Source organism: Cupriavidus sp. 2TAF22 (genome assembly GCF_052115045.1).
Classification (GTDB): Bacteria; Pseudomonadota; Gammaproteobacteria; order Burkholderiales; family Burkholderiaceae; genus Cupriavidus.
Window position 1 is genome coordinate 56,168 of the sequence record NZ_JBFRFX010000018.1, and the last position, 56,316, is coordinate 112,483.

The 56,316-nt window shown below is 67.8% G+C and carries 51 protein-coding genes and 1 tRNA gene (2 of these 52 only partly in view); 24 read left to right on the top strand and 28 right to left on the bottom strand.

Annotation, left to right across the window (positions count from 1 at the left end):
* Both AB4Z48_RS21810 and AB4Z48_RS21815 read left to right on the top strand, forming a co-directional pair.
* Positions 1-1,634 carry the 3' portion of a TonB-dependent receptor gene (locus tag AB4Z48_RS21810; RefSeq protein ID WP_441617758.1) on the top strand. The gene continues 610 nt to the left of window position 1, outside the view, so only the last 1,634 of its 2,244 coding nucleotides appear in the window; its start codon lies beyond the left edge, outside the window; the stop codon is at positions 1,632-1,634.
* A gap of 127 nt (positions 1,635-1,761) precedes the next feature.
* Positions 1,762-2,448, top strand: a complete 687-nt coding sequence (locus tag AB4Z48_RS21815; RefSeq protein WP_441617760.1) for a Fe2+-dependent dioxygenase — start codon at positions 1,762-1,764, stop codon at positions 2,446-2,448.
* Between the two features lie 127 nt (positions 2,449-2,575).
* Here the strand turns inward: AB4Z48_RS21815 and AB4Z48_RS21820 are convergent, their stop codons facing one another.
* On the bottom strand, positions 2,576-4,693 hold the full coding sequence (locus AB4Z48_RS21820; RefSeq protein ID WP_441617762.1) for a TonB-dependent receptor: 2,118 nt from the start codon (positions 4,691-4,693) through the stop codon (positions 2,576-2,578).
* A 166-nt stretch (positions 4,694-4,859) separates the two neighbouring features.
* Positions 4,860-5,765 (bottom strand): LysR family transcriptional regulator, encoded by a 906-nt coding sequence (locus tag AB4Z48_RS21825; RefSeq protein ID WP_441617764.1) that lies wholly within the window; start codon positions 5,763-5,765, stop codon positions 4,860-4,862.
* A 139-nt stretch (positions 5,766-5,904) separates the two neighbouring features.
* On the opposite strand from AB4Z48_RS21825, the gene AB4Z48_RS21830 reads away from it, so the two are divergent.
* From AB4Z48_RS21830 to AB4Z48_RS21845, 4 genes are all read left to right on the top strand, one after another.
* Positions 5,905-6,297: a tautomerase family protein gene (locus AB4Z48_RS21830; RefSeq protein ID WP_441617766.1), complete on the top strand. Its 393-nt coding sequence runs from the start codon at positions 5,905-5,907 to the stop codon at positions 6,295-6,297.
* A gap of 197 nt (positions 6,298-6,494) precedes the next feature.
* Positions 6,495-7,328 (top strand): aldo/keto reductase, encoded by an 834-nt coding sequence (locus tag AB4Z48_RS21835; RefSeq protein WP_441617768.1) that lies wholly within the window; start codon positions 6,495-6,497, stop codon positions 7,326-7,328.
* A gap of 49 nt (positions 7,329-7,377) precedes the next feature.
* Entirely contained in the window at positions 7,378-8,778 is a 1,401-nt protein-coding gene (locus AB4Z48_RS21840; RefSeq protein WP_441617770.1) for an FAD-containing oxidoreductase, read from the top strand.
* Positions 8,779-8,797: 19 nt separating this feature from the next.
* Positions 8,798-10,429 (top strand): DHA2 family efflux MFS transporter permease subunit, encoded by a 1,632-nt coding sequence (locus AB4Z48_RS21845; protein WP_441617772.1) that lies wholly within the window; start codon positions 8,798-8,800, stop codon positions 10,427-10,429.
* Positions 10,430-10,451: 22 nt separating this feature from the next.
* Here the strand turns inward: AB4Z48_RS21845 and AB4Z48_RS21850 are convergent, their stop codons facing one another.
* Together AB4Z48_RS21850 and AB4Z48_RS21855 are read right to left on the bottom strand one after the other, a co-directional pair.
* A complete protein-coding gene (locus tag AB4Z48_RS21850; RefSeq protein ID WP_441617774.1) occupies positions 10,452-10,700 on the bottom strand; it encodes a DUF6388 family protein in 249 nt (82 codons plus the stop codon).
* Positions 10,701-10,792: 92 nt separating this feature from the next.
* Entirely contained in the window at positions 10,793-11,230 is a 438-nt protein-coding gene (locus tag AB4Z48_RS21855) for a hypothetical protein (RefSeq protein ID WP_441617776.1), read from the bottom strand.
* Between the two features lie 354 nt (positions 11,231-11,584).
* On the opposite strand from AB4Z48_RS21855, the gene AB4Z48_RS21860 reads away from it, so the two are divergent.
* Together AB4Z48_RS21860 and AB4Z48_RS21865 are read left to right on the top strand one after the other, a co-directional pair.
* Positions 11,585-12,163 carry a BPSL1445 family SYLF domain-containing lipoprotein gene (locus AB4Z48_RS21860; protein ID WP_441617778.1) on the top strand — a complete coding sequence of 193 codons (579 nt, stop codon included), beginning with the start codon at positions 11,585-11,587 and terminating at the stop codon, positions 12,161-12,163.
* 177 nt (positions 12,164-12,340) lie between these two features.
* The gene (locus tag AB4Z48_RS21865; RefSeq protein ID WP_441617780.1) at positions 12,341-13,282 is read left to right on the top strand and encodes a recombination-associated protein RdgC; all 942 of its coding nucleotides are present in this window, start codon (positions 12,341-12,343) and stop codon (positions 13,280-13,282) included.
* 30 nt (positions 13,283-13,312) lie between these two features.
* Here AB4Z48_RS21865 and AB4Z48_RS21870 read toward each other — a convergent pair whose 3' ends face one another.
* Positions 13,313-14,155 (bottom strand): IclR family transcriptional regulator, encoded by an 843-nt coding sequence (locus AB4Z48_RS21870; RefSeq protein WP_441617782.1) that lies wholly within the window; start codon positions 14,153-14,155, stop codon positions 13,313-13,315.
* A 220-nt stretch (positions 14,156-14,375) separates the two neighbouring features.
* On the opposite strand from AB4Z48_RS21870, the gene AB4Z48_RS21875 reads away from it, so the two are divergent.
* Together AB4Z48_RS21875 and AB4Z48_RS21880 are read left to right on the top strand one after the other, a co-directional pair.
* Positions 14,376-15,362, top strand: a complete 987-nt coding sequence (locus tag AB4Z48_RS21875) for a Bug family tripartite tricarboxylate transporter substrate binding protein (protein WP_441617784.1) — start codon at positions 14,376-14,378, stop codon at positions 15,360-15,362.
* A gap of 52 nt (positions 15,363-15,414) precedes the next feature.
* A complete protein-coding gene (locus AB4Z48_RS21880; protein ID WP_441617786.1) occupies positions 15,415-17,763 on the top strand; it encodes a cytochrome P450/oxidoreductase in 2,349 nt (782 codons plus the stop codon).
* A gap of 40 nt (positions 17,764-17,803) precedes the next feature.
* Here the strand turns inward: AB4Z48_RS21880 and AB4Z48_RS21885 are convergent, their stop codons facing one another.
* The gene (locus AB4Z48_RS21885) at positions 17,804-18,430 is read right to left on the bottom strand and encodes a glutathione S-transferase family protein (RefSeq protein ID WP_441617788.1); all 627 of its coding nucleotides are present in this window, start codon (positions 18,428-18,430) and stop codon (positions 17,804-17,806) included.
* Between the two features lie 186 nt (positions 18,431-18,616).
* Complete coding sequence (locus AB4Z48_RS21890; RefSeq protein ID WP_441617790.1) at positions 18,617-19,537, bottom strand: LysR family transcriptional regulator; 921 nt, start codon at positions 19,535-19,537, stop codon at positions 18,617-18,619.
* A 156-nt stretch (positions 19,538-19,693) separates the two neighbouring features.
* On the opposite strand from AB4Z48_RS21890, the gene AB4Z48_RS21895 reads away from it, so the two are divergent.
* Positions 19,694-20,641, top strand: coding sequence for a DMT family transporter (locus AB4Z48_RS21895; protein WP_441617792.1), 948 nt, complete (start codon positions 19,694-19,696; stop codon positions 20,639-20,641).
* A 114-nt stretch (positions 20,642-20,755) separates the two neighbouring features.
* Positions 20,756-21,082, top strand: coding sequence for a thioredoxin family protein (locus tag AB4Z48_RS21900; protein ID WP_441617794.1), 327 nt, complete (start codon positions 20,756-20,758; stop codon positions 21,080-21,082).
* A gap of 231 nt (positions 21,083-21,313) precedes the next feature.
* Here the strand turns inward: AB4Z48_RS21900 and AB4Z48_RS21905 are convergent, their stop codons facing one another.
* The 7 genes from AB4Z48_RS21905 to AB4Z48_RS21935 form a co-directional block, all read right to left on the bottom strand.
* The gene (locus AB4Z48_RS21905) at positions 21,314-22,513 is read right to left on the bottom strand and encodes a ribonucleotide-diphosphate reductase subunit beta (RefSeq protein WP_441617796.1); all 1,200 of its coding nucleotides are present in this window, start codon (positions 22,511-22,513) and stop codon (positions 21,314-21,316) included.
* 75 nt (positions 22,514-22,588) lie between these two features.
* On the bottom strand, positions 22,589-25,531 hold the full coding sequence (locus AB4Z48_RS21910) for a ribonucleoside-diphosphate reductase subunit alpha (protein ID WP_441617798.1): 2,943 nt from the start codon (positions 25,529-25,531) through the stop codon (positions 22,589-22,591).
* Between the two features lie 513 nt (positions 25,532-26,044).
* Positions 26,045-26,704 (bottom strand): 1,6-anhydro-N-acetylmuramyl-L-alanine amidase AmpD, encoded by a 660-nt coding sequence (gene ampD, locus AB4Z48_RS21915; protein ID WP_441617800.1) that lies wholly within the window; start codon positions 26,702-26,704, stop codon positions 26,045-26,047.
* Complete coding sequence (locus AB4Z48_RS21920; protein ID WP_441617802.1) at positions 26,697-28,325, bottom strand: sigma-54-dependent transcriptional regulator; 1,629 nt, start codon at positions 28,323-28,325, stop codon at positions 26,697-26,699. Before AB4Z48_RS21920 ends, ampD begins: the two co-directional genes overlap by 8 nt.
* A gap of 56 nt (positions 28,326-28,381) precedes the next feature.
* Positions 28,382-30,451 carry a sensor histidine kinase gene (locus AB4Z48_RS21925; RefSeq protein ID WP_441617804.1) on the bottom strand — a complete coding sequence of 690 codons (2,070 nt, stop codon included), beginning with the start codon at positions 30,449-30,451 and terminating at the stop codon, positions 28,382-28,384.
* A complete protein-coding gene (locus AB4Z48_RS21930) occupies positions 30,448-30,702 on the bottom strand; it encodes a PP0621 family protein (RefSeq protein ID WP_441617806.1) in 255 nt (84 codons plus the stop codon). Before AB4Z48_RS21930 ends, AB4Z48_RS21925 begins: the two co-directional genes overlap by 4 nt.
* A 7-nt stretch (positions 30,703-30,709) precedes the next feature.
* Positions 30,710-31,657, bottom strand: a complete 948-nt coding sequence (locus AB4Z48_RS21935; RefSeq protein ID WP_441617808.1) for a cytochrome C assembly family protein — start codon at positions 31,655-31,657, stop codon at positions 30,710-30,712.
* 102 nt (positions 31,658-31,759) lie between these two features.
* Here AB4Z48_RS21935 and ffh point away from each other — a divergent pair, with 102 nt between their 5' ends.
* Complete coding sequence (gene ffh, locus AB4Z48_RS21940; RefSeq protein ID WP_441617810.1) at positions 31,760-33,154, top strand: signal recognition particle protein; 1,395 nt, start codon at positions 31,760-31,762, stop codon at positions 33,152-33,154.
* 49 nt (positions 33,155-33,203) lie between these two features.
* The gene (locus AB4Z48_RS21945; RefSeq protein ID WP_441617812.1) at positions 33,204-33,746 is read left to right on the top strand and encodes a hypoxanthine-guanine phosphoribosyltransferase; all 543 of its coding nucleotides are present in this window, start codon (positions 33,204-33,206) and stop codon (positions 33,744-33,746) included.
* Here the strand turns inward: AB4Z48_RS21945 and AB4Z48_RS21950 are convergent.
* The 6 genes from AB4Z48_RS21950 to AB4Z48_RS21975 all read right to left on the bottom strand — a co-directional run bounded on the left by AB4Z48_RS21950 (position 33,730) and on the right by AB4Z48_RS21975 (position 39,505).
* Entirely contained in the window at positions 33,730-34,350 is a 621-nt protein-coding gene (locus AB4Z48_RS21950; protein WP_441617814.1) for a LysE family translocator, read from the bottom strand. The genes AB4Z48_RS21945 and AB4Z48_RS21950 overlap by 17 nt on opposite strands.
* 125 nt (positions 34,351-34,475) lie before the next feature.
* Positions 34,476-35,126 carry a LysE family translocator gene (locus AB4Z48_RS21955; RefSeq protein WP_441617816.1) on the bottom strand — a complete coding sequence of 217 codons (651 nt, stop codon included), beginning with the start codon at positions 35,124-35,126 and terminating at the stop codon, positions 34,476-34,478.
* A gap of 87 nt (positions 35,127-35,213) precedes the next feature.
* Entirely contained in the window at positions 35,214-36,077 is an 864-nt protein-coding gene (locus tag AB4Z48_RS21960; RefSeq protein WP_441617818.1) for an AraC family transcriptional regulator, read from the bottom strand.
* Entirely contained in the window at positions 36,077-37,024 is a 948-nt protein-coding gene (locus AB4Z48_RS21965; protein ID WP_441617820.1) for a 2OG-Fe(II) oxygenase, read from the bottom strand. Before AB4Z48_RS21965 ends, AB4Z48_RS21960 begins: the two co-directional genes overlap by 1 nt.
* Positions 37,021-37,779, bottom strand: coding sequence for a lytic transglycosylase domain-containing protein (locus AB4Z48_RS21970; RefSeq protein WP_441617822.1), 759 nt, complete (start codon positions 37,777-37,779; stop codon positions 37,021-37,023). Before AB4Z48_RS21970 ends, AB4Z48_RS21965 begins: the two co-directional genes overlap by 4 nt.
* 4 nt (positions 37,780-37,783) lie before the next feature.
* Complete coding sequence (locus AB4Z48_RS21975; RefSeq protein WP_441617824.1) at positions 37,784-39,505, bottom strand: proline--tRNA ligase; 1,722 nt, start codon at positions 39,503-39,505, stop codon at positions 37,784-37,786.
* Positions 39,506-39,691: 186 nt separating this feature from the next.
* Between AB4Z48_RS21975 and AB4Z48_RS21980 the strand changes: the two genes are divergently transcribed.
* Positions 39,692-40,372 carry an RNA pyrophosphohydrolase gene (locus tag AB4Z48_RS21980; protein ID WP_441617826.1) on the top strand — a complete coding sequence of 227 codons (681 nt, stop codon included), beginning with the start codon at positions 39,692-39,694 and terminating at the stop codon, positions 40,370-40,372.
* On the top strand, positions 40,365-40,994 hold the full coding sequence (locus tag AB4Z48_RS21985) for a CNP1-like family protein (protein ID WP_441617828.1): 630 nt from the start codon (positions 40,365-40,367) through the stop codon (positions 40,992-40,994). Before AB4Z48_RS21980 ends, AB4Z48_RS21985 begins: the two co-directional genes overlap by 8 nt.
* A gap of 79 nt (positions 40,995-41,073) precedes the next feature.
* Here AB4Z48_RS21985 and proB read toward each other — a convergent pair whose 3' ends face one another.
* The 4 genes from proB to rplU form a co-directional block, all read right to left on the bottom strand.
* Positions 41,074-42,192: a glutamate 5-kinase gene (proB, locus tag AB4Z48_RS21990; protein ID WP_441617830.1), complete on the bottom strand. Its 1,119-nt coding sequence runs from the start codon at positions 42,190-42,192 to the stop codon at positions 41,074-41,076.
* A 68-nt stretch (positions 42,193-42,260) separates the two neighbouring features.
* Positions 42,261-43,361: a GTPase ObgE gene (gene obgE / locus AB4Z48_RS21995; protein ID WP_441617832.1), complete on the bottom strand. Its 1,101-nt coding sequence runs from the start codon at positions 43,359-43,361 to the stop codon at positions 42,261-42,263.
* A gap of 150 nt (positions 43,362-43,511) precedes the next feature.
* Positions 43,512-43,772 carry a 50S ribosomal protein L27 gene (rpmA, locus tag AB4Z48_RS22000; RefSeq protein WP_441617834.1) on the bottom strand — a complete coding sequence of 87 codons (261 nt, stop codon included), beginning with the start codon at positions 43,770-43,772 and terminating at the stop codon, positions 43,512-43,514.
* A gap of 64 nt (positions 43,773-43,836) precedes the next feature.
* Positions 43,837-44,148 (bottom strand): 50S ribosomal protein L21, encoded by a 312-nt coding sequence (gene rplU, locus AB4Z48_RS22005; protein ID WP_006576525.1) that lies wholly within the window; start codon positions 44,146-44,148, stop codon positions 43,837-43,839.
* Positions 44,149-44,718: 570 nt separating this feature from the next.
* On the opposite strand from rplU, the gene ispB reads away from it, so the two are divergent.
* The 8 genes from ispB (at position 44,719) to AB4Z48_RS22045 (ending at position 51,849) form a co-directional block, all read left to right on the top strand.
* A complete protein-coding gene (ispB, locus tag AB4Z48_RS22010) occupies positions 44,719-45,648 on the top strand; it encodes an octaprenyl diphosphate synthase (protein ID WP_441617925.1) in 930 nt (309 codons plus the stop codon).
* 111 nt (positions 45,649-45,759) lie between these two features.
* Positions 45,760-45,836 (top strand) — tRNA-Pro (locus AB4Z48_RS22015).
* A gap of 261 nt (positions 45,837-46,097) precedes the next feature.
* On the top strand, positions 46,098-47,843 hold the full coding sequence (pilB, locus tag AB4Z48_RS22020; protein WP_441617837.1) for a type IV-A pilus assembly ATPase PilB: 1,746 nt from the start codon (positions 46,098-46,100) through the stop codon (positions 47,841-47,843).
* A gap of 30 nt (positions 47,844-47,873) precedes the next feature.
* A complete protein-coding gene (locus AB4Z48_RS22025) occupies positions 47,874-49,139 on the top strand; it encodes a type II secretion system F family protein (protein ID WP_441617839.1) in 1,266 nt (421 codons plus the stop codon).
* A gap of 3 nt (positions 49,140-49,142) precedes the next feature.
* Positions 49,143-50,063: a prepilin peptidase gene (locus AB4Z48_RS22030; protein WP_441617841.1), complete on the top strand. Its 921-nt coding sequence runs from the start codon at positions 49,143-49,145 to the stop codon at positions 50,061-50,063.
* 38 nt (positions 50,064-50,101) lie between these two features.
* Positions 50,102-50,713, top strand: coding sequence for a dephospho-CoA kinase (gene coaE, locus AB4Z48_RS22035; protein ID WP_441617843.1), 612 nt, complete (start codon positions 50,102-50,104; stop codon positions 50,711-50,713).
* A gap of 187 nt (positions 50,714-50,900) precedes the next feature.
* Complete coding sequence (zapD, locus tag AB4Z48_RS22040; protein ID WP_441617845.1) at positions 50,901-51,659, top strand: cell division protein ZapD; 759 nt, start codon at positions 50,901-50,903, stop codon at positions 51,657-51,659.
* A 4-nt stretch (positions 51,660-51,663) separates the two neighbouring features.
* Positions 51,664-51,849, top strand: coding sequence for a DNA gyrase inhibitor YacG (locus tag AB4Z48_RS22045; RefSeq protein ID WP_441617847.1), 186 nt, complete (start codon positions 51,664-51,666; stop codon positions 51,847-51,849).
* A gap of 38 nt (positions 51,850-51,887) precedes the next feature.
* On the opposite strand, the gene AB4Z48_RS22050 is transcribed toward AB4Z48_RS22045, so the two are convergent.
* From AB4Z48_RS22050 to secA, 4 genes are all read right to left on the bottom strand, one after another.
* Complete coding sequence (locus tag AB4Z48_RS22050) at positions 51,888-52,325, bottom strand: NUDIX domain-containing protein (RefSeq protein ID WP_441617849.1); 438 nt, start codon at positions 52,323-52,325, stop codon at positions 51,888-51,890.
* Positions 52,322-53,221 carry an ATP-binding protein gene (locus AB4Z48_RS22055; RefSeq protein ID WP_441617851.1) on the bottom strand — a complete coding sequence of 300 codons (900 nt, stop codon included), beginning with the start codon at positions 53,219-53,221 and terminating at the stop codon, positions 52,322-52,324. Before AB4Z48_RS22055 ends, AB4Z48_RS22050 begins: the two co-directional genes overlap by 4 nt.
* A 79-nt stretch (positions 53,222-53,300) precedes the next feature.
* Positions 53,301-54,530, bottom strand: a complete 1,230-nt coding sequence (gene argJ / locus AB4Z48_RS22060; protein ID WP_441617853.1) for a bifunctional glutamate N-acetyltransferase/amino-acid acetyltransferase ArgJ — start codon at positions 54,528-54,530, stop codon at positions 53,301-53,303.
* A 143-nt stretch (positions 54,531-54,673) separates the two neighbouring features.
* Positions 54,674-56,316, bottom strand: partial view of a preprotein translocase subunit SecA gene (secA, locus tag AB4Z48_RS22065; protein ID WP_441617855.1) — the 3' portion only. The gene runs 1,135 nt beyond the window's last position; the window shows 1,643 of its 2,778 coding nt (coding positions 1,136-2,778); its start codon lies beyond the right edge, outside the window; the stop codon is at positions 54,674-54,676.

Sequence of the window (56,316 nt, forward strand, 5' to 3'; positions counted from 1 at the left end):
CCTCCGCGTTCCGCATCTCCGCCATGGCGCAGGATGGCCCGCCGAGCACGCGCGACGCGATGACCGTGATGGACTTCGGCATTGCGCCGTCGTGGAAGTACGGCATCGGCACCTCCACCGAGATCACCCTGTCCGCGCTGCTGCAGCACAACGAGGACATGCCCGACTACGGCCTGCCGGCCATCAACGGTCATCCGGTGAATGTGGACCGCAAGACCTTCTACGGCTTCAACAACGATCACACGCGCCAGAACATCGCAACGCTGTCCGCCGGCATCGATCACAAGTTCTCGCCGAACCTGCGCCTGCGCAACCAGACCCAGTTCAACTATGTAGAGACCGATGCGCGCGAAACCGCGCCGAACGCGGTCGGCACGCTGGGCGGCGCCACCGGCTTCATCCCGCTGACCACCACCAACCTGCCGCTGTCCGCGCTGTACGTGCGCCAGCAAAGCCATGACCGCAGCATCCGCGACTACTCGGTGTTCAACCAGACCGAGCTGACCGCGAAGTTCGAAACCGGCTCCATCAAGCACACGCTGCTGACCGGCGTGGAGCTCGGGCACGACGGCTACAACAACCAGAACTTCTATCGCAACGGCACCTGCAATGGCGTGCCGTTGAACCCGCCGGCAACGGCCACGGCGGCGGCCGGCACTTCCGGCTATGTGGCCTGCGAGCCGGTGGTGAACCCGACGTATATGGATTCGCCCAGCAACGTGCCGAAGTCGACCGGCAACCTGCAGGGCGCCTCGGCCAACACCGTCGCCGTCTACGCCAACGACTCGATCGAGTTCACCAAGCAGTGGAAACTGGTGGCCGGCCTGCGCTATGACCGCTACATGGCCAGCATCACCAACTCGGTCAACTCGACCAACACGCTTGGCAACACCGCGCTGGCCAATGCGGACCAGACCGTCAACTTCACCAGCGTGCGCCTGGGCGGCATCTGGCAGCCGACCGAGGCACAGTCCTACTATGTGTCGTATGGCACCTCGTTCAATCCTTCGCTGGAGCAACTGGTCGGCACCGTCGGCCAGCAGAACCTGGACCCGGAAAAGAACAAGTCGTATGAAGCGGGCGGCAAGTGGGACCTGGCCGGCGGCGATCTGTCGCTGAGCTCGGCGATCTTCCGCATCACCAAGGACAACGCGCGCAGCCAGATCGACGCCACCACCTACGCGCTGACCGGCAAGATCCAGGTGGACGGCTTCCGCTTTGGCGCCACGGGTCGCATCACGCCGAAGTGGCAGGTCTTCGCGGGCTACACCTACCTCAATGCGGTGATCGAGAACGGCATCGCCGCCGGCACGCAGGGCAAGATCCCGGGCAATACGCCCAAGCACACCGCCACGGCCTGGACCAGCTATGCCGTCCTGCCGAACTGGGAAGTCGGCGGCGGCGCCTTCTATATGTCGCAGCGCTATGCCAACAATACCGACACCGTGCAGGTCGGCGGCTACGTGCGCTGGGACGGCATGATCGCCTACCACCAGCCCAAGTACGATGTGCGCCTGAACCTGTTCAACATCTTCGACAAGAAGTACTACGATGCGCTGATCCAGTCGGACGGTGGCCGTTCGGTGCCGGGTACGGGCCGCACCGCCATGCTGTCCTTCGTCTATCGCATGTAAGTTGGGCCAGTAAAGCCGAGGCAAGCAGCCAAGGCAATAAGCTGAGGTAAAGTGGCGTGACGCCAAGTCACGCCACCCGGCGCCGCATCCCCTGCCGGCGCCGGCGCAACACCCTGCCGAGATCGCCATGCTTGTCTGCATTCCCAAGGTCCTCAACGCCGAGCAGCTCGCCATGCTGCGCCAGCAGCTCGATTCGGCCGGCGAGGCCTGGGTCGATGGCCGCGTCACCGCCGGCTATTCCGGCGCCCCCGTCAAGTTCAACCAGCAGATCGACGAGCGTTCGGACGTGGCGCTGCAATGTCAGCAGCTGATCCTCGCCATGCTGGAGCGCAATCCGCTGTTCATCAGCGCGGCGCTGCCCAATATCGTCTACCCGCCGATGTTCAACCGCTACGGCGAGGGCATGACCTTCGGCGCCCACGTGGACGGCAGCGTGCGCATCCATCCGCACAACGGCCGCAAGCTGCGCACCGACATTTCCGCCACGCTGTTCCTCAGCGATCCCGCCAGCTATGACGGGGGCGAGCTGCAGGTGGAAGACACCTACGGCATCCACAGCGTCAAGCTCGAAGCGGGCGACATGGTGGTCTACCCGGCCACCAGCCTGCACCAGGTCACCCCCATCACGCGCGGCACGCGCGTGGCCAGCTTCTTCTGGATCCAGAGCCTGATCCGCGACGATGGCCAGCGTGCGCTGCTGTTCGACATGGACAATGCCATCCAGAAACTGAACCAGACCGGCGCCGACGAAGGCGCGCGGCGCTCGCTGGTCGGCTGCTACCACAACCTGCTGCGCCAGTGGTCGGAGACCTGAGAGGCACGGATGGATCCGCCGCACGGCGCGCGACCGGCCCTGCGATGCCCGCTACGATTTCCGCGCCCCTTGCTCCGGCACCGTCGATACGAAAAGGCCTCGCTTGCTGCGAGGCCTTTTCGCTTTCTTACATGCGATAGCGCAAGGTCGCCATCACGCTGCGCGGCGCGCCCGGCATGTTCAGGTTGGGGCTGGTGCCGTGGGCCGAGACGATATAGCCCTGGTTGAAGATGTTGTAGAGATTGAGCTGGGCTTCGAACGGGCCGCGGCGGTACCACGCCATCATGTCGGCGGTCACGTAGCCGGGCAGCGTGACGGTGTTGCCCGGATTGGCGAAGCGCGCCCCGACCAGGTTGAGGCCGCCGCCGACGCCGAAGCCGTTGCCGAGCGCCTTGGTCAGCCACACATTGCCGCTGTGCATCGGCGTAAGCGTGGCGCGCTTGCCTTGCACCTGCTGGCCGGCGTCGACCGCGACCGACTGCGTCACGCGCGCATCGAGGTAGGCATAGCCGGCCAGCACGCGCCAGCCTTGCGACAGGTCCGCCGAGGTGGACAGCTCCACGCCGTCGGTGCGCTGCTCGCCGATCGGCACCAGTTGCAGCGTGAGCGGGTTGGTGGCCTTGATGCCGGTCCGCTCGAGGCGGAACACCGACACCGTGGTGCTGGCGCGGCCATCGAGCCAGTCGTACTTGGCGCCCACTTCGGTATTGCGCGTGCTTTCCGGCGCGATGTCGGCATTGTTGGCCGCCAGCGCGAAGGCCTCGCCCGAAGGCTGGAACGAACGGCTCCACGACACATAGTAGGACTGTGCCTTGCTCGGCTGCCACACCAGGCCGGCGCGCGGGCTCCAGGCATTGTCGGTGCGCGACAGGCCCGGCTGGCCGGGACGGTGGTCGACCGTCTCCTGCTGGAAGCGGTCATGGCGCAGGCCGACCAGCGCCTTCCAGTGTTCCGTCAGGGACACCATGTCCTGCGCATAGAAGGCGAGCGTCTTGAACGTGCCCAGGCTGTTGGCGGTCAGCGCGCCGCCCTGCAGCGGCAGCGTGGGCAGCACCGGGTTGAACAGCGCTACGGTCGCCACCGTGCCGGACGAATAGCTGACAAGGTCCTTGTTCTGCTGACCGACTTCCACGCCGTACAGCAGTTCGTGCTTCATGCCGAACAGCGAAGCCTTCTGCGTCAGGTCGGTCTGATTGAACCAGCCGCGCTCGGCGCGCGCCACGTTCGAGCGCGTGAGCGTGACGGTCTGGCGCGCTTCGTTGACCACGCCCGGCAGCGTGTTGTTGCGGTCCAGCGTGTAGTGGTAGTAGCGCGTGGCGTTGCGCAGCGACCACTGCTCGTTGAAGCGGTGGTCCAGCGTGGCGGTGCCCGAATAGATGCGCGACTGGCTGTAGTCCACATCGCGCGCATTGGCCGCGCCGTAGTAAGTGGAGGCCGGCACGTTGACCGGGCGGCCCCGGTAGGCCGGGATGCCGAAGTCGGTCACGCGGCGGTCCTGCAGGTAGTCGGCCTGCAGCAGCAGGGTTGTCTCGGGCGCCAGGCGCAGATCCAGTGACGGCGCCACGGCGAAGCGGTCGATGAACTGCTGGTCGCGGTAGCTGTTGCCCCGCTCCGCCGCGCCGGTGATGCGCCATGCGGCAGCGTCGTTGATCACGCGGCCTACGTCGGCCTCGGCGCGGCGATTCTGCCAGGAGCCGTAGCTAAGCGCGAAATCGGTGACGTCGAAGCCGGGCTTCTTGGTGACGCGGTTGATCAGGCCACCCGACGAGCCGCGTCCGTAGAGCACGGCCGCGGGTCCCTTGATGACTTCGATCCGGTCTACGTTGGAGAGATCGCGGAAGTACAGCGCATCGTCGCGGATGCCGTCGACGAACTGGTCGGCGATGGCCGAGAAGCCACGGATGCTGACCTGGTCGCGCTGGCCGTCGCCGGTGGAGAAGCTCACGCCTGGCACGTTCTTCAGGGCATCCTGGATCGACGTGGCGTGCTGGTCGCGCATGACCTCGGCGGTCACCACGTTGACGGTCTGCGGGATATCGCGCAGCGGCGCATCGATCTTGGTGGCGCTGCGGGTGGAAGGCGGGTTGTAGCCCACGCCCGGATCGCTGGCGGCCGCAGCCTTGACTGTCACCTCCGGCAGGCTGGCGGCGCCGGCTTCCTGTGCCAGGGCCGTGCCGGTCACGGCGGTTTGCGAAACGAAGGCGCCCAATACGGCGGCGTGGATCGGGCGTAGATTAAGTCGCATGTGTAATGAATTGTAATAGTTTTACTACAAATGCGACGCATTATCATTTTCATTTACAACAGATGTCAATGGGAACGAAGCGCAGTATGGTGATCTTTTATTAAAGCGGCTGATGAAGCTCTTTTTTGATCACGCCCTGCAACAGAGGGGCTCCGGCGCCGCGGGCTCAGGCAAATTGTTCCGCCAGCGCGGCCCGCACCTGGCCCACCAGCGGTGCTTCGCCCACCCGCGCGGGCAGCAGGAAGAACTCCGCCGTCGGCAACGCAGGCAGCCTGAGACGGGCGATCGTGGCGGCATCGATGCGCGCCACGCCGGGCCCGATGGCGGACTCGTTCAGGCAGGAAATACCGAGGCCTGCGGCCAGCGCCAGCTGCAGGCCGGCCACGCCGGAGGCGGAATGCGCGATGACGTAGTCGAGCCGGCGCCGCAACAAGGTCTGCACCACGTACTGATGCAGGGAGCAGGTATCGGGCAGCAGCACCAGCGGCAGCGGCGCGCCGGCGCCCTCGGCCCCTTCGGCCTCTCCCGGCGCAGCCACCCAGGCCAGGGTTTCACGACGCAGCACGGTGCCGCGCGCGCCCCGTTCGCCTTTGCCCGTCTTGTCGGCCGCGCGCGCGCCGGGAAAGCGCATCGACAGGCCGATGTCGAAGGCGTCGGTCTCGGCGCCGGCTTCGATCATGCCGCTCTTCATCACGGTCACGTGCAGGCGCAGGTAGGGATAGCGCTCGCGCAGCCGGCGCAGCATGCCGGCGATCTCGCCGGGGCGGAAGTAGTCCGTCACGGCCAGCCGCAGTTCACCGTCGAGCGTATGCCCGCGCAGATCCTGCAGCGCCAGCTCGGACAGCGCAAGGATGCGCCGTGCGTGTTCCAGCAAGCGCAGCCCGGCAGGCGTGGGCGCGGCACCTTGCTTGCCGCGCACCAGCAGCGGCACGCCGGCGCGCTCCTCCAGCTTGCGCAGTTGCTCGCTGACGGACGACTGCGAAAGAAACAACCGTGGCGCCGCGGCCGACAGGCTGCCGGCCTCCGCCACCGTCACGAAGGTACGTAGCTGATCGAGTTCGAGGACGCGCATGGCTATCTCCGGCATGTTTCGTATATTCCGATGGATAGTATCGCAAATTCCCGTTTTTTCGATTGAACAGGAAGCCCTAGACTGGCATCACCAGGCGGCTGAATCCCCAGCCGCCGACCCGGACCAACAGGAGCCAGCCATGCCCCACATCAATCTGCAGATTTCCGGCAAACCCGACGCCGCCCTCACCCGCCGCACCGCCGCCGCCGTGGCGGAGATCACGCAGCGCGTGCTCGGCAAGAAACCGGAGGTGATCGTCGTGGCCGTGCAGTACGTGGACCACGACGCCTGGATCGTCGGCGGCGCGCCGCTGTCGGAGCAAAAGCGCAACGCCTTCCACCTCGATATCAGCGTGACCGACGAGACCAATACCAAGGCCGAGAAAGCGCAGTTCCTGCGCGAAGTGTTCGACACCATGGCCGAGCTGATCGGCAACGTGCACCCGGTGTCGTATATCCATGTGGTGGACGCGCGCGCCGCCACCTATGGCTACGGCGGGCTGACCCAGGAATACCGCTATCACCACGGATGAGCCGGCAAGCCCCGAACAGCACGCAAACGGCCTACTACGCGACCGGCCTGGTCTGAGCACGGCGGCAGGCCGCCGCCCCCGCCCCGCTGTCCTTGTGCATCGCGCCGTCCTTGCCTAGTGTTGGGTGGGTAGGCGCGCGGCGGCGCGTGCCTTGCACGGCACGCGCGCCATCCCCCCCTCCCCCGACGGATACCAGCATGAAAACCGTGAATCTTCCCGGCGGCGAAGCCGTTCCCGCGCTGGGCATGGGCACCTGGAACATGGGCGAGAATCCGGCCGCGCGCGCGGAAGAGCTCGCCACGCTGCGCCTCGGCCTCGAACTTGGCCTGCGCCTGATCGACACCGCCGAGATGTACGGCGAGGGCCGCTCGGAAGAACTGGTGGGCGAAGCCATTGCGGGGCGCCGCGACGAGGTCTTCCTGGTCAGCAAGGTCTACCCGCACAACGCCGGGCGCAAGGGGGCGGTGGCGGCCTGCGAGCACAGCCTGCGCCGGCTCGGCACCGACCGCCTCGATCTCTACCTGCTGCACTGGCGCGGCGGCGTGCCGCTGGCGGAAACCGTGGCCGCCTTCCTGGCTCTGCAGCAGGCCGGCAAGATCCGTCATTTCGGCGTCAGCAACCTTGACCTCGGCGACATGGAAGCGCTGTGGCGCGTGCCTGGCGGCGACCGGGTAGCAGTCAACCAGCTGCTCTACAACCTCGCGCGCCGCGGCATCGAGTGGGACCTGCTGCCGTGGTTGCGACGCCACCATGTGCCGCTCATGGCCTACTCGCCGATCGAGCAGGCGGCGCTGCTGCGCAACCCGCGCCTGGCGCGCTTTGCCGAGCAGCACGGCATGAGCCCGGCCCAGGCCGCGCTGGCCTGGCTGCTGGCGCGCGACGATGTCGTCGCCATTCCGAAGACCAGCCACCGCGACCGCCTGCGCGAGAACCACGGCGCGCTCGCCTGCCGGCTCGCGCCGGAGCAGCTGGCGGCGCTGGATGCCGCCTTCCCGCCGCCGCGCGGCCCGCGCCCGCTGGATATGCTCTGACCCCGCGCGCGGGCCGCGCACCACGCTTTGCAGTCACAGGAGCCTCGCCATGCCCACCGACTACGACGCCATCATCATTGGCACCGGCCAGGCTGGCCCGCCGCTGGCCGAGCGCCTGACCGCGGCCGGCCGCAAAGTCGCCGTGATCGAGCGCCTGGCCTTTGGCGGCACCTGCGTCAACAATGGCTGCATCCCCACCAAGACCATGGTGGCGAGCGCCTACGCGGCCCATCTGGCGCGGCGCGGCGCCGATTTCGGCGTGATCACCGGCGGACCGGTGACGGTCGACATGGCGCGCGTCAAGGCGCGCAAGGACGGCGTGGTCGGCAACTCCAGCCGGGGCGTGGAAGCGTGGGTGCGCAGGCTGGAAGGGGGCACCGTCTATCTTGGACATGCCCGTTTCGAGAGCCCGGACACCGTGCGCGTGGGCGATGCCGTGCTGCGGGCCGCCCAGATCTTCATCAATGTCGGCGGGCGCGCGGCCACCCCGCCCATGCCGGGGCTGGACCAGGTGGACTACCTGACCAATACCGGCATGATGCGCGTGGACCAGTTGCCGCGCCACCTGCTGGTGGTGGGCGGCAGCTACATCGGGCTGGAGTTCGGCCAGATGTTCCGCCGCTTCGGCAGCGAAGTCACCATCGTGCAGCGCGGCCCGCGCCTGATCGAGCGCGAAGACCCCGAAGTGTCCGAGGCGGTGCGCGACATCCTGGCGGCCGAGGGCATCGGCCTGCGCCTGGATGCCGAATGCATCGCGCTGGAGCAGCGCGGCGGCGAAGTGGTGGTGAAGATGGACTGCGTGCACGGCGCGCCCGAGATCGCCGGCTCGCACGTGCTGCTGGCGGTGGGCCGCCGGCCGAACACCGACGATCTCGGCCTGGACCGCGCCGGCGTCGCCACCGATGCGCACGGGTATATCCAGGTCGATACGCAGCTGCGCACCAATGTGCCCGGGATCTGGGCGCTGGGCGACTGCAACGGGCGCGGTGCCTTCACCCATACCGCCTATAACGACTTCGAGATCGTCGCCGCGAACCTGCTGGACACGGCGTCAGGCGAGCCGCCGCGCACCGTGGACGACCGCATCCCTGCCTATGCGCTCTTCACCGATCCGCCGCTGGGCCGCGTCGGCATGACCGAGCACGAGGCAAGACAGTCCGGGCGCCGGGTGCTGGTGGGCACGCGCCCCATGACCCGGGTGGGGCGCGCCGTGGAAAAAGGCGAGACGCTGGGCTTCATGAAGATCCTGGTCGATGCCGACAGCCGCGAGATCCTGGGCGCGATGGTGCTGGGCGTGGGCGGCGACGAAGTCATCCACTGCATTCTCGACACCATGTATGCGCGCGCGCCCTACGCGGTGCTCCAGCGCGCCATGCACATCCATCCCACCGTAGCGGAGCTGGTGCCGACCATGTTGGGCGAGCTGCGCCCGCTGGCGCCGGTGGCATAGCGCCCGCGCGTCGCCGGCCATGTCGACCACGCCGCTGGCCCAGGGCCCCTGCGACGACAGCGCGATCCGGGCCCGGCCTGGCGGCGCCGGCTGCGCGCGCGCCGACGAGCCATGGGTGCTGGCCGCGACCATCCTGGCGTCGAGCATGGCGTTCATCGACAGCACCGTGGTCAACGTGGCCCTGCCGGCATTGCAGAAGGATCTCGGTGCCAGCCTGAGCGGCATGCAATGGGCGGTGGAGGCCTATGCGCTGCTGCTGGCGGCGCTGCTGCTGGTGGGTGGCGCGGCGGGAGACCGCTTCGGCCGGCGCCGCGTGTTCGCGCTGGGCGTGGCGGTTTTCGCCGCCAGTTCGGCCTGGTGCGGGCTGGCCGGCAATATCGGCCACCTGGTCGCGGCCCGTGCGGCGCAGGGCGTGGGTGCCGCGCTGCTGGTGCCGGGCAGCCTGGCGCTGCTGTCCGCGTCATTCGACCAGAGCCGGCGCGGCAAGGCCATCGGCACCTGGTCCGGCGCCACCGCCATGACCGCCGCGCTCGGCCCGGTGGCGGGCGGCTGGCTGATCGAGCATCTGTCGTGGCGTGCCGCCTTCCTGGTCAACCTGCCGCTGGCCGCGGCGGTGCTGGTGATCGCGTTCTGGCGCGTGCCGGAAAGCCGCGCGCCCGGGCAGGCGGGGTCGCTCGACTGGGCGGGCAGCCTGCTGGTGGCGCTGGGGCTGGGTGGTGTGGTCTACGCCCTGATCGCTTCCCCGGGGCAGGGCTGGGGCCATGCGCAAGTATGGTTGCCCGGCGCCGCCGGCATGCTCGCGCTGGGCCTGTTCGCGTGGGTGCAGACGCGGGTCGCCAATCCGATCATGCCGCCCGCGCTGTTCCGCTCGCGCGCCTTTCTCGGGGCCAATCTGCTGACCCTGCTGCTCTACGCCGCGCTCGGCGGCGGCCTGTTCTTCTTTCCGCTCAACCTGATCCAGGTGCAGGGTTATTCATCGACCGCCGCGGGGGCCGCGCTGCTGCCCTTCATCCTGCTGATGTTCCTGCTCTCGGGCTGGGCGGGTGGACTGGTGGACCGGCACGGTGCGCGCGGCCCGCTGATCGTGGGGCCGCTGGTCGCGGCGGCGGGCTTTGCCCTGTTCGCACTGCCAGGCTCAGGCGGCGGCAGCTATTGGACGACGTTCTTCCCCGCCGTGCTGGTGCTCGGCGCGGGCATGACGATCAGCGTGGCGCCGTTGACGACCACGGTCATGAATGCGGTACCGCCTGGCTCGGCCGGCACGGCATCCGGCATCAACAATGCCGCCGCGCGGGTGGCGACGCTGCTGGCGATCGCGGTGCTGGGGATCGTGATGGCGAATGTGTTCGATCGCAGGCTGGAGCGCGCGCTGGCGGGGTCCGGCGCGGTGGTGCCGGCGCAGGTCGTGCAGGCGGTGCAGGCGCAGCGCGGCCGCCTTGCCGCCATCGAGATCCCCGCGACGGCGGAGCCACGGGCGGCGCAGGCCGTCCGTCATGCGGTAAGCAATGCCTTCGTGGCGGGCTTTCGCCGGGTGATGCTGCTGTCCGCGCTGCTGGCGGCCGGTGGCGCGGCGTGCGCGTGGCTGCTGTTGCGGCCGGCGCAAGAGGATGCGGCTGAAGATGCGGCTGGCGCGCCGCCGGCCAAGCCCTGAGGCGGCGGCGCGGCCATGCGCATCAGCGGCGGGGCGCCGGCGCTGTGCGCTCCCCCAGGTAGACCAGCAACAGTTCGTCTGCAGTCATGCGCCGCAGCCGCGCTTCGCGCCCGATGGCGCGCTCCAGTTCGGAAAGCTGGAAGGCTTCCACGCTCATGCCGGCTGCGCGCGCATGACGCTCGGTGATGGCCTTGAGCAGCGAAACCACTTCGGGATTTTCGTCAAGGAAGCGCTCGTGGGCGAGCTGCAGGCGTTCGGGGGAGAGGGTCATCGGGATGGACTGCCATGGGTGTTGAGGGGACGCGTCCGCGCATTACACCACAGCAGGCCGCGGCGGCCCGCGCCGGCCGGTCAGCTTGCGGGCTAGTGCGGCTTGGCGTTGTAGCGTTCCACCTCTACATAGCGAACCAGGTAGCTGCGGGTCTTGGCCTCGGTATCCCGCGAAACGCGGTCGGCGGCCTGGCGCGCGCCGTCGCGCCCGTGCGCGGACACCATCTGCGCATCCAGGTATTCGCGGAACGCGCTGCGCATGGCATCCAGCTTCGGCTGGCACGCCTTCAGCGCGGCGCCGGCGAGATCCTGCGGCGAGGCGCTGCCGGACAAGCCGGCGTCGGTCTGGCCCTTGGCGCAGGCGGTGTAGTCGGCACGCAGCGACTGCCACTGCGCATTGGCTTCGCCTGCGGCTTGCGGGTCGGGAGCGGGCGAATGCGAGGCACAGGCAGCGGCCAGCAGGGTGACGGGGATCAGGACGAAACTGGACTTCAGGGACGTCAGGGACTTCACGGATTTGAGGAATTTCACGGATTTCATCTTTGATGGACACGCCTGGCGCGCCCGGGTTCCTGGCCCGCCGCCGGGCCACGGACATGTCGCCGCGTCGGGCACGAATCTGTAGGACAGGTTCGTCGCGAAATGCAGCTTCGTCCTACACCGCTTCGGTCTGCAGGCTTGTATATTTCTCCAGAAACGGAGGATTCCAGTGGCACTTTAGGGAAAACCGAGAGGAATTCCTGCCCTGCGATTTCACGTTTCTACAAGTGCCGATTACGCCTATCCTTGGATAAAGCGAGTTTGCAGGCGAGAGGGGACGGAAGGCTCCGGTACCGGTGCTCTGTTAGCGGTGCATTGTGACGTAAAACAATCAGGAGAGTGAGTATGGAACGCAGATCGTTTCTGACGGCGGGCGCAGGCCTGGTGCTGGCTTCTTCAGGCTTGCTGGGTGCCTGCACCACCACGCCGGGCGCCCCCACGGACAAGGCGGCCAAGCGCCGCGAGATCGACGGCGGCGTGGACGGCGCGCTCAGCAAGCTGTACGCCACGGCGAGCAGCTCGCGGCAGCTGGCCAACCGCGCGCGCGGCATCCTGGTCTTTCCCAACACCATCTCGGCCGGCTTCGTGGTGGGCGGCGAATACGGCGACGGCTCGCTGCGCGCGGGCGGCGCCACGCATGGCTACTACCGCATCATCTCGGGTTCGGTGGGCTGGCAGATCGGCGCGCAGTCCAAGGCCATCATCCTGATGTTCATGACTCAGGACTCGCTCGACAAGTTCGTCAACAGCAGCGGCTGGACCGTTGGCGGCGATGCCACAGTGGCGCTGGCCACGATCGGCGCCAACGGCACCATCGACACCAACACGGCCCAGCAGCCGATCATCGGCTTCGTGGTGACCAACGCCGGCCTGATGGCAGGCCTGTCGCTGGAAGGCTCGAAGATCAGCAAGCTCGACATCTGAGGCTCCGGCACGCGGCAGGGGCCGGGTTGCGGCAGGCAGCCCGGCCCCTGCCGCATTCCGCCGGCCCGCCCGGCGCCGCTCCGTTGCCCGTGCAGCCCTTCTATCCGCCGCTTTCACGCATTGTTACCGCATCGGCCACGCTAACCGGCTAGAATCGGTCCCTTTGGCCGAATTCCCATGTGGTTCAAGAATCTCCAGCTGCACCGTCTGTCCGCACCGTGGTCCCTCGCCGCCGACGAAGTCGAGGCCTGCCTGGCGCGCCATGCCTTCTTCCCGGGCACCAGCCTGGAAATGCAGACCCAGGGCTGGGCCTCGCCGCGTGAAAACGGCGCCCTGGTCCACCAGGTCGGCAAGCAGATGCTGCTGACCATGCGCACCGAGAAGAAGCTGCTGCCGTCCACCGTGGTCAACCAGGTCACCAAGGCGCGCGCCCTCGAACTCGAGGAACAGCAAGGCTTCAAGCCCGGCCGCAAGCAAATGCGCGAGCTCAAGGAGCAGGTCACCGAGGAACTGCTGCCGCGCGCCTTCAGCATCCGCCGCGATACCCGGGTGTGGATCGACCCGGTCAACGGCTGGCTGGCCATCGATGCCGCCGCCCCGGCCAAGGCCGACGAAGTGCGGGGCCTGCTGTTCAAGGCGATCGACCCGCTGCCGCTGGAAAACCTCCATGTGAACCAGTCGCCGGTCGCCGCCATGACCGACTGGCTGGCCAATGACACGGCGCCGGCCGGCTTCACCGTGGACCAGGAAATCGAGCTGCAATCGAGCGCCGAGAGCAAGGCCACGGTGCGCTACGTGCGCCATCCGCTCGATGCCGAGGACCTGCGCCGCCACATTGCCGCGGGCAAGCGCTGCACGCGCCTCGCCATGACCTGGAACGACCGCGTGTCCTTCGTGCTGACCGAGTCGCTGACCATCAAGCGAGTGGCCCCGCTCGACGTGATCAAGGAACAGGCCGACGCCAGCGCGCGCGACGAGGACGAACGCTTCGACGGCGACTTCACCATGATGGCGGGCGAGCTGGCCAGCCTGCTGGCCGACCTGACCGAAGCGCTGGGCGGCGAACGCAAGACGGCCGACACCGCCGGCGCGCAAGCCGCCGAACGCAAGGCCGCCTGAGCCCCCTGCCCGGCTGGTCCGGGCGCCAGGTCATGCGGCAGGCGGCGCCCCCGGATGGCCCAGCAACGCACTGGCCGCCCGCGCCTCCCGGCGCACTGCCGTGCCGACCGGCCCGTCCATCGCGGCATCGAAGCCGCCCGTGGCGCCCAGCGCCGTGATCACCGCGCACACGCGGCCGGTGTAGTCGTACAGCGGCGCGGCCACCGCGCTGATGCCCTTCAGGTTGGTATCGCGCACCACCGCGCAGCCGGCGGCCTGCACTTCGCGCCGCAGCTGCCCGATGGGATCCCCGGCGTCGAGCTGCGCGCGCAGCTCGGCCGGCGCCACCGCCAGTTCCGCCTCCGCCATCGCCAGCACCGGCGGCTCGTCCAGCATGCCCAGGAAGGTGCGGCCGGTGGCCGACCACAGCAGCGGCATGACCGAACCCACCCGCACGTTCACCGTCACCGGCAGGCCCGGCTCCTCGAAGCGCACGATGGTCGGCCCCTTGTTGCCCATCACCGCGACGAAGCACGTCACCCCCAGCGCCTCGCGCAGGCGGACCAGGGAAGGCTCGGCCACCCGCACCGGATCGACCTGCCGCATGGCCGCCAGCCCGATCAGCATGGCTTCCATGCCGAGGGAATACTGCTGCGTGCTGGCCTCCTGCGCCACCAGCCCTTCCTCGACCAGGCTGGCCAGGTAGCGGTGCACCTTGGCCGGGCTCTCGCCGACATGCGCGGCCAGCGCGGTCAGCGTGGCGCGCCCGCCGAGCCGGGCCAGGCCCTTGAGCACGGCCATGCCGGTCTGCGCGGACTGCACGCGCTGGCGGCGCTCGCGCGCCTGCGGGCCGGCGGGAGCGCCCGCTTCGATGGGATCGGGTGATGTCGTCATGGGCGGAGATTCTAGTGCGGAGAATGCCGTGCGGCGAGGCCGGCGTAGCCATATGGCCGTCAACTGGCCGTCATCTGGCCCCTTGTGCCGATCCTCACGTTAACCCGCATCACCAAATTACGCAATGCGTATATCATTTACGCAAAACACAACCCGGACGCCAAGCACGCCGGGACGAATCCAGACCGGAAAAACAAGAGAACCGGAAACAGGAGACAAGATGATCATCGTCCGCCGCAAATTCATGGCCCTCGGCCTGGGCCTGGCCGCCCTTCCCTGGCTGCCGGGCGCCGCCTTTGCCGACCCCGCCTTCCCGACCAAGCCGGTGCGCTGGATCGTGCCGTACGCCGCCGGCGGCGGCTCGGACTTCCTGGCGCGCTCGATCGGCCAGGCGCTTTCGGCCCGGCTGGGCCAGCCGGTGGTGGTCGACAACAAGCCGGGCGGCAACACCGCGATCGCCGCGGCAGAGACCGCGCGCGCACCGGCCGATGGCTATACGGTGCTGTCGGCGGACAACGGCACGCTGGTCTTCAACCCGGCGCTGTACAAGACGCTTTCCTACAACCCGGTCAAGGATCTGGCGCCGGTCACGCTGCTGGGCAAGTTCCCGATGATCCTCGTGGTCGGTCCCGGCATGCCGGTCAACACCGTGCAGGAGTTCATCGCCAAGGCCAAGTCCAGGAGCGGCGGCATCGACTACGCCTCCGCCGGCGCCGGCAGCCCGCACCACCTCGCGATGGAACTGCTCAAGGTGGAGGCCGGACTGAACATGGTCCACGCGCCCTACCGCGGCGCGGCGCCGGCACTGGCCGACGTGGCCGGCGGACAGGTCCCGGCCATGATGGTCGACCTGGCCGCGGGCGCGGGCTTCATCAAGGGCGGCAAGGTCAAGGCGCTGGCAGTGGCAAACCCGACCCGCCTGCCGCAACTGCCGGACGTGCCGACCTTCGCCGAAGCCGGCTACAAGAATGTGGAAGCGGCGGCGCTGGTAGGCATGGTGGTGCCCGCCGGCACGCCGCCCGAAGTGATCGCCACGCTGAACAAGCAAGTGGTTGCCGCCATCAGGGAGCCGGCCGTCAACAAGCGGCTGGTGGACTTCGGCGTGGAGCCGGTTGGCAATACGCCGGCCCAATATGCCGACCTGTTGCGCAGCGAGACCACGCGCTGGCACAAGCTGATCCGCGACCTGAAGATCACGCTGGACTGAGCAAGCGGCGCAACGCCTGAACCTTTGAGCAACGAACACCGGAGCAGCACAGATGGCCAACGACACCCACAATCCGCGCGCATCGGGATGCCCCGTTGACCACAGCCTGCTGACGGCGCAGCGCACGCCGAGCGGCTGCCCGGTCAGCGCGCGCGCCGCGGAATTCGACCCGTTCGGGGACGGCTACCAGCAGGACCCGCCCGAGTACGTGCGCTGGGCGCGCGAGCAGGAGCCGGTTTTCTACAGCCCGAAGCTCGGCTACTGGGTGGTGACCCGCTACGACGACATCAAGGCCATCTTCCGCGACAACCTCACCTTCAGCCCGTCGATCGCGCTGGAGAAGATCACGCCCACCGGGCCCGAGGCCAACGCGGTGCTCGCGTCGTACGGCTACGCGATGAACCGCACGCTGGTCAACGAGGACGAGCCTGCCCACATGCCGCGCCGCCGGGTGCTGATGGAACCCTTCACACCGGAGGAGCTCAGGCACCACGAGCCCATGGTGCGCCGCCTGGCGCGCGAATACGTCGACCGCTTCATCGATGACGGCCGCGCCGACCTGGTCGATCAGATGCTGTGGGAAGTGCCGCTGACGGTGGCGCTGCACTTCCTCGGCGTGCCCGAGGAAGACATGGACCTGCTGCGCAAGTATTCCATCGCGCATACGGTCAACACCTGGGGCCGGCCGAAGCCGGAGGAGCAGGTGGAGGTCGCGCACGCGGTGGGCAACTTCTGGCAGCTCGCCGGCAAGATACTCGACAAGATGCGGCAGGATCCGTCCGGCCCGGGCTGGATGCGCTACGGCATCCGCAAGCAGCAGGAGCATCCGGAGGTCGTCACCGACTCCTACCTGCACTCGATGATGATGGCCGGCATCGTCGCCGCGCACGAGACCACGGCCAATGCGACCGCCAATGCGATCAAGCTGCTGCTGCAGCATCCGCGCGCCTGGCAGGAGATCTGCGAAGACCCCGGCCTGATCCCCAACGCGGTGGAAGAATGCCTGCGCCACAACGGCTCGGTCGCGGCGTGGCGGCGCCTGGCCACGCGCGACGTGCAGGTCGGCGGCGTGGACATCCCGGCCGGCTCGAAACTGTTGATCGTGACCTCGTCGGCCAACCATGACGAAGGGCACTTCACCGACGCCGATCTCTTCGATATCCGCCGCGAGAACGCCAGCGACCAGCTTACCTTCGGCTACGGCTCGCACCAGTGCATGGGCAAGAACCTGGCACGCATGGAGATGCAGGTCTTCCTGCAGGAGCTCACGCGGCGCCTGCCCCATATGCGCCTGGCCGAGCAGCGCTTCAGCTACGTGCCCAACACCTCGTTCCGCGGCCCCGAGCATGTGTGGGTGGAATGGGATCCCGCGCGGAACCCCGAGCGCGCCGATCGCGCCCTGCTCGATGCGCAGGCGCAGGTGCGCATCGGCGAACCGTCCGCGCACGCGGCCAGCCGGCCAGTGGTGGTGCAGGCCGTGAGCCGCGCGGCCAACGGCATCGTCCGGCTGCGGCTGGTCTCGCCCGACGGCCGGCCGATGCCGCGCTGGACACCGGGCTCGCACATCGACGTGGAATGCGGCGGCACCGGGCTGTCGCGCCAGTACTCGCTATGCGGCGACCCGGCCGACAGCAGCGCGCTGGAAATCGCCGTGCTGCGCGAGGCGCAGGGCCGCGGCGGCTCGGCCTGGGTGCACGACAATGTGAAACCAGGCGACCGCCTCAAGATCCGCGGTCCGCGCAATCACTTCCGGCTCGACGAGAGCGCGCGCAAGCTGATCTTCATCGCCGGGGGCATCGGCATCACGCCGGTGAGCGCGATGGCGCGGCGCGCAAGGCAGCTGGGGATCGACTACGCCCTGCACTACAGCGGCCGTTCGCGCGCGTCGATGGCGCTGCTCGACGAACTCGCGGCGCTGCACGCGGACCGCCTGCACGTGCACGCAAGCGACGAGGGCCGCCGCGCCGATCTCCAGGCACTGCTCGGCCAGCCCGACCCGCACACGCAGATCTACGCCTGCGGCCCGGCGCCCATGCTTCGCGCGCTGCAGGAATGCTGCGCCAGCTGGCCCGGCGACGCGCTGCGCATCGAGCATTTCGAATCCGCCCTGGGCACGCTCGACCCCGCCAGGGAGCAGGCCTTCGAGGTGGAGCTGAAGGACTCCGGCATCGTGGTCACGGTAGCGGCGGACCAGACCGTGCTGGCGGCGTTGCGCGCCGCCAATATCGACATGCAGAGCGATTGCGAGGAAGGCCTGTGCGGCTCCTGCGAGGTGCGTGTGCTGGCCGGCGAGATCGACCACCGTGACGTGGTGCTGACGCGCGCCGAGCGCGAGGCCAACGGCAGGATGATGACCTGCTGCTCGCGCGCTGCCTGCAAGCGGCTGGTGCTGGAGCTATAGCCAGGGCCGGCGCGCCGGCGCGTGCCGGGCTGTCAGCCTGTCAGGCGCCCTGCTGCGCCACCAGCCTCGCATCGATCTCGCGGGCGCGCGCCACCGCCGGCCGCGAGGTGGTGCGCTCGATATACGCCTTCACCGCCGGCGTCGCCTCGACCAGCTTGAAGTGGGTGATCCAGGCCAGCGCGGTGCCCCACAGCACGTCGGCCGCGCTGAAGGTGTCGCCCAGCAGGTAAGGACCCTTTTCGAGCTGCCCCAGCAGGGTGCCGATGACGGTGTCGTAGTCGCCGTAAGGGCACATCGCGCGCGGGGTCTCGCGCTGCTGCGAGCGGTCCACGATCGCCGGCTCGAAGCTCGATCCGTAGAAGGCCAGCCAGCGCAGGTACGGCCCACGCAACGGATCGGTCAGCGCGGGGGCGAGCCTGGCCTGCGGGAACAGGTCGGCCAGGAAAATGAAGATGGCGGCCTGCTCGGTCACCAGCGCGTCCCCGTAGCGAATCGCCGGCACCTTGCCCATCGGGTTGATGGCCAGGTAGGCCGGCTCGCGCTGCTCGCCCGTCTTCATATTGAGCGGGTGCAGGCGATATGGCACGCCCAGTTCCTCGAGCAGGATCAGCGCGCCGGTGGAACGCGTGTTGGGGGAGTGGTACAGGGTGATTTCGGGCTGCGACATGGATTGTGGCTCCTGAAAACGGGGGACGATGGGAAGAACTGCGCCAAATAACGAAACTGCAAAACAGCAAGACGGCGAAACGGAATATGAGTCTACAGGCTCGCGCCGTTCACTTTCCTCGCACGCCGATCGGCGCGCGGGAAAAACCGCACCGCACCGCACCGCGCCACGCCGTTGCGCCGCCGCTCAGCCAGCCCCGCCGATATGCGCGGCGAGGTAGTCGATCAGCACACGCACCTTGGGCGGCAGGAAGCGATTGGGCGGATAGAGCAGCCACACCGGCCCGACATAGGCGCGCGCCTGCAACTCCCAGTCGGCCAGCACGCGCACCAGCGTGCCGTCGCGCAGCGCGCCGGCGGCGGTGAACTCGGGCAGCGAGGCGATGCCCAGGTCCTGCTGCGCCGCTTCCAGGCGCGCGCCAGCGTGATTGGCAATGTAGCGCCCCCGCACCGCCACCGTATGGGTCTCCGCCTCGCGCCGCAGGCGCCAGCGGTTGTCGTCGGCGGTCTCCCCCAGGTACAGGCAGTCGTGCAAGGCCAGTTCGCGCGGATGCACGGGCGTGCCGCGCGCGCCCAGGTAAGCCGGCGACGCGCACAAGACCCAGCGCACCGCGCCGAGACGGCGCCCGGCCAGACCGGGCGGCGGCCGCTCGGTCAGCCGGATCACCAGGTCGAGGTCGTGCTCGAGTGGATCGACCTCGTGGTCGGTGAACATCAACTGCAGGTCGATCTCGCCGTAGGCGCGCAGGAAGCCCGCCACCAGCGGATGGATCACCGTCTTGGCGAACGCGGTCGGCGCGCTCACGCTGACCCTGCCCTGGGGCCGGCCGGACAACTGGCCCGCCGCGTCGACCGCACCCGCTGCCGCGCCCACCATGTCGCGGCAGTAGCGGTACACCTGCGCACCGGATTCCGTCACGCGCACCCGGCGCGTGGAGCGCTCGAGCAAGCGCGTGGCCAGCGCCTCCTCCAGCCGCTTGATCTGGCGGCTCACCGTCGACGGCGTGCTGCCGAGCTGGCGCGCGGCGAGCGAGAAATTACCCGCGTCCACCACGCGCGCGAACACGGCCATGTCGGGCAGCAAGGCGAGGAAATCGGTCGGGTTCATAGGGATGGCTCCGGAGGCGACGGCCAGGCGAGTCAGCCGGCATTGATGCACCCACGACATAAAAGATGTGCATGCAACCATGATTATCATCGCCGCCGCAAAGCCAGACAATGCTTCTCCCGGCCTTTGCGCGCCCTTGCGACCTCCGAACCCATCATGCCTACCCCAAAGCGCCTGTTGATACTGTCCGACCTCATGCTGCTCGCGGTCGCTGTCGTCTGGGGCAGCAGCTACGGCGTCGTCAAGGGCGCCCTGCTCTTCTATCCGGTGCTGGGACTGCTGGCGCTGCGCTTCGGCATCACCTTCGTGATCCTCTCGCCCGCGCTGGGCGCCCTGCGCCGCGTTGACGCCGCGACGCTGCGCGGCGTGCTCGGCAGCGGCGTGCTGCTGCTCGGCATCTTCCTGTGCGAGACCTTCGGCGTGCTGCTCACGCACGCGGCCAACGCGGCCTTCCTCATCAGCTTGTGCGTGGTGCTGACGCCGCTGGCCGAATGGCTGCTGCTCAAGCGCCGGCCCGCGCGCATCGAATGGGCCGCGGTGGCGCTCTCGCTGGCGGGCGCATGGCTGCTGGCCGGCGACGGCGCCGTTGCCTTCAACCCCGGCGATGCGCTGATCCTGGCCGCCGCGGCGCTGCGCGCGGTGATCGTCTGCGTAACCAAGCGCGTGCTGCGCGCCACGCCGCTGCCGGCGCTGACGGTGACCGCGGTACAGGCCGGCGTGGTGGCGGGCGGCAGCGCCTTGGCCGCACTGGTGCTGATGCCGGCGCATTGGCAGCCGCTGCCCTCGCTGGCCGGCCATGCCCCGTTCTGGGCCAGCGTGCTCTACCTGGTGCTCGCCTGCACGCTGTTCGCCTTCTTCGCGCAGAACTACGCCATCAAGCGCAGCAACCCCACGCGCGTGGCCTTGCTGATGGGCAGCGAACCCGCGTTCGGCGCCGTGTTCGCCACCATCTGGCTGGGAGAGCGGATCACGGCCACGGCCTGGATCGGCGGCGGTCTCATCGTGGCGGCCTCGCTGCTGGCGACGGTGCGCTGGGGCAAGGCAGCAGCCGAAGGCACGCCGCCCTCCGCGCCCGCAGGGCTGCCCCGGCAATCGCAGGCGTGAGCTTGTGCCGGCTCCCGGATGCGTTTCACGGCTTCGCAGCCCTCATGCCAGAATGACTGCCGGCGACGGCGGCGCGATGCGCACTGCATGCGCCACGCACCAGGAGACTCCAGCATGACGATGACCGAGCAATACGCCGCGCGCGAGCCCGCGCGAACCGATATCGACGCCATCAAGGGCGCGGCGCTGATCGAATTCGGCGCGCCCTGGTGCGGCTACTGCCTGCGCGCCCAGCCGCACCTGGCCCGCGCGCTGGCCAGCCACCCCGGCGTGCAGCACTTCAAGGTCGAGGACGGCAGCGGCAGGCCCCTGGGCCGCTCGTTCCGCGTCAAGCTGTGGCCGACGCTGGTGTTCATGCGTGACGGCGCGGAAGTGGCGCGGCTGGTACGCCCGGACAGCGCGGAGGCCATCGAGAAGGCGCTGCGGCAGATCGGCGCCTGAGCCGGCGGGCCGCATGGGGAGCCGCGCCGCGGCACCAGGACTGCCGCCTTTGCGCCTTGTCAGTCGTCGCGCAGACCGGCGAAGCGACAAAAAAACAGGGGGTGGCAATCCGTTGATTGCCACCCCCCATCTGCGTCAGCCTGGCGTCCGGACCCGAGACCGGCTATCCAGTGCGCCCTCGTGCCGCTCGGCGTATCGCTACGCTACCGCCGGCAGCCGGCCGACAACAACTCAATCCCACGACAGCGCGCCGCCAGTCTGGTACTCGATGACGCGCGTCTCGAAGAAGTTGCGTTCCTTCTTCAGGTCGATCATCTCGCTCATCCACGGGAACGGGTTTTCCTCGTTCGGGAACAGCTGCTCCAGGCCGATCTGCTGGCAGCGGCGGTTGCAGATGAAGCGCAGGTAGCCCTTGAACATCGGCGCGTTCAGACCCAGCACGCCGCGCGGCATGGTGTCCTCGGCGTAGCGGTATTCCAGGTCCACGGCCTTCTTGAACAGCTCGGTGATCTCGGCCTTGAACTCGTTGGTCCACAGGTGCGGGTTCTCGAGCTTGATCTGGTTGATCAGGTCGATGCCGAAATTGCAGTGCAGGGACTCGTCGCGCAGGATGTACTGGTACTGCTCGGCGGCACCGGTCATCTTGTTCTGGCGGCCCATGGCCAGGATCTGCGTGAAGCCCACGTAGAAGAACAGGCCTTCCATGATGCAGGCGAACACGATCAGCGACTTGAGCAGCTTCTGGTCGTTCTCGGGCGTGCCGGTCTTGAAGGCCGGATCGGTCAGCGTGTCGATGAACGGGATCAGGAACTCGTCCTTGTCGCGGATCGACTTCACCTCGTGGTACGCGTTGAAGATCTCGGCTTCATTGAGGCCGAGGGACTCCACGATGTACTGGTAGGCGTGCGTGTGGATCGCTTCCTCGAAGGCCTGGCGCAGCAGGTACTGGCGGCATTCCGGCGCGGTGATCTGGCGGTAGGTGCCCAGCACGATGTTGTTGGCGGCCAGCGAGTCGGCGGTGACGAAGAAGCCGAGGTTGCGCTTGATCACGCGGCGCTCGTCTTCGGTCAGGCCGTTCGGGTCCTTCCACAGCGCGATGTCGCGCGACATGTTGATTTCCTGCGGCATCCAGTGGTTGGCGCAGCCGGCCAGGTACTTTTCCCAGGCCCATTTGTACTTGAACGGCACCAGCTGGTTGACGTCGGTCGAGCCGTTGATCACGCGCTTGTCGGCAGCGTTGACGCGGCGGTCGCTTTGCACGGCGGCGGCGTTCGGGTGGTTGCCAAGGATGCCCGAGCCGGCCGGCTGGGTGGCGGCAGGCGGCAGCACGCCTTGCTGGTCGGCGGCGAGGCCGGCCGGCAGGGCGGGTTGGGGAGCAGGCTGCGGTGCGGCCTGCGGGGTGGCTTGAACGTCGTCGTCCCAGCTCAGCATGATGTGGTTCTCCGTGGAATTCTTCAGTGGGCCGCACCCGCGGCCCACTCTGGGCTAACGGGGGCGGCTTTCAGCTTATTGGCAGGCTTCGCACTCGTCGAAACCGGCGTCGCCCGGGCGCATCGTGCAGACCGCGCCTTCGGCTTCCGGCATGGCCGGGGCGGCGGCGGCGGCCTGGTCGATGCCGGCGGCGCTGATACCGCTGTCGCTACCCGACGACACGGCGTTGAGCGAGCCGCGCGACACGGTGGATTTCTCCACGTGGGTGGCTGCCATGGTGCGCAGGTAGTACGTGGTCTTCAGGCCGCGCAGCCAGGCCAGCTTGTAGGTGTCGTCCAGCTTCTTGCCCGAGGCGCCGGCCATGTAGATGTTCAGCGACTGGGCCTGGTCGATCCACTTCTGGCGGCGGCTGGCGGCTTCCACCAGCCAGCTCGGCTCGACTTCGAAGGCGGTGGCGTAGATGTCGCGCAGGTCTTGCGGGATGCGGTCGATGCGGGCCAGCTTGCCGTCGAAATACTTCAGGTCGGCGACCATCACTTCGTCCCACAGGCCGCGTGCCTTCAGGTCGCGCACCAGGTAGTCGTTGACCACCGTGAACTCGCCCGACAGGTTGGACTTGACGTACAGGTTCTGGAAGGTCGGTTCGATGCAGGCCGACACGCCGATGATGTTCGAGATCGTTGCCGTGGGCGCGATCGCGATGCAGTTCGAGTTGCGCATGCCGTGCTGCTTGATGCGCGCGCGCAGGCTGTCCCAGTCCATGGTCGAGGAATGATCCACTTCCAGGTAGCCGCCGCGTTCCTCGGCCAGCAGCTTGAGCGAGTCCTGCGGCAGGATGCCGCGATCCCACAGCGAGCCTTCGTACGTGCTATAGCGGCCGCGTTCCTCGGCCAGCTCGCTGGAGGCGCGGTAGGCGTAGTAGCACACCGCTTCCATCGAGGTGTCGGCGAACTGCACGGCGGCGTCGCTGGCGTACGGCAGGCGCAGCAGGTGCAGGCAGTCCTGGAAGCCCATGATGCCCATGCCGACCGGGCGGTGGCGCAGGTTGGAGTTCTTCGCCTTGTCGACCGCGTAGTAGTTGATGTCGATCACGTTGTCGAGCATGCGCATGGCGGTGCGGATGGTCTTCTCGAGCTTGGCGTGGTCGAGCACCTGGGTGCCGTCGGCCAGTTGCTTCAGGTGGGCGACCAGGTTCACCGAACCCAGGTTGCATACCGCGATCTCGCTCTCGTTGGTGTTGAGCGTGATTTCCGTGCACAGGTTGGAGCTGTGCACCACGCCCACGTGCTGCTGCGGGCTGCGGATGTTGCACGGATCCTTGAAGGTGATCCAGGGATGGCCGGTCTCGAACAGCATGCCCAGCATCTTGCGCCACAGCTGCATGGCGGGGATCTTCTTGAACAGCTTCAGCTCGCCCCGGGCGGCCTTGGCTTCATAGCCCAGGTAGGCTTCTTCGAAGGCGCGGCCGACCTTGTCGTGCAGGTCCGGGCAGGTGGCGGGCGAGAACAGCGTCCACTCGCCGGCTTCCATCACGCGCTTCATGAACAGGTCGGGAATCCAGTTCGCCGTGTTCATGTCGTGGGTGCGGCGGCGGTCGTCGCCGGTGTTCTTGCGCAGCTCGAGGAATTCCTCGATGTCCAGGTGCCACGTCTCCAGGTAGGCGCACACCGCGCCCTTGCGCTTGCCGCCCTGGTTGACCGCGACCGCGGTGTCGTTGACGACCTTCAGGAACGGGACCACGCCTTGCGACTTGCCGTTGGTGCCCTTGATGTGCGAGCCGAGCGCGCGCACATTGGTCCAGTCGTTGCCCAGGCCGCCGGCGAACTTGGACAGCAGCGCGTTTTCCTTGAGCGCTTCGTAGATGCCCTCGAGGTCGTCCGACACGGTGGTCAGGTAGCACGACGACAGCTGCGAGCGGCGGGTGCCAGAGTTGAACAGGGTCGGCGTGGACGACATGAAGTCGAACGACGACAGCAGCTGGTAGAACTCGATGGCGCGCGCTTCGCGGTCCTTCTCGCCCAGCGCCAGGCCCATCGCCACGCGCATGAAGAAAGCCTGCGGCATTTCGATGCGCGCTTCGTCGATGTGCAGGAAGTAGCGGTCGTACAGGGTCTGCAGGCCGAGGTAGTTGAACTGGAAGTCGCGCTGGGCGTCCAGCGCGGCGCCCAGGCGGGCCAGGTCATAGGTGGCCAGCTTCTCGTCCAGCAGCTCGGCTTCGATGCCGCGCGCGATGAACTTGGGGAAGTAGTCGGCGTAGCGCGACACCATTTCGGTCTGGGTCACTTCGGCGCCCAGGATTTCCTTGCGGATGGTGTGCAGCAGGATACGCGCGGTGACCTGGCTGTAGGCCGGGTCCTTCTCGATCAGGGTACGCGCGGCCAGGATGGCCGAGTCGTAGACCTGGGTCATGGGCACGCCGTCGTACAGGTTCTTCAGCGTTTCCTTGAGGATCGGCTCGGCGCTGACGGCGTCGCCCAGGCCCGAGCAGGCATTGTCGATCAGGGCATGCAGCGAGCTCACGTCCAGCACGCGGGCCACGCCGCCGTCGGTCACGTTGAACGTGACGCCGCCTTCCTGCACGCGGGCAACCGCCTGGGCATTGGCCTGGGCGCGTTCCTGGGTGCGCTTCTCGCGGTACAGCACGTAGGAACGGGCCACCTCATGCTCGCCCGAGCGCATCAGCGCCAGTTCCACGTGATCCTGCACGTCTTCGATATGGAAGGTGCCGCCGCTGGGGCGGCTGCGCAGCAGCGCGCGCACCACATTCTGGGTGACTTGCTCGACCACTTCGCGCACACGCGCGGAAGCGGCGCCCTGCCCGCCGTTGACCGCCAGGAAGGCCTTGGTCACGGCCACCGAGATCTTGCTCGGCTCGAACGCCACCACGGCGCCGTTGCGTCGGATGATCTTGTAGTCCTGGTAGTCGCCAGCGCCGGCAGCAGCGGGGCTCGACTGCGGGTTCGCTGCCACACCGGCGGCGGTGGCGCCGGTGGAAAATTCGTTCTGGGCTGTCTGCATGAGGAACTCCTGTTCTGACCCGTGTTTTATGAGTGACAAAGAGCCCCGAGCAAAACGCGCAAGACAGAAAAGATTCGCCGGGCCGTGAACGGCCGGGGGCGGGCTGCATTGCTGGATTCTGCTGGGACTCTTGTGACGCGCCAGTCCTTAGGCGGGGCCGCAGTGAAACGCTGTAAAGCGCTGCGGCGGTAACTGCACACCTAGGCTGGCTCCCCGAAAGCACCACTAGATATAGTGGTCGATACGAAAAACTGGACTAAGTATAGTGAAACGAAGCGGCTTGACCAGTCTTGACAAGCGTCTTTTTGAGCCGAAGCCGGTGACGGCCACGGCATGCGGCACCGCGCCAAACCCGCCAGCCCAAGAGACGTAAGGAATCCCGCCTGACGGTGTGTTACCGCACAATGAAAAGAAATTTTTTTGATTGCCCGGACCGCTTCGATAGGGGCCGGACTTTATCAGGGTTTTCCCGAGATCGCTCGATCCCCCTAGACCGCGTGCCGGGCCCTTGCCTCAGGGCCCGTCTTTGCGGTAGGGCAACATGGCCCGAGCCAGGCCGGCGGCGGCCGCGAAGCCAATCCAGTCGAAATGCGGGCCCGGATCGGTCTTGCGGCCGGGCGCGATATCGCTGTGCCCGGCCAGCGCGCGCACCGGATAGGCGACGAGCAGCGCACGCACCAGCGCCGCGGTGGTGTGGTACTGGGCCAACGTGAACGGCTGGTCGTCGCTGCCTTCGATCTCGATGCCGATCGAAAAATCGTTGCAGCGGGTCCGGCCGAAGAACGCCGACTGACCGGCATGCCAGGCCCGGTCCCGGCACGACACGAACTGCACCAGTTCGCCTGTGCGCGTCACCAGGAAATGCGCCGAAACACGCACCTCATGGATAGTGGCGAAGAAGGGATGGCGCGACGGGTCGAGCCGGTTCTGGAAAAACGCTTCGATATCGCCGCTGCCGAATTGCCCGGGCGGCAGGCTGATGTTGTGGATGACCACCAGGTCCACCGGCATGCCGGCGGGACGGGCATCGAAATTGGGCGACGGCACGCGGCGCGCGGCCGGGACCCAGCCCGACGGGTCGGGGCTGAAGGCAGCAGCAGCAGCAGCAGCGTCAGTGGCGGCGCTGCCGGGCGTGGCCGCAGATGCCGGCCCGCCGATGTCGTGCTCAGGCATCGCGCACTCCGCTGGTGGCGTCCACGGCACTGCGCGCGGTCTCGCGCAGGCCTTCGCCGGCCACGCCATCCGCCATCTCGCCCGCGTCGGCACCATCGTCGCGTCCTTCGCGGATGCCGAGCTGCTGGATGCGGTAGCGCAGCTGGCGAAAGCTCAGGCCCAGCAGCGGCGCCGCTGCCGTGCGGTTGAAGCCGGTCTGCTGCAAGGCCTGCAGGATCAGGTCGCGCTCGAGCGCTTCCAGGCGGCCGGGCAGGTCGATCGGGAAGGTGACGCGGCCAGCCTCGCCCGCGGCCTCGCGCACGGCACCCGCCGGCGCCGCATCGACCGGCGCGGCCGGCGCCGCGGGTGCATCGTGGCGTCCGGCGTAGCGTGGATCGGGCTGGTACTGGTATCCGCGCGGCGCGACCAGCGCGACGTCGGCCGCGCCGGCATCCAGCGCGCCGAGGTCGTCCACCTCGATGGACTCGCCCTCCGCAAAGGCGTACGCGCGCTCGAGCAGGTTCTCCAGTTCGCGCACATTGCCCGGGAAGGGATAGTCCGCCAGGCGCTGCTGCGCGGCCACCGCCAGCCGCTTGGGGTGGGTGTCGCCGTAGCGCACCGCCAGGTGCTCCAGGATGGCGCCGGCCAGTACCGGCAGGTCCTCGCGGCGCTCGCGCAGGGTGGGCATGCGCAGCGCCAGCACATTGAGGCGATAGAACAGGTCCTGGCGGAACTGGCCGGCCGCGACCATCGCGGCCAGGTCCTTGTGGCTGGCGCACAGCACGCGCACATCCACGTTCTCCTCGCGGCTGGCGCCGATCTTGCGCACGCGCCGCTCCTGCAGCACGCGCAGCAGCTTGACCTGCATGGCCAGCGGCAGGTCCGCCACTTCGTCGAGCAGCAGCGTGCCGCCGTTGGCGGCCTGGAAGAAGCCGCCGCGCTCGGCGTCGGCGCCGGTGAACGCGCCCTTCACGTGGCCGAAGAATTCCGACTCCATCAGCGTCTCGGGGATGGCGCCGCAGTTCACCGCCACGAAGGGATGCGCGGCGCGCGTGCTGATCGCGTGGATGGCGCGCGCGGCGCGCTCCTTGCCGCTGCCGGATTCCCCGCTGATGACGATCGGCGCCATGCTGCGCGCCAGCCGCGACAGCGCGCGGCGCACGTCGTGCATGGCCGGCGAATGGCCGGGCAGCAGGTTGAAGGCGCGGTCCGCCGTGCCCGCCCCGGCGGCGCCCTCGCCGCCGTCTGCGTGGTCGCGCTGCTGGCGGCCGAGCGCATTGAGGATCAGGCTGCGCAGCTGGTCCAGCGAGACCGGCTTGGCGATGTAGTCGAAGGCGCCCGCCTTGAGTGCCTCCACCGCGTTGTCGGCGCTGCCGTAGGCGGTGATCACCGCCACCGGCACGCGTTCTGGCGCGCTCGACAGCTGGCGCACGATGTCGATGCCCAGGCCATCGCCCAGGCGCATGTCGGTCAGCACCAGGCTGTAGCGGCGCGCCGCGAGCTGCTCGCGCGCTTCGGCCAGGGAGCCCGCCAGGACCACGTCGTGGCCCATGCGGCGGATGGAGATATCGAGCAGCTCTCGCAGGTCAGCCTCGTCGTCGATGACGAGAATCGGATCGGAGCCTGGCGTCTTGGCGGGCATGGGTCTGGTGGTAGTCGTGCGGTCTGGCGGAACGGGATCGGCAGATCCGGGGCGAGTCAGCCGCCCGCCTGGTCCTGCGCATCGATGCGCAGGGTCAGGACAAAGGCCTTGGCCGGCAGTGTATCGCGTGCCGCCGGGGCCAGCATGCCGGTCTGCGCCAGCAGCGCGTCGAGCGAGATGGTGCCGTAGCGCACCTGGGCATCATTGGCGCCGCACAGCTCGCGTGCCATGAACAGGCCTAGGCCGGTGCCCTGCGCGTTGCTGGTGAAGAACGGCTCGAACAGCGTGCGCTGGTGTTCGCGCGACACTTCGACGCCGTCATTCCAGACGATCAGCTCGGCATGGTGCTGGTCCAGCGCGTGGGCCAGCAGGCGGATCGCGCCGGGCAGGCGGCTGCAATAGCGCCAGGCATTGTCGAGCAGGTTGCCCAGCACCTGCTGCAGTTGCGAAGGATCGAAGATGACCGGGCGTGCCACGTCCACCGTGACCCGCACCGCGTTGGCGTTGATCTCGGCCGGGCGCGGCGTGCGGCGCGCGCCGACCGGGTCATGGCTGGTCGAGCGGGCGCGCATTTCCAGCCGCCAGCGGCCAACGATCTCCGGCAGCGCCTGGTTCAGGTCCACCGCGGTGCGTTCGGTGCGCGGCCGGCGCGACATCTGCAGCACGTCCGACACCACCTGGTCGAGCCGCTGCACATTGTCATGGATGATGCGCAGCAGGCGCGCGTCGACATCGCCTTCGGGGCGCCCGCGGCTGGTCTCGGCAAGCAGCTCGCTGGCCTGGCTGATGGCGGCCAGCGGATTGCGGATCTGGTGCGCGACGCTGGCCACCAGCCGGCCCATGGCGGCCAGCTTCTCCTGCTGTACCTGCTCGGCGATGCGCTCCCAGCTTTCGATATGGACCAGCACGGTGTCGCGCATCTCGCTGCGCAGCAGCGCTTCGTCCTCGGGCCGCCAGGCCATGGCCTCGCTCTGCGCGATGGCCAGGCGCAGCCGCGCCGCCGCCTCAGGCGTGAGCTCGTTCCAGGTGGCCGTGTTCATGGCCTGCTGCGCGCTCAGCGAGACCGACAGCGACGAAGCGAAGGTCGAGCGCAGGCTGGCCAGCCCCGGCAGCAGGAAGCGCAGCCGCAGGCGCGTATGCAGGATCGGGCCGCGGGCCGACGAGGGCCGCGACGGCAGCGGCAGCAACTGCAGGATGCGTGGCGCATCATCCTTGCTGCGCACCCAGTCGCGCAGCATCTCCATAAGCGGCTGCAGGCGCGGGATCTGGCGCACGTCGAACAGCGCGTCGCGCCCGGTGCCGGGCGTGGCCGAAGGCTTGCCGCGCTCGGCCGGCTGCACGCCGAGCAGCACCACCGCGGCCGGGTTGGCGGCCACCACGGCGCCGTTGGCGCGCAGCAGCATCACGCCGTCCTGCATGTCGTTGACCATCAGCCGGTTGACCAGTTGCTGCAGGCGCAGCTCCTGCTCGCGCGCCAGCGCCAGGTGTTCCTGCGCAAGCTGGCGGTTGGCCAGCAGGTACATCAGCGACGCCGCGATCATGAACACCAGGCCGTACAGCCCCGAGCCCAGCAGGCCCGCATCGGCCTGGTGCAGCAGCAAGGTCTGCGCGAACGGGGCGCTCATCACCACCAGCGCCGAGGCCGCCGCGACCGACAGCGCGAACAGCAGGCTGGTGAGCGCGCCCGCCTGCAGCGCCGGCAGCAGGAAGATCATCGCCATGCCCTCGCCGCGATAGCCCTGGGCAAGGAAGATCAGGCCCAGCAGGACAAGGTCGGCCAGCACCTGCGCATGCACGCGCAGGTGAAAGCCGCGGCGCCACCACAGGGCGGCGGCGGCCATGGCAAGCGCCATCACGGCATAGGGCACGGCCAGCGGCAGCGACGCCAGGCCGTGGCCCACCGCCACGGCCAGCCGCTCGCTCTCGGCGCGCTGGGACGGCAGCCAGGCGTAGCCGAGCAGGAGCAGGGCCACCGCCAGCCGGGTCCAGGAGAAATAGCGCAGCAGTCGCCAGTGGAATTCCGGCGGTTCCGGTCGCTGCCACATGGCGGCGACGATGTGCCAGGCCTTGAGGCCGGGCCCTGGCGAGGACGTGGGCGTGGACGAGAGCGCGGCGGGTCTCTTCATGCGGCGGGATTGTCCGCGTCGCTGTCGGCCGGCAGGTGGGCACGCCGGCAATAATGCAGGCCGCGGTAGGCGATGGCTTCGCCGCGCGGCAGGTGCACGGCGCAGTACGCGCATTGCACCATGGCCTCCTGCGGCGCCGCGGGCTGGCGCGGCCGCACGGTGTCTTGCCCGGCCTGGCGCCGTTCCGCGCGCTGGCGCAACCACCAGAAGAAGCCCAGCAGCACGGCCAGGACTAGAAGGATGCGTGCCATGCCGGGTTCAGAGTCGGTGCAGGATGACTTCGATGACGAAGCGGCTGCCCACGTAGGCCAGCAGCAGGATGCCGAAGGACGCGATCACCCAGCGCAGGGCCGTGCGTCCGCGCCAGCCGTAGAAGGTGCGTCCGGCCAGGATGCCGGCGAACATCACCCAGGACAACAGTGCGAACACGGTCTTGTGGTCCAGCCGGAAGGCGCGCCCGAACAGTTGCTCGGAGAACAGCAGGCCCGACAGGATGGTCAGCGTCAGCAACACGAAGCCGGCGCCGATCAGCCGGAACAGCAGTTTCTCCAGCGTCAGCAGCGGCGGCAGCAGGTCCAGCCAGCGCCCCATCCATTGCGCCGAATCCTCGCCCTGCCCACCCTGCCCGGACTGCCTGCCATGGGGTGCGCGGTTGAAGCCGTGCAGCCGGCGCTCGGCCAGCAGCATCAGGAAGGCGTGGAAGGCGGCAAGCGTGAACAGCCCGTAGGCCACGTTGGCAATGACGAAATGCAGCTTGAACAGCGGCGCCGCCGCGTAGCCCAGGATCTGCGCGCCGGGAAAGGCCAGCGGGATCAGGCTGGCCAGCATCGCCACCGGGAACACGATCAGCCCGAGCCCGGCCAGCGAAAAGAAGAAGCTCTCTATCCAGTAGATGCCCACGCCCAGCCACAGCATGGCCGAGAGCGCGAAGGCAAAGCCGAACATCATGCGGTCGGCCGGGAAGATGGTCTCGTGCAGCAGCAGCCCGTGGCTGGCCAGCGCGGCCAGCATCAGCGCGTGCCACCAGGCCGGGCGCGCCTCGGCGCGCCCCCCGCCTGCGCCTTGCAGCAGCACGGTAGCTGCCGCGCCCCCCAGGGCGCCGCTGGCGGCGCCGGCAGCCGATAGCTGCGGGTTGCGCGTCGCCCAGCCATGAAAGGCCAGGCCGCAATAGAGAAGTGCCGTCAAGGCATACAGTACAATGGCCATTTGCACAGTTTACCTTAGCGCCCCGCCCCGGTGGCGCCCCGCTTGAGCCGGGCCCGACGCCAGCCTCAAGCCTCGATAAAGCCTATCCCCCGGACTTCTGCCATGCTGGACAATCTCACTCAACGCCTGGCGCGGGTCGTCAAGACCATGCGCGGCGAGGCTCGCCTGACCGAAGCCAATACCGCCGAAATGCTGCGCGAAGTGCGCCTGGCCATGCTGGAGGCCGACGTCGCCCTGCCGGTGGTGCGCGAATTCATCGCCCGCGTGAAGGAAAAGGCGCTGGGCGAGGACGTGGTTTCCAGCCTCACCCCCGGCCAGGCGCTGGTGGGCGTGGTGCAGCGCGAGCTGACCGCGGTCATCGGCGGCGTGGAAAGCCTCTCGGCCGGCGACAAGAGCGGCGAGCTCAACCTGGCCGTGCAGCCGCCCGCGATCATCCTGATGGCCGGCCTGCAGGGTGCGGGCAAGACCACCACCGTGGGCAAGCTGGCCAAATGGCTCAAGGAAAACAAGAAGAAGAAGGTCCTGACGGTATCGTGCGACGTGTACCGCCCCGCCGCCATCGCCCAGCTCAAGACCGTCTCGGAGCAGGTCGGCGCCGACTTCTTCCCTTCCCAGCCCGACCAGAAGCCGGTGGACATCGCCCGCGCCGCGGTCGACTGGGCCCGCAAGCACTACCATGACGTGCTGATCGTCGACACCGCCGGGCGCCTCGGCATCGACGAGGTGATGATGCAGGAAATCACCGCGCTGCACGCCGAGCTCAAGCCCGCCGAAACGCTCTTCGTGGTCGACGCCATGCTGGGCCAGGACGCGGTCAACACCGCGCGCGCCTTCCATGACGCGCTGCCGCTCACCGGCGTGGTGCTCACCAAGCTGGACGGCGATGCACGCGGCGGCGCCGCGCTGTCGGTGCGCCATATCACCGGCCGGCCGATCAAGTTCGTCGGCGTCGGCGAAAAGCTCGACGGGCTCGAGCCCTTCTACCCCGATCGCATGGCCCAGCGCATCCTGGGCATGGGCGACATCCTCGCGCTGGTCGAGGAAGCCCAGCGCGGCGTGGACATGGAAGCCGCCGAAAAGCTGGCCAAGAAGATCAAGAAGACCGGCGACTTCGACCTGGAAGACTTCAAGGCCCAGATCGGCCAGATGCGCAAGATGGGCGGCCTGGGCAGCCTGGTGGACAAGCTGCCGGCCCAGTTCGCCCAGCAGGCCCAGGGCGCCAACATGGACGTGGCGGAAAAGCAGGTGCGCCGCATGGAGGGCATCATCAACAGCATGACCGCCGCCGAGCGCGCCAAGCCGGATCTGATCAAGGCCAGCCGCAAGCGCCGCATCGCCACCGGCGCCGGCGTGCCGGTGCAGGAAGTCAACCGCCTGCTCAACCAGTTCGACCAGATGCAAGGCATGATGAAGAAGCTCAAGGGCGGCGGCATGATGAAGATGATGCGCTCGATGGGCGGCATGAAGGGCGGCATGAAGGGCCTCTTCAACCGCTGAGCGGCCACCGGTAGCTACCTACAAGACAGTCAGAGACAGGATCGACATCATGATGAGCGCCGAACAGGCCCGCGAACTGTGGGCCAACTCCGAGGAAATCGTCAGCGCGCAAGCCGTGCATGAGTCGCTGGACCGCATGGCGGCCGAGATCACGGAAAAGATGGGCGACACCTTTCCGCTGGTGCTGTCGGTGATGGGCGGCGCCGTGGTCTTCACCGGCATGCTGCTGCCCAAGCTGGCGTTCCCGCTGGAGTTCGACTACATCCACCTCTCGCGCTACAACAACAAGACGGTGGGCGGCGAGATGCAATGGCGCGTGGCGCCGCGCGAGTCCGTCAAGGGCCGCACCGTGCTGGTGCTGGACGACATCCTCGACGAAGGCGAGACCATGGCGGCGATCCGCCAGCGCATCATGGACATGGGCGCCACCAACGTCTACGCGGCGGTGCTGTGCGAGAAGGCGCTGCAGAAGGCCAAGCCCATGCACCCCGATTTCTGCGGCTTCACCGTGCCGGAGCGCTATGTCTTCGGCTGCGGCATGGACGCCCACGGCTACTGGCGCAACCTGCCCGCCATCAGGGCCTTGCGCTGAGGATCGGCCACAGCGAGGCCAGCAGCAGCAGCGCCATCGCCACGTTGAACAGGCGCAGCACACGCGGCTGCGCCAGCCAGCGCCGCATGGCCGAGCCGAACACCGCCCACATTGCCACGCTGGGCAGGTTGATCACGGCAAACATCCCGGCCAGCAACAGCACGTTGAGCCACACATTGCCGTCCAGCACATAAGTGCTGCACGCGCCCACCGCCATCACCCACGCCTTCGGGTTGACCCACTGGAACGCCGCGGCCTGCAGGAAGCCCATCGGCCGCGCCACCTGGCGCTCCTGCAGCCCGCCCGAGGTAGCCAGCTTCCAGGCCAGCCACGCCAGATAGAGGGCTGCCACCACGCGCAGCACGGTCCAGGTCCAGGGCAAGGCGGCGAACAGCGAACCCAGCCCGAGCCCCACCACGGCCACCATCAGCGCGAAACCGGCGCTGATGCCGAGGATGTGCGGCACGGTGCGGGCAAAGCCGAAGTTCACGCCCGAAGCCAGCACCATGGTGTTGTTGGGACCGGGCGTGATCGACGAGACCAGCGCGAACAAGGCGAAAGCGGCAAACACGCCGGATCCGGCGGCGAACGGGGGCACGACCATGACTGACTCCATCTGGGACAACGATGCAAGCCAGTCTAGCCAGATGACTCAGTACAGTACCGGTACAGTTGACCTGAAAACTGGCAGTACGGGCACGAGCACCTGCGCCCGGCGTTTGCGAAGGCTCAGGCCCCAGCCCGCAAGGCATGCAGGGCCACCAGCAGCGCGATGCCCCACAGCACCAGCCCCGTCACCCGCTCCACGCCGCGCACCGAACGCGCGAAGCGCGCGCGCACCGGCGGCAGCCGTACCCCCCAGGCCACCAGCAGGTCCCAGCCGAAGACCACGGCAAACATCCACAGGCCGTAGCCGAACTGCGCCACGATCGGCGTGCGGCTGCCGGCCAGCATGGAAAACAGGCTGGCGTAGAACAGCCCGTTCTTCGGGTTGAGCGCGGCCGACAGGAAGCCGGTGGCGAACTGCGCCGCGTAGTCGCCCGGCGGCGGCGACCCGCCGGCCTGCGCCAGCGAGGTCTCGCCGCCCGAGCGCAGCAGCCGCCAGCCGAGCCACGCCAGGTACAGGCAGCCGCCCCACTGCAGCAGCATGAACAGCCCGTGGCTCGCGCGCGTGGCCGCCAGCCCGGCCATCGCCAGCGCGATGAACAGGCCGTTGCCCAGCGCGATGCCGAGGCAGACGGCGCTGGCACGGGCCACGCCGTGCACCAGCGAGCTGCGCACCACCAGGAAGAAATCGGGCCCCGGGCTGAGCAGCGCGAGGAAGTGCGCGCCCGCCACCAGGGCGAATTGGCCGAAGCCCGCTGCGACGAGGAAATCCATGCTGGTCCTTTCGTGAAAGGCAGCCAGTGTGGGCGGCGCGGCAGGCAGGTGTATTGGAGAAAATTGCACGCGGTGGCCCGCGCGGGCTCAGCCGGCGCGGCGCTGGAAGCCGCGCGGCGTGAGCGCGACGCGCTGCTTGAAGGCGCGCTGGAAATGGCTCTGGTCGGAAAAGCCCAGCATCTGGGCGATGTCCGCCGGCGCGCCGCCCGCCTGCAACAACAGGCGCGCGTGGTTGATGCGCAGGTCGAGCTGGTAAGCGTGCGGGGTCATGCCGGTCTCGGCGCGGAAGGCGCGGATCAACTGGTAGCGGCTCATGCCGGCGCTGCGCGCCATCTCGGCCAGYGGCAGCGGCTCGGCATGGCGCTCGCGCAGGGTCGCCACCAGGCCGGCCAGGCGCCCGCGCTCGCCGGGCGCAGGCGGCGCGCCGACGGACTGGCGCCGGTCGTCGCCGCCGAACAGCGCCGCGACAAACCCGGCCAGCGCGGCTTCCTTGCGGGCGCCCGGCGCCGCCGAGAACAGCAGGCGGTTGAGCGCGCACAGGCCCGCGTAGGTGTCGGCGGCGCTGGTGACGCGCACGCGCGCCAGCGCCGCCGGCAAAGCAGGCGCCACGCCGCCTGCGGCCAGCGCCGCGGCCGCCCATGCCGGGTCGATGTGCAGCATCTGGTAGCTCCAGCACCCATCCGGCGCCGGGTTGCACGCGTGTACCTGCCCGGCCGGGATGACCACCACGTCACCCGGCGACAGGCGCACCGCTCCCGCCTGTGTGCTGAACATGCTGTGGCCGCCGTCGACGGCGCCGATCGACAGGGTGGGATGGGTATGCGGCAGGTAGGCCGCGCCGCTGTCGCTGGCGCAGCGGCTTTCGACGAAGGGCATGGCCGGGTCGGACCAGTAGCGACCGGGCTGCATGCCCGCCGGCCCTTGCGCCGTCCGGTAGATCGCCCGGGGCATCACCCGGTCCGGTAGGGCCGCTCGCGCAGCCATTTGGTGGCGATCCATTTCTCGCCTTCCTCGACCGGCAGGCCGGCGTGCAGGGTGCGCTCGTCCAGCGTGCCGTCGGACTTGCGGTAGCTGAAATAGACCGCGTTGCCCTTCACCGGCGCCACCTCGAGGCCGAGCTTGGGGAAACCGGTGGCGCCGCCCGCGGGCGGGCTGTTGAGATAGATCACGAGCGTGGCGATGCGCTGCCCGCCCACCCTGAGCTGGCGCGCCTCGCCGGGGCGCTGCGGATTGAAGAAATCGTAGTGTGGCTGGTACTCGCCGCCGGGCTTGTAGTTGAGGATCTGCAGGCCCTCGCCGCGCTCCGCGGCAATGCCGGTCACGGTGGCGATGCAGTCCTCGATGCGCTCGATCAGCGGATGCTCGCCCACCTGGAACATCGCCCCCATGCTGGTGCGCGCATCGATCAGGTTCTCGTCGCCGGTGTCGGGGTTGATCACCGGCGAGCGCGCCAGGCGGCCGCGCGCCAGCGCCACCAGGGCGTCGCAATCGGCATCGGTCAGCAATTGCTGGAACAGCACCACGCGCGGCGCGGACAGCGCGAACAGGATCGGGATGTCGCGCCCGGCATGGTGCGCGGCGTTGCGGGCGGGGAAATTGGCGGCGCGATCGCGGGCCTCGGCAGGAGGTTGCGGCTTGCCGGCGGACTGGCCGGTGTCCGTTTCGCCCCCGGCGCTCTCGCCCCGGGCCACGCCGCGCGTCGCCGCCAGCGCGACACCCACCGTGGTCCGCGCGAAGGCGGGATCGTAGCCCGACTGGCACATCGACTGCACCAGCGCTTCGGCACCGAAGCCTTGCGCGATATGGCGCTGCAGCCAGCGCTCGAGGTCCGGCGAGGAACTGGCGTAGCCGGGCTTGCCGGCGCCGCTGCCGCCACCGGTCGTGCCAGGCGTGCTCATGAGGGATTGGCCAGCCGCTGCGGCGAGAACGGATTACGCGATGGCGCCTCCGGCGGCAGCGCGCGCGCGCGCGCCGCCGTGCCGGGATCGGCTTCGCCGGCCACGGTCACGGTGGCCTCGGAATACTGCCAGCGCTTCCACGCCGCCAGCACCGCATGGGGATACTCGGGCCGGCCGCGGCTGCCGTTATAGCGCCCCAGCGCCAGGAACAGGTCGCCCTGCTCGCGGTCCAGGTAATGGCGCAGGATGGTGCAGCCGTAGCGCAGGTTGCTCTGCAGGTGGAACAGCTTGCGCGCATCGCCGTCGCCGATGCTGCGCGACCAGAACGGCATGACCTGCATCAGCCCGCGCGCGCCTGCCCCGCTGATCGCGTACTTGCGGAAATTGCTCTCGACCTGCACCAGCCCGAGCACCAGCGAAGGTTCCAGGCCGGCACGCTTGGCCTCGTAGTAGGCGGTCTCGATCAGCTCGATGCGCACCTGCGGCTCGGGGATGCGCGCGGCGAGCCGGTGCGACATCTCCTCCAGCCATTTCACGTAGGCCAGCTGCTCGCCGCCGGTGGCGAAAGCCGGGCGCAGCGGGCGGCTGTCGGCGATGGCCGCGGCCAGCGCGCCGCGCACGGAGTCGGCCAGGTCTTCTTCCTTCTGGGCGCCCGCATGCGCAGCCGCGCTGAGCACAAGCAGCAAAGCCGCGCCGGCCTGCGCCAGGCGCAGATGACGGCAGCGAGCGCCAAGGCTGCGGCCCGGGGCGCGCATGGGCTCAGGCGGACAGCAGGCCGCGCACGTGCCCGACCACGTCCGCCAGCGGCAGTTGCGTGGCCTCGGCGTCGCGCCGCCCCTGGTATTCGACGCGGCCTTCCTTCAGGCCACGGTCGCCCACCACCACGCGGTGCGGCACGCCGATCAGCTCCCAGTCGGCGAACATGGCGCCGGGGCGTTCGCCGCGGTCGTCCAGGATCACATCGACGCCGGCTGCCAGCAGTTCGGCGTGGATGCGGTCGGCTTCGGCCTTCACGGCCTCGGAACGGTCATAGCCAACCGGGCAGATCACCACCGCGAACGGGGCGATGGCGGCCGGCCAGATGATGCCGCGCTCGTCGAAGTTCTGCTCGATGGCCGCACCCAGGATGCGGGTCACGCCGATGCCATAGCAGCCCATCTGCATCGGCTGGGTCTTGCCGTTCTCGTCCAGGAAGGTGGCGCCCATCGACTCGGAATAGCGCGTGCCGAGCATGAACACATGGCCCACCTCGATGCCGCGGCAGATTTCCAGCGTGCCCTTGCCGTCCGGCGAGGCGTCGCCGGCCACCACGTTGCGCAGGTCGGCGACGAGCGGTTCCGGCAGGTCGCGGCCCCAGTTCACGCCGGTCAGGTGATAGTCCTTTTCATTGGCGCCGCAGACGAAGTCGCTCATATTGGCAACGGTGCGGTCCGCCACCACCTTGATGGGCTTCTTGGCGCCGATCGGGCCCAGGTAGCCCGGCGGCGTGCCGAAGGTCTCGACGATCTCGGCCTCGGTGGCGAAGCGGAACTCGGCCAGGCCTTGTACCTTGGAAGCCTTGACCTCGTTGAGCTCGTGGTCGCCGCGCAGCAGCAGCAGCCAGATCTGCGCGCCGGCCTCGCCGTCGGTGGCCAGCACGAGCGACTTGATCGTGCGCGCCAGCGGGATGCCCAGCAGTTCTGCCACGTGCTCGCACTTGGCCTTGCCCGGGGTGGGCGTATTCACCATGTCTTGCGCCGGCGCGGCGCGCTGGGCCAGCAGCGGCAGGGCCTCGGCCGCTTCCATGTTGGCGGCGTAGTCCGAGGTGGGGCAATAGACGATGGCATCCTCGCCGGTGTCGGCGATGACGTGGAACTCATGCGAGCCGGAGCCGCCGATGGCGCCGTTGTCCGCCGCCACGGCGCGGAACTCCAGGCCGAAGCGCTGGAAGATGCGCACATAGGCGTCGAACATCTTGTCGTAGGACACCTTGAGCCCGGCCGTGTCGCGGTCGAAGGAATAGGCATCCTTCATGGTGAACTCGCGCCCGCGCATGATGCCGAAGCGCGGCCGGCGCTCGTCGCGGAACTTGGTCTGGATCTGGTAGAAATTGACCGGCAGCTGCTTGTAGCTGCGGATTTCGCTGCGGGCGATGTCGGTGACCACCTCCTCGGAGGTGGGCTGCACGGCGAAATCGCGTTCGTTGCGGTCCTTCAGGCGCAGCAGCTCGGGCCCCATCTTGTCCCAGCGGCCGGTTTCCTGCCACAGCTCGGCCGGCTGGATCACCGGCATCGACAGCTCGACCGCGCCGGCGCGGTTCATTTCCTCGCGCACGATGTTTTCCACCTTGCGGATCACCCGCAGGCCCACCGGCATGTAGTTATAGATGCCGGCGCCGAGCTTCTTGATCATGCCGGCGCGCATCATCAGCTTGTGCGAGACGATTTCCGCGTCGGAAGGGGCTTCCTTGAGGGTGGAAATGAAGAATTGCGAGGCTTTCATCCGTTGCTTTCTCGTGAGGCCATGTCCGCTGCCGCAAGCCGCGGGCGGAGGATGGCGCGAATCCGTTGCGCGCGTGCGCCTGAAACAGCGCTTTTTGCTCGGGGAAAACCAGCACCCCGTTGCATAAAGCCGCATTACGCGCTTCCTTTATAATCGACGTAATTCTAAAGGATTCGAGGTGCAGTCATGCTCGATCGTGAAGGCTTTCGCCCGAACGTCGGCATCATCCTCATCAACGCACGGAACGAGGTGTTCTGGGGCAAGCGTATCGGCGAACATTCGTGGCAGTTTCCTCAAGGCGGCATCAAATACGGCGAAACGCCGGAACAGGCGATGTACCGCGAGCTACATGAAGAAGTCGGTCTGCTGCCCGAGCATGTCAGGATTGTCGGTCGCACGCGCGACTGGCTGCGTTATGAGGTGCCGGACAAGTTCATCCGCCGCGAAATCCGCGGCCATTACAGGGGACAGAAGCAAATCTGGTTTCTGTTGCGCATGGCGGGCCGCGATTGCGACATCCGCCTGCGTGCCACCGACCACCCGGAGTTCGATGCCTGGCGCTGGAGCCACTACTGGGTGCCGCTCGATGCGGTCATCGAGTTCAAGCGCGAGGTGTACCAGCTCGCGCTGAACGAGTTGTCCCGCTTCCTGCAGCGCAATACCCGCGCGCCACTGAGCCCTTACGGCACGCATGGCGCGCACGGCAGGCATTTGCCGGCGCGCCCGGGATCTGCCTACGCGACACCTGACGCACATGCCGACGGCATCGCCCACCTGGCGCACGGCAACCAGGACCACCACGCCCACGAACAGGGCGCAACATCGCCGGCCGACCCGGCGTCCACAGAACGGAGTACCGATGATTGAATCTGCCGGCCGGGGCTTGCGCGCCCGGCTGCCCGCCGCCTGCCTGCTGGCGGCAATGTTGTCCCTGGGCCTGGCCGGCTGCGGCAGCGCCCCCACCTACACCAAGGTGGATCCGGACGCCGACCAAGAGGACTACACGCCCAAGAAGGAATTCAGCCTGCTCGATCCGTTCGGCCCGCGCCAGTTCAACGAGGTCGCGACCCAGCTGCCGGCGCCGCCGCAGGACGCCGACCTGATCCCGTTCGAAGTCAGCCCGACCGGCAACTTCAACTTCTGGGTGGATGCCAAGTCGATTTCGGTCGGCGTGGACGGCGCCGTGCGCTACACCGTGGTCATCACCGGCCCGAGCGGCGTGCGCACCACCAGCTTCGAGGGCCTGCGCTGCGATTCGTACGAGCGCAAGCTGTTCGCCACGCTGCCCAAGGGTGCCAAGGAATGGGTGCGCAACGGCAGCGACGACCGCGACGGCTGGATCCGCATCGTCAACGGCGTGCGCAACAACTACGCCGGCGCGCTGGCCACCGATTTCTTCTGCGAAGGACGCTCCGCGTCCGGCAAGGCACAGGACATCGTCAAGCAACTGCGTGGCGAAGCGCCGCGCAAGAGCCTGAACGTGCGCTGACACGCGCCGGCCACGCGCCGGTGCGAAGCAAAAAGGGCTGCACGATGTGCAGCCCTTTTTGCTTGCCCCGCCCGCCCCCTCAGACCAGCACGAGGTTGTCCCGATGGATCAGTTCGTGCTCGTTCTGGTGGCCCAGCACGCGCTCGATCTCCGAGGACGGCTTGCGGGCGATCAGGCGGGCCTCGGCGCTGGAGTAGTTGGTGATGCCGCGCGCCACTTCGCGCCCGCCCGCGTCGACGCAGGCGATGACCTCGCCGCGCGCGAATTCACCTTCCACCTCCACCACGCCGATCGGCAGCAGCGATTTGCCGCCGCTGGTGAGCTTTTCGACCGCGCCGGCGTCGATTACCACGCGCCCGCGCATCTGCAGGTGATCGGCCATCCATTGCTTGCGCGCGTTCAGGCGGCCCGTCGGCGCCAGCAGCTGGGTGCCGATGCCTTCGCCGCCGGCCAGCCGCTCCAGCACATTGGCTTCGCGCCCCGAGGCGATCACGGTATGCGCGCCCGACTTGGCGGCGCGCTTGGCGGCCAGGATCTTGGTCAGCATGCCGCCGCGCCCGATCGAGGTGCCGGCGCCGCCGGCCATGGCCTCGAGTTCCGGCGCGCCGGCCAGCGCCTCGTCCACGAAGGCGGCCTGCGGGTCGCGGCGCGGGTCGGCGGTGTACAGGCCGCGCTGGTCGGTCAGGATCACCAGCGCATCGCCCTCGATCAGGTTGGTGACCAGCGCGCCGAGGGTGTCGTTGTCGCCGAACTTGATTTCGTCGGTGACCACGGTGTCGTTCTCGTTGATGATGGGCACTACGCCGAGCGACAGCAGGGTCAGCAGGGTCGAGCGCGCATTGAGGTAGCGCTCGCGGTCGGCCAGGTCGGCGTGGGTCAGCAGCACCTGCGCGGTGCGGATGCCGTAGCGGCCGAACTGGCTTTCGTAGACCTGCGCGAGCCCCATCTGGCCCACCGCGGCGGCGGCCTGCAATTCGTGGATTTCCTTGGGGCGCCGCACCCAGCCCAGGCGCTGCATGCCCTCGGCAATGGCGCCGGAGCTGACCAGCACGACTTCCTTGCCGGCCATGCGCAGCTTGGCGATCTGGGCCGCCCAGCGCGCGATGGCGTCGTGATCGAGCCCCTTGCCGTCGTTGGTCACCAGGCTGGACCCGACCTTCACGACGATACGTTTTGCCTGGGCGATGACCGATTGCATGGCGGGATCCTGTCTCCTGGGTACTTCCTGGGTGATGCCGTTATTGTCAGTGGCGGGCCGCGCCTGGCTCAGTCCTGCGCGTTGCCGCCCTGGTCGATATTGTGCAGGCGCTCGTCGAAACGGATGTCCGGTTCCTCGAGTGCAGCCGCTTCCTCGGCCTTGATCGCGGCGAGGTGGTCCTTGATCGCGTAGATCAGCTCGCGGCAGCCTTCGCCGGTCAGGGCGGAGATGCGGAACACCGGGCCCTTCCATTTGTAGCGCTTGACGAAGTCCTTCGCGCGCTTTTCGCGCTCTTCCTCGGGCACCACGTCGAGCTTGTTGAGCACCAGCCAGCGCGGCTTGTCGTAGAGGCTCTCGTCGTATTTCTTCAGCTCGTTGACAATGGCGCGCGCTTCCGCCACCGGATCCACGTTCTCGTCGAACGGCGCCAGGTCGACGATATGCAGCAGCAGCCCGGTGCGCTGCAAGTGACGCAGGAACTGGTGGCCCAGTCCGGCGCCCTCGGCCGCGCCTTCGATCAGGCCGGGGATGTCGGCCACCACGAAGGACTGCTCGTGGTCGACCCGCACCACGCCCAGGTTGGGATGCAGCGTGGTGAAGGGGTAGTCGGCCACCTTCGGGCGCGCGTTGGAAATATGCGAGATCAGCGTCGACTTGCCGGCGTTGGGCATGCCCAGCAGGCCAACGTCGGCCAGCACTTTCAGTTCGAGCTTGATCATGCGGCGCTCGCCCGGCTTGCCGTCCACCTGCTGGCGTGGCGCGCGGTTGGTGCTGGACTTGAAGTGCAGGTTGCCCCAGCCGCCCATGCCGCCCTCGGCCAGGCAGACGGTCTGGCCGTGCTCGGTCAGGTCGGCGATCAGGTCGCCGGTATCCATGTCCAGGATCTGCGTGCCGACCGGCATGCGCAGCGTCACGTCCTCGCCGCCCGCGCCGTAGCAGTCCGCGCCGCGGCCGTTCTCGCCGTTGCGCGCCACATGCTTCTTGGCGTAGCGGAAATCGATCAGGGTGTTGATGTTGCGGTCCGCCACTGCGAACACGCTGCCGCCACGGCCGCCATCGCCACCGTCCGGGCCGCCGAAAGGCACGAACTTCTCGCGCCGCATCGATGCGCTGCCGTTGCCGCCATTGCCGGCAATGACTTCAATTCTGGCTTCGTCGATGAACTTCATGATGACCTTCCGTGGTGGAGCGGCCGCAAGACGTGCGTCCGGCCGGGATGGCAGGAGACACGGGCGCGGCGAATGGCGACGATGTCATTGTCGCCAGAAATGAAAAAGCCCCGCAAGTACTGCGGGGCCTTCGTGCTGCAAAGGCGGTGATCAGGCTGCCGGAACGACGCTGACCTGCTGCTTCTTGGCAGCGCCCTTGACGGCGAACTGCACGTGACCGTCGACCAGGGCAAAGAGGGTGTGGTCCTTGCCAATGCCAACGTTCTCGCCCGGGTGCACGCGGGTACCGCGCTGACGCACGATGATGCTGCCGGCGTTGATGGCCTGGCCACCAAACACCTTGACGCCCAGACGCTTCGATTCGGAATCGCGGCCGTTCCGTGTGGAACCGCCGCCCTTTTTCTGTGCCATGACTAACTCCTGTCGCTTTTACTTTACCTAGTTACGCTTGATTTCGATGATCGCTGAGCAAGGCTCAGGCAACGATCGCTTCGATGCGCAGCTCGGTGTAATTTTGACGATGGCCCTGACGCTTTTGATAGTGCTTGCGACGGCGCATCTTGAAGATCTTCACTTTATCGTGACGACCTTGGGAGATAACGGTAGCCTTGACGGAAGCCCCGCTAACCAGCGGCGTGCCAAATTTGATTTGGTCGCCTGCGCCCACTGCGAGCACCTGGTCGAGCGTGATTTCTGCGCCAATGTCTGCCGGTATCTGTTCTACTTTAAGTTTTTCGCCAGCAGCAACCTTATATTGCTTGCCGCCGGTTTTTACGACCGCGTACATTGTCGAACCTCTCGATGTGAAATAAAACGCCGAAAGCCAATGCCAGCTTGCCCTGGCGCCCGTTCGCCCCGCGTGGTGCGGGATGAAGCCGGCAGCCCGGACAGCCCAATTGGCGCCGGTTATCTCCCGCCGGCGCAACCGCAAACAACGCAAAGCGGCCGGAGGAAACCCGTGATTCTATATGAGATCCGGGAAAAGTACAAAGAAAACAGGCACATAGCTAGCCCGGCGCCGCCGGGCGCACATTGTGCCGGCGAGCGGGAGGTGGCGGCTCAGATCAGGTCGGCCAGCAGGAACCCCGCCAATGCGGCGAAGGCGGCCCACCAGGCGGTGCGCCGCAGCCGGCGGCGCGAAGCGGCATCTCGATCGGTCATGCCCGCATTATAGGCCGCGGGGCGGCTCGCCGGACCCGCTGGCCCGCGGGCAGCAAGCCGCCTGCGACGTGGCGGCACCCCCCGTTCAGGGGACATACATACACCCGCATCGCTTATAATCGGCGGGTTTTGCGTAACGGTGAACATCTTGTCCCAGTCTTCCGCCACTGCCTTGCTTGCCCCGGTCGCTGCCGACATGCGCGCCGTTGATTCGGTTATCCGCCAGCGCCTCGCTTCGGAAGTGCCGCTGATCGAACAGATCGGCGAGTACATCATCAGCGCGGGCGGCAAACGCCTGCGCCCCGTGATCCTGCTGCTGTCCGCGCGGGCCTTCGGCTACGACGGCCATCGTCACCACGACCTGGCCGCGGTGGTGGAGTTCATCCACACCGCCACCCTGCTGCACGACGATGTCGTCGACGAGTCCGAGCTGCGCCGCGGCCGCGAGACCGCCAATGCGGTGTTCGGCAACGCCGCCAGCGTGCTGGTCGGCGACTTCCTCTACTCGCGCGCCTTCCAGATGATGGTGGACGCCGGCAGCATGCGCATCATGGAGATTCTCTCCAACGCCACCAACGTGATCGCCGAAGGCGAGGTCCTGCAGTTGCTGAACATGCATGACCCCGACGTCACCGTGGAGCGCTACCTGCAGGTGATCCGCTACAAGACGGCCAAGTTGTTCGAGGCCTCGGCCCAGCTCGGCGCCGTGCTGGCCGGCGCCGACGCCGCCACCGAGGAAGCCGCCGCCGAATACGGCCGCCGCATCGGCACCGCCTTCCAGCTGATCGACGACATGCTGGACTACACCGCCAGCGCCGAGCAGATGGGCAAGAACGCCGGCGACGACCTGCGCGAGGGCAAGCCCACCCTGCCGCTGCTGCATCTGATGGAGCATGGCACCGCCCAGCAGCGCACGCTCGCCCGCGAAGCCATCCTGCAGGGCGGCACCGAGCACTTCGATGCCGTATTCGCGGCGATCCACGACTGCGGCGCGCTGGAAGTCACCTTCCAGGCCGCGCAGCGCGAGGCCGAGGCGGCGGAGAAAGCCGCCCGGCTGTTCCCCGAATCGCCGCTGAAGCAGACGCTCATCGACCTGTGCGCGTTCTCGCTGCAACGCCAGTCCTGAACGCGGAACACACGGAATGCGCAGCTACCCCTTCCCAAGCGGAAAAAAGGCTGCTAAACTTTTGTTCTTTCTCGCAGCAACAATATTTCTGGCGCGGCGATAAAAACAAAACGGGGTGTAGCTTAGCCTGGTAGAGCGCTACGTTCGGGACGTAGAGGCCGGAGGTTCGAATCCTCTCACCCCGACCAGTTTCACGGTCGACAAGACCGTAAGAGAAAAAGCCGCACAGCAATGTGCGGCTTTTTTTCGTCTGGCCCCCGTCTGGCGCGCCTTTATTCGGCGCCATCGATTTCCCGGCCAGCCTGCCCTCCCCCCGCGCAAGTAGGGTTGCGCCCGTGTCGCGCAAACGCCAACGCCGGTCCCGCCTCGCCTTTACAAAAAGTGACCCCGCCGGCAAACTGCCCCGATTCGGGGTCCTTCGGTCGCTTGCCGGCCGTTAGTTTTTTGCCATGACACTTGGTCTAGCTCTTGCACAGAGCCGGCGCATCGCGCCGGCCCTGCTCGCCCAGCTTGAACAGTCGGCACGAGAAAAAAAGTCGCAGCTGATCGACGAGATCATCGCCAGCGGCACCATGACTGCACATGATGTGGCGATCTTCGCGGCTGATAAATATCAGCTGCCGCTGATCGATCTGAATCAGTACAACCTCAACAAGGTGCCGCCGACGCTGGCGGGCAACCGCGAGTTCCACGCGCACCGGCTGCTGCCGCTGGGCCGGCGCGAGAACCGGCTGTTGCTGGCGCTGTCCGACCCGGGCAACCAGGCCGGACTCGACGCCATCAAGCAGAAGTACAACCTGCCGGTGGATGCGGTCGTGGTCGAGCACGACAAGCTCATGCAATATGTGCGCTCGGCCAGCGACGACAGCGGCGGCACGCTCAAGTCGCTCACGCCGGTGCAGGCTGAGCAGAAGAGGATCGAGTACGACCCGGTCGCTTCCGCCGCCGCGCTGCGCAACAAGACCGCAGGCGATATCGACGACGCGCCGGTGGTGCGCTTCCTCCATAAGCTGCTGACCGAAGCCTTCCACCGCGGCGCCTCCGACCTGCACTTCGAGCCATTCGAGACCTTCTACYGGATCCGCTTTCGCGTCGACGGGGTGCTGCAGGAAGTGGCACGCCCGCCGCTCGACATCCGCGACAAGATCGCCACCCGCATCAAGGTGCTGTCGCGCCTGGACATCTCCGAGAAGCGCGTGCCGCAGGACGGCCGCATGAAGCTGCTGATCGCGCTGCCCAAGGACAAGAACGCCGACAAGGACAGCAAGGAAGCGAAGGAAGTCGTGGAGAAGGCGATCGACTTCCGCGTCTCCACGCTGCCGACCCTGTTCGGCGAGAAGATCGTGATCCGGATCCTGGAGTCGTCCTCCGACAAGCTGGACATCGACCAGCTCGGCTACGAGCCGGCGCAGAAGGCGATGCTGCTGGAAGTCATCAAGCGTCCCTACGGCATGGTGCTGGTAACCGGCCCCACCGGCAGCGGCAAGACGGTGTCGCTGTACACCTTCCTGAACCGCCTCAACCAGGACGACATCAATATTTCCACGGCGGAGGATCCGGCGGAAATCCAGTTGCCCGGCATCAACCAGGTCAACGTGAACGACAAGGCGGGCCTGACCTTCGCCGCCGCGCTGCGCTCGTTCCTGCGGCAGGATCCCGACATCATCATGGTCGGCGAAATCCGCGACCTGGAAACCGCCGACATTTCGATCAAGGCCGCGCAGACCGGTCACCTGGTGTTCTCCACCTTGCACACCAACGATGCGCCGACCACGCTCACGCGCCTGATGAACATGGGCGTGGCGCCATTCAACATCGCCTCGAGCGTGCTCATGATCACGGCGCAGCGGCTGGCGCGCCGCCTGTGCACCTGCAAGCGGCCCGGCGATCTGGCGCCCGAGGTGCTGATCGATGCAGGCTTCCGGGAACAGGATCTCGACGGTAGCTGGCAGCCTTACCACCCGGTCGGGTGCGAGCGTTGCAACGGCAGCGGCTACAAGGGCCGCTGCGGCATCTACCAGGTAATGCCCATCACCGAGGCCATGCAACAGATCATCCTGGCGCACGGCTCGGCGTTGCAGATCGCCGAACAGGCGCGTCGCGATGGCGTGCTATCGTTGCGCGAAGCCGGCCTGGCGAAGGTGAAACTGGGTGTCACCTCGCTGGAAGAAGTGCTGGCCACAACCAATATGTAAAACAACAAAGAATGTCATTAGGGGTCAATCATGGCGACACGCGCACCAGCCGCCGCCGCTCGCAAGGCGGCTGCGCCCAAGGGGAAATCGGGGCGTAAAGCGCCCACGCAGTACATCTTCGAGTGGGAAGGCAAGGACCGCAAGGGCAAGGCCTTCTCGGGCGAGCTGCGTGCCGAGAGCCAGGCCGAGGTCAACGCCACGCTGCGCAAGCAGGGCCTCACCGTCGTCAAGCTCAAGAAGCGGCGCGCCGCGCGCGGGCGCAAGATCACCGAGAAGGACATCGCGTACTTCACGCGCCAGCTCTCGACCATGCTCAAGGCCGGCATCCCGCTGCTGCAGTCGATCGACATCATCGCGCGCGGCCACGCCAACCCCAACTTCACCCAGCTGCTGTCCGAGATCCGCTTCGACATCGAATCCGGCAGCAGCATGGCGCAGGCCTTCCGCCGCCACCCGCGCTATTTCGACACGCTCTACTGCAACCTGATCGATGCCGGCGAACAGGGCGGTATCCTCGACGCCCTGCTGGAGCGCCTGTCGCTCTATATGGAAAAGACCATCGCGCTGAAAAGCCAGATCAAGTCGGCCATGATCTACCCGATCGCGGTGCTGACGGTGGCCTTCGCCGTGACGGTGATCCTGATGATCTTCGTGATCCCGGCGTTCAAGGGCGTGTTCTCGAGCTTCGGCGCCAACCTGCCCGCGCCGACCCTGGCCGTGATCGCCATGTCGGACTTCTTCGTCGACAACTGGTACATCGTGATCGGCGTGCCGATCTTCGGCATCGGGCTCTATGTGCGCAGCCTGAAACGCTCGGAGAAGGTGCAGCGCGCCAGCGACCGCATGCTGCTCAGGCTGCCGATCTTCGGCTCGCTGTTCCGCAAGGCCGTGATCGCGCGCTGGACGCGCACGCTGGCCACCATGTTCGCCGCCGGCACGCCGCTGGTGGAGTCGATGGAATCCGTGGCCGGTGCCGCCGGCAACTGGGTCTACTACGACGCCACCAAGGAGATCGAGCAGTCGGTGCGCATCGGCACCAGCCTGACCAACGCCATGCAGGCCACCCATGTGTTCGACAACATGGTCCTGCAGATGACGCAGATCGGCGAGGAATCCGGCGCGCTGGACAATATGCTGCTGAAGGTGGCCGAGTTCTACGAGCGCGAGGTGGACGACGCCGTGGCCGCCATCTCCAGCCTGATCGAGCCGCTCATCATCGTGGTGCTGGGCGTGCTGATCGGCGGCATGGTGGTGGCGATGTATCTTCCGATCTTCAAACTGGGACAGGTGGTCTAAGGCATGCAGTGGCTGTTTTCGACGGACGGCGCCGCTGGCGCGATCTCCTCGCTGGCGGCGCCCGCGCACGCCATCGAAACGCTGGCGGTGCTGCCGCCCGGGTTCCTGCTTGCCGGCGCCGCGCTGCTCGGCCTGATGGTCGGCAGCTTCCTCAATGTGGTGGTGCACCGCCTGCCGCGCATGATGGAGTACGACGAGGCCAACTACATCGCCTCGCTGCGCGATGATCCGCTGCCCCACCCCGACACCTATAACCTGATGGTGCCGCGCTCGGCCTGCCCGCATTGCGGCCACGCGATCGGCGCGCTGGAGAACATCCCGGTGCTGAGCTACCTGGTGCTGCGCGGGCGCTGCTCGGCCTGCGGCGCGCCCATCGGCAAGCGCTATCCGCTGGTCGAGGCCGGCACCGCGCTGCTCACCGCGCTGGCCGCCGCCCACTTCGGGCCGACCTGGCAGGCGCTGGCGGCCATCGCCCTGATCTGGGCCCTGATCGCCCTCACCCTGATCGACGCCGACACCCAGTTGCTGCCGGACCAGATCACCCTGCCGCTGCTGTGGCTGGGCCTGCTGCTGAACCTGGGTGGCCTGTTCGCGCCGCTGGCCGATGCCGTGATCGGTGCGGCCGCGGGCTACCTGCTGCTATGGACGGTCTACTGGGTGTTCAAGCTGCTGCGCGGCAAGGAAGGCATGGGATACGGCGACTTCAAGCTGATGGCGGCGCTGGGCGGCTGGTTCGGCTGGCAGGCGCTGCCGGCGCTGGTACTACTGTCGTCAGTGGTGGGACTGGTATTCGCCCTTGCCAATATCGCGCTGCGCCGGCAGGATCGCGATACGCATTTCGCCTTCGGCCCCTATATCGCCGGCGCCGGCATGCTGGTGCTGTTCTTCGGCGCCAATGTGCTGCCGCTGGGCATCGCAGGCTGACCGGCACGCCGCCAACCCACGCAAGCCTCGAGATAGACATGCTGCAAATCGGACTGACCGGAGGCATCGGCTCCGGCAAGACCCGCGTGGCGGACCTGTTCGCCGCGCGCGGCGCCGCCCTGATCGACACCGACCTGCTCGCGCACGAGATCACCGCGCCGGGCGGCCTGGCCATTCCCGCGCTGCGCGAAGCCTTCGGCCCCGGCTGCCTGCGCGCGGACGGCGCAATGGACCGCAACGCCATGCGCGAACTGGTGTTTGCCGACCCGGCCGCCAAGGCGCGGCTCGAAGGCATCACCCATCCGCTGATCCGCCAGCTGACCGAAAGCCGCGCCGCCAGCATCCGTGCGGCGGCACTGCATCCCTATCTCATCTACGTGGTGCCGTTGCTGGTCGAGTCTGGCTCATGGGCGGCGCGCGTGGACCGTGTGCTGGTGGTCGACTGCAGCGAAGCCACGCAGGTGGCCCGCGTGATGGCGCGCAACGGCTTCACGCGCGAACAGGTCGAGGCGATCATGGCCAGGCAGGCCCGACGCGGCGAGCGCCTGGCCCGTGCCGACGACGTGGTCGACAACGATGGCCCGGCCGACGCCCTCGCCCCGCAAGTGGAACGGCTCGACCGGCTCTACCGCAGCCTCGCCCCCGGCTGAGCACCGGCCATACCCGGTGGCGCGCGATGCACCTTTAGTCGGCCGTTTCGTTGTCGCCATACACGGACTCGCATAGAATGCGCTGGATACACGCGGGAAATGGCCGCATACTGGCCGGATCGCGGGTCCGCCCCGATCGGTCCTTTCGACTCCCTGCCAATCTGCCCCTGCTGCCCGGACATATCACTTGATTCTGTACGAATATCCTTTCAACGAACGCATCAGGACCCTCCTGCGCCTGGAAGACCTGTTCGATCGCCTGGATTATTTCCTCGGCCAGGATCACGCCCTGCAGCATCACGTGGCGCTGACGACACTGTTCGAGATCATCGACGTGGCCGGCCGCGCGGACCTGAAGACCGACCTGCTCAAGGAACTGGAGCGCCAGCGCCAGGCACTGGCCGCGTTGCGCGCCAACCCGCAGATCGACCAGGGCGCGCTGGACGCGATCATCGGCGAGATTGAGCAGGCCATGTCGCAGCTCAACCAGCTGGTGGGCAAGGCCGGCCAGCTGCTGACCGACAACGAGTGGCTGACCAGCATCCGCAGCCGCGCCATCATCCCCGGCGGCACCTGCGAATTCGACCTGCCGGCCTACTACGCCTGGCAGCACCGCCCCGCCGACGACCGCCGCTCGGACATCCTCAAGTGGGCGCGTCCGCTGGTGCCGCTGCGCATGGGCACCAACACCGTGCTGCGGCTGCTGCGCGAGTCTGGCCAGAGCGGCAAGGTGATCGCCACCGGCGGCAGCTACCAGCAGATGCTGTCCGGCCGCAGCTACCAGCTGATGCAGGTGCTGCTGGACGACTCACTGCTGGCCTTCATCCCGGAGATGAGCGCCAACAAGTACATGCTGTGGGTCCGTTTCACGCAGCAGGACGGCGACCTGCGCCCGCGCTCGGTCGATGCCGACATTCCCTTCCTGCTCAAACTCTGCAATTTCTGAAGCAATGGCAACAGTCAAATGCCCCACCTGCGCCAAGGACGTGGCCTGGGTACCCGAGAACAAATTCCGTCCGTTCTGCTCTGAGCGCTGCAAGCAGATCGACCTGGGCGCGTGGGCTTCGGAGAAGTACGTGATCGGCGGCAAGCCCGGCGAGAATCCCGCCCCGGGACAGGAAGAAGACGAAGACTAGGGCAAAGAGGGCCGCAAGCCGCGGCTCCGCCCTGATGTCTAGCGCTTGCCTTCCTCGGCCAGCCAGTCCACCACCGGCACCGTGGCCGGCAGCAAGGGCCCGACGGCCACCGGCGCCGACTGCCACGAAAAAGCCTGCCCCTCCCGTCCTACCAGTTCGCCCGACCACGCCGTGACCTTGCAGAAATGCAGGCGCACATAGGCGTGCGGGTAGTCGTGCTCGAGCACATGCCAGCGCACGCATTGCGAGACCTCGATGCCGAGTTCCTCGTGCAACTCGCGCGCCAGCGCTTCTTCCACCGATTCGCCCGGCTCGAGCTTGCCACCAGGAAACTCCCAGTAGCCTTCGTAGGGCTTGCCGGCCGGGCGCTGCGCCAGCAGGAAGCGGCCGCCAGGCTGCACCATCACGCCGACAGCTACCTCGGTCACCTTCCGTGCCGCGCCTGCCGCGGCGCCATCCTGCGCGGTCTCGCTCATGCCTGGCCTTCCGGCGAGGCGACGAACGGCTTGCCATGCTTGCCGCCCCAGTCGCGCGCGAACTGCCAGGCCACGCGGCCGGAGCGCGAGCCGCGTTCCAGCGCCCATACCAGCGCATCGCCGCGCGCCGCGGCAACGTCCTCGGCGCTGCAGCCGAAGTGGCCGAGCCAATGGCCCACGATGGCCAGGTATTCGTCCTGCTTGGGCGGGTAGAACGACAGCCACAGGCCGAAGCGCTCGGACAGCGAGATCTTTTCTTCCACCACTTCGCCGGGATGGATCTCGCCGTCGTCGGTGTGGCGGTAGGTCTCGTTGTCCTTCATGTACTCGGGCAGCAGGTGGCGGCGGTTGGAGGTGGCGTAGATCAGCACATTGTCCGACTGCGCCGCCACCGAGCCGTCGAGCGCCGACTTCAGCGACTTGTAGCCCGACTCGCCCTCCTCGAAGGAAAGGTCGTCGCAGAAGATGGCGAAGCGCTCGGGCCGGCCGGACAGCTGCTCGACGATATCGCCGAGGTCGCCCAGGTCATCCTTGTCCACTTCCACCAGGCGCAGCCCGTCCTTGACGAAGGCGTTGAGGCAGGCCTTGATCAGCGACGACTTGCCGGTGCCGCGCGCACCGGTCAGCAACACATTGTTGGCCGGCAGGCACTGCACGAACTGGCGCGTGTTGGCGACGATGGCGTCCTTCTGGCGCTCGATGTTCTTGAGGTCGTCGAGATGGATCGGCGGCAGCTGGCGGATCGCCTGCAGGTAGCCGATGTTGCCGAACAGGCTTTGCCGCTTGCGCCAGCGAAACGCGACGGCCTGCTCCCAGTCCGAATCGGTCAGCTGGGGCGGCAACCATTGTTCAAGGCGTGCGAGAAAACTGTCGAGGCGGGAGGCGAGGTCGGACATGGCAGCTGGGCAGGAAGGCGGAAATACGGGGATGCAGGACCAGGCGGCTCCCTGCGCGGGAGCCGCCGCGCGGCATGGCTTACGAACGATAGTCCGCGTTGATCGAAACGTAGTCGTGCGACAGGTCGCAGGTCCACACCGTGGCGGCGGCAGCGCCGCGGCCGAGCGCGATGCGCACGGTGATCTCGGCCTGCTTCATCACGCGCTGGCCGTCTTCTTCACGATAGTCGGGATTGCGCCCGCCGTCGCGCGCCACCAGGACATCGTCCAGCCACAGGTTGACACGCTCGACTTCGAGATCGTCCACGCCAGCATAGCCCACCGCGGCCAGGATGCGGCCGAGATTGGGGTCCGAGGCGTAGAAGGCGGTCTTGACCAGCGGCGAATGCGCCACCGCATAGGCGATCTGCCGGCATTCGGCCACGTCCTTGCCGCCTTCCACGCGGATGGTCATCAGCTTGGTGGCGCCTTCGCCATCGCGCACGATCATCTGCGCCAGTTCCTGCGCCAGCTCGGTCAGCGCGGCGCGCAGCGCCTCGAAATCGGCGCCCTCGGCACGCTCGATGGCCGGCGCGCCGGCCTTGCCGCTGGCGATCAGCAAGAAGGAGTCGTTGGTCGAAGTGTCGCCGTCGATGGTGATGCTGTTGAACGAGTGGTCAGCCGCGTAGGACACGAGCGCCTGCACCACGGGCTGCGCGACCGTGGCATCGGTGGCGACGAAGCCGAGCATGGTCGCCATGTTCGGGCGGATCATGCCGGCGCCCTTGCTGATGCCCGACAGCGTGACGGTCTTGCCGCCGATCTGCACGGTGCGCGAGGCAGCCTTGGGCTGGGTGTCGGTGGTCATGATCGACTCGGCCGCGGCCAGCCAGTTGTCCGGCTTCGCGCCGGCGATGGCGGCGGGCAGCGCGGCGACGATACGGTCCACCGGCAGCGGTTCCAGGATCACGCCGGTCGAGAACGGCAGGACCTGGTCGGCGGCGATGCCGAGTTGCGCGGCGAGTGCATCGCAGGTCGCGCGGGCCGCGGCCAGGCCGGGCTCGCCGGTGCCGGCATTGGCGTTGCCGGTGTTGACCACCAGCGCGCGGATGCCCTTGCCCGCGGCCAGGTGCTCGCGGCAGACCTGAACCGGCGCGGCGCAGAAACGGTTGCGGGTGAACACGCCGGCCACGGTGCTGCCCTCGGCCACGCGCACCACCAGCACGTCCTTGCGGTTGGCCTTGCGGACGCCCGCTTCGGCCCAGCCGAGCTCGACGCCGGCGACAGGTTTCAGGTTCTCTGCCAGCGGCAGGGGCAGGTTGACGGCCATTTGCGTTCCTCGATGCGTTCGTCGTTGCTGGTTTCTGGTGTCAGGCGGCGGCGCGGTGCATGCCGCATGGCATGCCGTTTGCCCCTCCCCTGACGAACATGCCCGCTTGCGCGGGCATGTTTGCTGACTTCACCGTGCGCGGCTCAGCTGAGCTTGCCGTGGCACTGCTTGAACTTCTTGCCTGAGCCACAGGGGCACGGATCGTTGCGCCCCACCTTGGCCATGCCGGCCGCCTCGGCGGCGGCCGCGTAGGCAATGCCGGCACGCTCTGGCGCGCTGGTGGGCTCCGCGGCCTGGCTGACCTCGTCGAACTCCTCGTGCTTGTACTGCACGTTGCCAAGGTGCTGGAGGCCTTCCTCGATCTGCTCGGAGGCCTGCTCGAGTTCTTCCGGCGACTGGATCTGCACGTTGAAGATCACGCGCGTGACTTCGACCTTGATCACGTCCAGCAGGCGCGCGAACAGTTCGAACGACTCGCGCTTGTATTCCTGCTTGGGATCCTTCTGCGCGTAGCCGCGCAGATGGATGCCCTGGCGCAGGTGATCCAGCGCGGCCAGGTGCTCGCGCCAGTGCGTGTCGATGCTCTGCAGCATGACCGAGCGCTCGAAGCCCGCGAAGGATTCGCGGCCGACCTGGCCGACCTTGCCTTCATAGCGTTCGTCGGCGGCACGCACGATCTGGTTCAGCAGTTCCTCGTCCTCGATGCTCTGCGCCGCCTCGATGGTGGCGGCCAGCGGCACGTCGAGCGACCATTCGTCGCGCAGCTTGGCCTCCAGGCCGGCGATGTCCCACTGCTCTTCCATCGAATCCGCCGGCACGTGGTCGCGGAACATCTCGACCAGCACGCTCTCGCGCAGGTTCTTGATCATCTCGCCGACGTCCTGCGACTCGAGCACCTCGTTGCGCAGCTTGTAGATTTCCTTGCGCTGGTCGTTGGCGACGTCGTCGTACTGCAGCAGCTGCTTGCGGATGTCGAAGTTGCGGCCTTCGACCTTGCGCTGGGCGGATTCGATCGAGCGCGTGACGATACCGGCTTCGATCGGCTCGCCTTCGGGCATCTTCAGGCGCTCCATGATCGCGCGCACGCGATCGCCGGCGAAGATGCGCAGCAGCTGGTCGTCCAGCGACAGGTAGAAGCGCGACGAGCCCGGGTCGCCCTGGCGGCCGGCACGGCCGCGCAGCTGGTTGTCGATACGGCGCGACTCATGGCGCTCGGTGCCGACGATATGCAGGCCGCCCGCGGCCTTGACCTGGTCGTGCAGCGACTGCCATTCGTCCTTGAGATGGGCGACGCGCGCGGCCTTGTCGGCCTCGGACAGGCTGTCGTCGGCTTCGATGAAGCCGGCCTGCTTTTCCACGTTGCCGCCCAGCACGATGTCGGTGCCGCGACCCGCCATATTGGTGGCGATGGTGATCATCTTGGGCCGGCCGGCCTGGGCCACGATCTCGGCTTCGCGCTCGTGCTGCTTGGCGTTGAGCACCTGGTGCGGCAGCTGCGCCTTGTTCAGCAGGCCCGAGAGGTATTCCGAAGTCTCGATCGAGGTCGTGCCCACCAGCACCGGCTGGCCACGGTCGAAGCAGTCGCGGATATCGCGCACCACGGCGTCGTAGCGCTCGTTCGAGGTCTTGTAGATCTGGTCCTGGAAGTCCTTGCGCTGGGCGGCCCGGTTGGTCGGGATCACCACCACTTCGAGGCCGTAGATTTCCTGGAACTCGTAGGCTTCGGTATCGGCCGTGCCGGTCATGCCGGACAGCTTCTCGTACATGCGGAAGTAGTTCTGGAAGG

Coding starts and splice junctions, on each gene's coding strand:
- AB4Z48_RS21845 (WP_441617772.1), top strand. CDS start 8,798: ATGTCGACCACGCCGCTGGCCCAGGGCCCCTGCGACGACAGCGCGATC.
- AB4Z48_RS21980 (WP_441617826.1), top strand. CDS start 39,692: ATGCTCGATCGTGAAGGCTTTCGCCCGAACGTCGGCATCATCCTCATC.
- ampD (WP_441617800.1), bottom strand. CDS start 26,704: ATGCCTGAGCACGACATCGGCGGGCCGGCATCTGCGGCCACGCCCGGC.
- AB4Z48_RS22050 (WP_441617849.1), bottom strand. CDS start 52,325: ATGAGCGAGACCGCGCAGGATGGCGCCGCGGCAGGCGCGGCACGGAAG.
- AB4Z48_RS21985 (WP_441617828.1), top strand. CDS start 40,365: ATGATTGAATCTGCCGGCCGGGGCTTGCGCGCCCGGCTGCCCGCCGCC.
- coaE (WP_441617843.1), top strand. CDS start 50,102: ATGCTGCAAATCGGACTGACCGGAGGCATCGGCTCCGGCAAGACCCGC.
- AB4Z48_RS21930 (WP_441617806.1), bottom strand. CDS start 30,702: ATGGCACGCATCCTTCTAGTCCTGGCCGTGCTGCTGGGCTTCTTCTGG.
- AB4Z48_RS21895 (WP_441617792.1), top strand. CDS start 19,694: ATGCCTACCCCAAAGCGCCTGTTGATACTGTCCGACCTCATGCTGCTC.
- AB4Z48_RS21880 (WP_441617786.1), top strand. CDS start 15,415: ATGGCCAACGACACCCACAATCCGCGCGCATCGGGATGCCCCGTTGAC.
- AB4Z48_RS22030 (WP_441617841.1), top strand. CDS start 49,143: ATGCAGTGGCTGTTTTCGACGGACGGCGCCGCTGGCGCGATCTCCTCG.
- AB4Z48_RS21865 (WP_441617780.1), top strand. CDS start 12,341: ATGTGGTTCAAGAATCTCCAGCTGCACCGTCTGTCCGCACCGTGGTCC.
- obgE (WP_441617832.1), bottom strand. CDS start 43,361: ATGAAGTTCATCGACGAAGCCAGAATTGAAGTCATTGCCGGCAATGGC.
- AB4Z48_RS21975 (WP_441617824.1), bottom strand. CDS start 39,505: ATGAAAGCCTCGCAATTCTTCATTTCCACCCTCAAGGAAGCCCCTTCC.
- AB4Z48_RS21820 (WP_441617762.1), bottom strand. CDS start 4,693: ATGCGACTTAATCTACGCCCGATCCACGCCGCCGTATTGGGCGCCTTC.
- AB4Z48_RS21860 (WP_441617778.1), top strand. CDS start 11,585: ATGGAACGCAGATCGTTTCTGACGGCGGGCGCAGGCCTGGTGCTGGCT.
- ispB (WP_441617925.1), top strand. CDS start 44,719: ATGCGCGCCGTTGATTCGGTTATCCGCCAGCGCCTCGCTTCGGAAGTG.
- AB4Z48_RS21870 (WP_441617782.1), bottom strand. CDS start 14,155: ATGACGACATCACCCGATCCCATCGAAGCGGGCGCTCCCGCCGGCCCG.
- AB4Z48_RS21840 (WP_441617770.1), top strand. CDS start 7,378: ATGCCCACCGACTACGACGCCATCATCATTGGCACCGGCCAGGCTGGC.
- AB4Z48_RS22025 (WP_441617839.1), top strand. CDS start 47,874: ATGGCGACACGCGCACCAGCCGCCGCCGCTCGCAAGGCGGCTGCGCCC.
- ffh (WP_441617810.1), top strand. CDS start 31,760: ATGCTGGACAATCTCACTCAACGCCTGGCGCGGGTCGTCAAGACCATG.
- AB4Z48_RS22055 (WP_441617851.1), bottom strand. CDS start 53,221: ATGTCCGACCTCGCCTCCCGCCTCGACAGTTTTCTCGCACGCCTTGAA.
- AB4Z48_RS21900 (WP_441617794.1), top strand. CDS start 20,756: ATGACGATGACCGAGCAATACGCCGCGCGCGAGCCCGCGCGAACCGAT.
- AB4Z48_RS22045 (WP_441617847.1), top strand. CDS start 51,664: ATGGCAACAGTCAAATGCCCCACCTGCGCCAAGGACGTGGCCTGGGTA.
- proB (WP_441617830.1), bottom strand. CDS start 42,192: ATGCAATCGGTCATCGCCCAGGCAAAACGTATCGTCGTGAAGGTCGGG.
- AB4Z48_RS21970 (WP_441617822.1), bottom strand. CDS start 37,779: ATGCGCGCCCCGGGCCGCAGCCTTGGCGCTCGCTGCCGTCATCTGCGC.
- rpmA (WP_441617834.1), bottom strand. CDS start 43,772: ATGGCACAGAAAAAGGGCGGCGGTTCCACACGGAACGGCCGCGATTCC.
- AB4Z48_RS21885 (WP_441617788.1), bottom strand. CDS start 18,430: ATGTCGCAGCCCGAAATCACCCTGTACCACTCCCCCAACACGCGTTCC.
- AB4Z48_RS21905 (WP_441617796.1), bottom strand. CDS start 22,513: ATGCTGAGCTGGGACGACGACGTTCAAGCCACCCCGCAGGCCGCACCG.
- AB4Z48_RS21925 (WP_441617804.1), bottom strand. CDS start 30,451: ATGAAGAGACCCGCCGCGCTCTCGTCCACGCCCACGTCCTCGCCAGGG.
- AB4Z48_RS21815 (WP_441617760.1), top strand. CDS start 1,762: ATGCTTGTCTGCATTCCCAAGGTCCTCAACGCCGAGCAGCTCGCCATG.
- AB4Z48_RS21830 (WP_441617766.1), top strand. CDS start 5,905: ATGCCCCACATCAATCTGCAGATTTCCGGCAAACCCGACGCCGCCCTC.
- AB4Z48_RS21945 (WP_441617812.1), top strand. CDS start 33,204: ATGATGAGCGCCGAACAGGCCCGCGAACTGTGGGCCAACTCCGAGGAA.
- AB4Z48_RS21875 (WP_441617784.1), top strand. CDS start 14,376: ATGATCATCGTCCGCCGCAAATTCATGGCCCTCGGCCTGGGCCTGGCC.
- rplU (WP_006576525.1), bottom strand. CDS start 44,148: ATGTACGCGGTCGTAAAAACCGGCGGCAAGCAATATAAGGTTGCTGCT.
- AB4Z48_RS21910 (WP_441617798.1), bottom strand. CDS start 25,531: ATGCAGACAGCCCAGAACGAATTTTCCACCGGCGCCACCGCCGCCGGT.
- AB4Z48_RS21935 (WP_441617808.1), bottom strand. CDS start 31,657: ATGGCCATTGTACTGTATGCCTTGACGGCACTTCTCTATTGCGGCCTG.
- AB4Z48_RS21825 (WP_441617764.1), bottom strand. CDS start 5,765: ATGCGCGTCCTCGAACTCGATCAGCTACGTACCTTCGTGACGGTGGCG.
- AB4Z48_RS21835 (WP_441617768.1), top strand. CDS start 6,495: ATGAAAACCGTGAATCTTCCCGGCGGCGAAGCCGTTCCCGCGCTGGGC.
- AB4Z48_RS21965 (WP_441617820.1), bottom strand. CDS start 37,024: ATGAGCACGCCTGGCACGACCGGTGGCGGCAGCGGCGCCGGCAAGCCC.
- AB4Z48_RS21890 (WP_441617790.1), bottom strand. CDS start 19,537: ATGAACCCGACCGATTTCCTCGCCTTGCTGCCCGACATGGCCGTGTTC.
- AB4Z48_RS21850 (WP_441617774.1), bottom strand. CDS start 10,700: ATGACCCTCTCCCCCGAACGCCTGCAGCTCGCCCACGAGCGCTTCCTT.
- AB4Z48_RS21950 (WP_441617814.1), bottom strand. CDS start 34,350: ATGGTCGTGCCCCCGTTCGCCGCCGGATCCGGCGTGTTTGCCGCTTTC.
- argJ (WP_441617853.1), bottom strand. CDS start 54,530: ATGGCCGTCAACCTGCCCCTGCCGCTGGCAGAGAACCTGAAACCTGTC.
- AB4Z48_RS21955 (WP_441617816.1), bottom strand. CDS start 35,126: ATGGATTTCCTCGTCGCAGCGGGCTTCGGCCAATTCGCCCTGGTGGCG.
- AB4Z48_RS21920 (WP_441617802.1), bottom strand. CDS start 28,325: ATGCCCGCCAAGACGCCAGGCTCCGATCCGATTCTCGTCATCGACGAC.